Raw genomic sequence first — 49,533 nt, 5'->3', positions numbered from 1 at the left:
CGGATTCGGGACTTTAACCCGTTAGAAACGTGCGCCGCTAGGCGCACAAGCAAAGGCAGATGGCTTTTTTCTACCATCTGCCTCTTCCTTTTTACAAAGCTTTCTTCCAAGCCATGTCGGTTTATCAACCCTACTAAAAAACTTTAATTTTTAGATTTCTTCTATAGTTTTTGCTTTTCTACTATTATAAGGAAACCTAGCTTAAATTGCCTTAAATGCTTCCTCTAAGTCTTCAATAATATCCTCCACATTTTCAATACCGATGGAAAGACGTACGGAGTTCTCCTGAATGCCCTGGGCCAGAAGCTCCTCCTTGGTTCCCTCGGAGTGGGTGGTGGATGCCGGGTGAATCGCCAAAGACTTTACATCCGCTACATTTGCCAATAAGGAGAATAACTCCAGATTATCAATGAAATCCTTAGCGGTTCTTTCATTTCCCTTAACTGTAAAGGTGAAAATAGATCCGCCGCCGTTTGGAAGATATTTCTTATAAAGCGCCTGCTGAGCCGGATCTGTGGATGCTGCAGGGTGAGAAACGGATTCCACCTTCGGATGCTTCTTTAAATATTCCACAACCTTTAAAGCGTTATCTCTATGACGCTCTACACGAAGGGCAAGGCTCTCCAAGCCCTGAATCAATACCCAGGCATTGAATGGAGAAATTGCTGCTCCCTCATCACGGATGGTGATGGCACGAAGGTAGGTTGCGATTACCGCAGGGGCTGTATCTACTGCAAAGCGAACGCCGTGGTAAGAGGGGTTTGGCTCGGTAAGCCATGGCCACTTCTTGCTCTTAGCCCAATCGAATTTTCCAGCATCTACCACAAGTCCGCCCAAGGAAGAACCGTGTCCGCCGATAAACTTTGTTGCGGAGTGCACCACGATATCTGCACCGTACTCGATAGGACGAATCAGATAGGGGGTTGCAAAGGTGTTGTCCACAATCAAGGGAAGACCATGCTTATGAGCAAGATTTGCCCAAGCCTCAATATCAACGGCATCTCCGTTTGGATTTCCTAAGGATTCAATATAGAGTGCCTTGGTGTTCTCCTGAATTGCCTTCTCCGCCTCAGCTAAATCTGTGGGAGAAACAAAGGTGGTTTCCACACCGAACTCCGGGAAGGTATGCTTTAAGAAGTTATAGGTTCCTCCGTAAATGTTCTTTGCGCTGACAATGTGATCCCCATTGTGCGCCACAGCCTTAAAGGCATAGGTCACTGCCGCTGCACCGGAAGCCACCGCCAAGGCTGCCACACCGCCTTCTAAAGCCGCTACTCTGGCTTCCAAAACGCCCTGGGTGGGGTTGGTTAAACGACCGTAAATGTTTCCGGCATTTCTTAAGGCGAAACGATCTGCCGCATGGTCGGAATTATCGAAGACATAGGATGTGGTCTGGTAGATAGGTACCGCTCTTGCCCCGGTTGCCGGATCCGCCTGCTCCTGTCCTACATGAATCGCCTTGGTATCAAATCCAAAGTTTCTCTCGTTTCTCTTCTTAACTCCCATTTTATTTTCCTCCTTATACTCTACACAAGCTTTCCGATGTTTTAAAACTTTCTTTCGGAAGCTTTCCTTCAGCTTTTTTCTTACTGATACTTACTGATTCTTACTGATTCTTACTTACATCTTGCAACTTGCAACTTGCTTTTTGCTACTTACTTTTTGCTGCTTTCTTCTTACTTGCAGAAGATTTTCTTGCTGAAGCTATACTAGCATTTTCTGAAATTCCTGTATAATACAAGAGTTTTGGATTTGGCTATAGTTTCTGCTTATAGCAAATGCTTTTATCACTGTTCCCTCTATGCCGATAAGGGTCTACTTATCACTACAGTAAAAACTTAGGAATAGCAAAAGCTTCAAAGTACTGTATATCTCCATTCTGGTCTTATATTTTTCTTTTAAATTGGATATTTTTATAAGTTCAGACTTATCTTATTCTCAGTTTATAAACAAAATGAAGTTTTAAAAATCACTTTATCATCTTCATTCTTTTTCCCAATATCTAAGTTTCAGGAGGAAATCATTATGCACAAGACACAAAAATTAACTCTTACTGCCCTATTTGCGGCATTATCCTATGCTGTATTCACCTTCTTACAGATTAAAATTCCTATCGGAGCGGATGCCACTTCTATTCATTTGGGAAATGCGGTAGTAGTCATTGCAGCGCTGGTTCTGGGCGGTCCCTTAGGCGGCTTTGCCGGAGCTCTGGGAATGACCATCGGAGATTTACTGGATCCGGTATATATCACCTATGCTCCTAAAACCTTGATTTGTAAAATGGTCATCGGCTTAATTGTAGGCTTGGTTGCCCATAAGTTAGGAAAGATTCAGGATACAAACGACAAATCCAAAATTTTTAAATGGGTTTTACTTTCTGCCGTTTGCGGACTTTTTGCCAATGTGATTCTGGATCCCAGCATCGGCTATTTCTATAAGCTCTTAATTTTAGGAAAGCCTGCTGCGGAACTGTCCTTTAAGATTAACCTGATGGCTACAGGAATCAACGCTATCACTTCCACCATCGTTTCCGTCTTTGTCTACATGGGACTCTATCCTATCCTCCGGAAACAAAATATGGATACTTTGCGTCTCGCATAAAAAACAAGATACGAAGCATCAATATTTGCCACTATATTTTTCCATTATCCCTCCTTTGGGAAATGCCTAAAGTACTCCTGAATCAGCCTTTACGCAACAAAAAACTCCTCATACCCTATCGGGTGAGGAGTTTTTTATTATCCGAAAATAAATTTTTGCCCTTTTGTAAAGCCAAAGCAAGCAGTGCATTGCCAAGTAAAATCGTTATAATCCAGAAAATGGTTTTTCCTACAGACTGCTCTCGGATTTTCAGAAAGCTGTAAGGACCGGAAACCAGCCCCATTCCATTTAAAATCAAAAGAGGGATGGCATACAGCAATGTTACTCCCAGAGCCTTTCCTATCACAGATAGAGGCAGGGAACGCTTCTCTTCCGGAAAGAGAAAGAGAAAAATGGAAAGAAAGGGACAAAGCAGGTGACTGAAAAATCTTGTTCCACCCAAAAATTCATGGGCAAATCCATTCTCCGGTCCCAGCACCAGGAGCACCACGAAGAAGGTCAGGGCTAAACACACCGAGGAAATATAGCGTAAAACAGACAGGAAGGAAGGAAATGTCCAGCTCTCTCCTTTCCCCTGCAAGGCCTTACTGAGCACACCCTTTCCCTCTTGATTTTTTCTTTGTAAAAGAAAAAAGAGCATAAACGCCGAGCTGATTCCGCAAAGCAGGTTGGAATCCGTCGTATAAAAACGAAAGGTTCCCAGTCCGTCATCCTGCAATCCGTGCAATACTACGATGCATTCCAACAGTAGCAAAACAAAATGCCCCAGCATTAATCCCTTTTCTCCGGTCTTTTTTTCCATCCCTTACCCCTTCTATTTTCCGCTTGCTATTCCGGAAATTTCCATTTCTCTTTTTTGCTGATCTTTTAGAGAATTTGCATTTCCCATTTTACTTTCTATACCAAAGCTATTTGATTGCTTCCCGTTCTTCTCCTTATTAGCAAAGATACAAAACACCGGCATCAAAGGAATCGCAGTCCTTCACTCCGGTATACATCATCATTTCCCGAAGCTCCTCCTGCATATTTTCTACCTTGGAAATCACTCCCTCTGCCCCATGGGAAAGGAGGGGTTGCAGAATCCCCCTACCTACGGAAACCGCATCCGCTCCTAAGGCCAAAGCCTTATAGGCATCATAGCCGGTATCCATGCTGCAATCCACGAAAATCTGCATCTTACTATCCTGTAAAGCTTCCTTGATTTTCGGTAAAATCTGTAGAGGAGCAATGCCGAAGGGAAGTCTGCCGTGATGGTGAGAAACTACAATAGCGGCACAGCCTGCTTCCTTTGCCTTCAGTGCATCCTGAACGGAAAGCACGCCCTTTGCCACAAAGGGTAGCTTGGCATAGGCTACAAAGTCCGCTAAATCCTTGCTAAACACCGGCCCCATAGGAATTCCGTCTACCACATCATAGAAACCGTCTGTTCCCGGCACATGGTCAATGTCGATTCCCACCGCTACGGAGCCATGTTCTACAGCATAGTCTATCTCTTCCCGTATTCTTCCATGATCCGCAAATGGCTTGATAATCCGCACTGTATCGGGATTTTGGGCAACAATCTTTCCATAATCTTCATTGTCTTCCATACCTACCCAGTTAAGGGCATTTAATTCCTTCGCCGCTGAGGCATACTCCTCCATAGGGGTTCTTCCATTTTCCAGTACCTTGTTCAAGTGGGAAAATGCCGGCATCATAATGGGAGAGGCATATTTCTTTCCAAAAATCTCCTTCTCCAGGGTGACCTCTGTACTGTCTATCACCCGCATTTCCACATGAATCCGATCCAAATAGGCTCTGTTGTATCGGTTGGCATCCTCTGCATTTCCACTGGTCACCGGAATAACTCCCGGTCTTCCCGGCCATGGGCTATTGTTCATTTCCATAAAAATCTCCTTTCAAAATCACTAAGTATAACGGTATACATTTACCCGGCTTGCATTAGAAAGCTTTTCCACTCTTCAAGGATATCTTATTTGGCTTTTAGAACTCTCTATTCTTTCTCTTAAGCAGTGTCCTCCAAGCTTTAAACTACCGGATAGAATAAAACCAAAAGGGCATATGCGGCAAGCGCAATCAGTAAAAATAAGGAAATAAAGGCGGAAACGAATTCCTCCTGCTCCTCCTTTTGTAAAAGTCCTTTAATTTGTAAAGGTACAGGAAATCCTGTAGGACAAAGAAAGTACAGAATGACACCGAAGGAAAAAATTCGATTTTGCATTTGCTCCTTAAAAAGCAGGAAAAACAGCAGAATGATGCTTCCGCAGAACAAAAGACGGATTCCTGCCAAAGTAAATAAAGAAGCTAAAAATCCTTTGTGCAGCTTCATGCTATAGCCAAGGCTAAACAAAATCAGAGAGCCGATGGGGACGGTCAACGCTTCCATGGTATTGTCAAAAACAGCCTTTAGACCTGTATTTTGCATAAGGACTTGATGCAAACCGCTGGCATTCATGCATACTCCGAAAAGCACCGCAAGGATAAAGGAGCTGGTAAATATTTTCCTGGCAAAGGGCAAAAGCTTCCGTTCTCCTATACTTTTATTCATTAAAATCAGGGGCACAAAGATAAAGTTAATCAGGATTCCCGCGATATCAAAGGGAATTAAATTGGCCGTATAGCTCTTCCCCACCACGCTGATATACAAAGGCAGTGCCACTGCCCCGCCTTCGCAGGTTAAGCACAGGAAGGGGGCAATCTCTTGAAAGTCTCCCGGTAAAAGCTTGGAAAGCTGTCCTCCCAGAAAGTAAACCAGCATCCAGATAAAAATCAAGAAAATGATTTCTAAAAATACGCCCTTTTCCAGATTTGTTTCCACCATAACCTGATAAATCAGGAAAGGAAACAAGATATCCAGCGCAATTCGCTTTGCTCCCTCATTTTGTTCGTGGCTAATCCAAGCTCTTCTTCTGGCGTGACCTCCCAAAAATAGCAGGAAGAATACCGGAAATATCACAGAAACCGCTGCCATTTTCCCTCCTTGTTTTATAAAAGCCCAAAGGCTCTTGTTTTCGTTCCATTGAAAATTTCCAGCCTATCATATGCTTTACCTTAAAAAAATGCAAGTATATGAAAAGGGACTTAAAAAAACAAAATTAAATTTCTACGCAATACAGGTCTGATAAGGGGCACGCTTTCGCTAAGTTCGCCTTCATAGTGCAGAACTGTAGAATGATAAAAAGCTACGCTTCGAAGCTGTATGGATATGAAATCGGGCACGCTCCCGCTAACCTCGCCACGTAGCGGATACTAAGCGAAAAACACAGTACCTGTGTTTTTCGCAAGTACCGACGGGCTCAGATTGCCCTCTTTCATAACTATACAGCTTCCGTCGCTTTGGCTTTGGATTTCTACAGTTCTTCTTTTCGAAGGCTTGCTACATGCTCAGATTACCCCTATATCAGACCTGTAGAGCGTAGAAATCCACTAAAAGTTTTGTTTTTTAAAGTCCTTTTGATAATCATATAAAAGAAGAAGAGCCGCTGCATAACGGCTCTTCTTATGAATTGCTTTCTTTATGTTTTTAAAGTAAAGCTGTATTACTTTCCTTCATAAATAGGATGTGCATCGGTTAATGCTTTCACTCTTCTTGCTACTTCTTCCTTACTGCTTTCAAAGTCTGTAGCTACCTTGTAAAGGCATTCTGCAATCTCCTTCATATCCTCTTCTTTAAAACCGCGGACAGTAACTGCGGGAGTTCCGATTCTTACACCAGAGGTTAAGAACGGAGAACGGGGATCATTGGGAATTGCATTCTTATTTAGTGTGATGTGCACTTCATCACAAGCATTCTGCAGGAACTTTCCGGTAACATCCTGGAAGTTGGTTAAATCCACCAGCATCAAGTGGTTCTCCGTTCCGCCGGATACCAGCTGGAATCCCTTGTCCAGCATAGCTGCAGCCAATGCCTTCGCATTCTTCGCTACCTGCTGCTGATATTCTTTATACTCCGGCTTTAAAGCTTCCCCAAAGCAAACTGCCTTAGACGCAATTACGTGCTCTAAAGGTCCGCCCTGCACACCGGGGAATACGAACTTATTGAAGTTGTACTTCTCTGCTACTTCTTTACTGGATAAAATCAAACCGCCACGAGGTCCTCTTAAAGTCTTATGGGTGGTTGTGGTAGTAACATGAGCATAAGGAATCGGGCTTGGATGCACGCCTGCTGCAACGAGACCTGCAATATGTGCCATATCTACAAAAAGGATTGCGCCGCAAGCATCGGCAATCTCACGGAAACGCTTAAAGTCAATGACTCTTGGATATGCGGAGGCACCGGCAATAATCATCTTCGGCTTTTCTTTTAAAGCAATCTCCATTACCGCATCATAGTCAATATAGCCTTCTTTGGTAATTCCATAAGGAATGATATTATAGTAAAGTCCCGAGAAGTTTACGGGTGAACCATGGGTTAAATGACCGCCGGCATCCAAACTCATACCCATAATCTTGTCTCCGGGCTTACAGATTGCCATGGTAACTGCCATATTGGCCTGTGCACCGGAGTGGGGTTGAACGTTTGCATATTCACAATGGAATAATTCTTTAGCTCTTTCGATAGCAATAGCTTCTACTACGTCTACGGCTTCACAGCCTCCGTAATAACGCTTTCCGGGATATCCCTCCGCATACTTGTTGGTTAATACGGTTCCCATAGCCAACATTGCGGTAGTGGAAACAATATTCTCAGAAGCAATCAACTCGATGTTGTTTTGCTGTCTTTCATACTCTTCCCAGATTCCCTTCCCCACCTCAGGGTCATGTTCTTGAATAAAATTCATGATTTCTTTGATCATTCACGCCTCCTTTTCATCTGAATATTCCTTAATCTTCTTTCCAAAAATACTCAGAAACCACCACTTGAAGTTGCTTTATGTTGTTGTACACCTGAATCTTTGGATAGTATAACAGATTAAATCTATTTCGACTAGATTTTTTGTTCAAAAATTTTTCTCCGTCCTCAAAGAGTACTCCCTCCACTCGTATACCTTGTTCATCTTCCAAATATAATTTGATGGCATTTTTGTTTTTTCCCACAATTTTATAATCCTTTAGCAAAACATTCCTTTGAGCAAAGGCAGGCTTTTCATTGCCTCTTCCGAAGGGTTCCAAGCGGGACAAAGAACGAACAAAGTCCTCTTTTAGATAGGAGAAAGGTAGGACCACATCAATCCAGACCTTCTCCTCCAAATCCTCTGCCTGAAGCTTTGCATTTTGCAGGAGAGCCTTCTTTAGCATAGAAACATTTTCCCTTGCAACGGAAAATCCAGCAGCCATGGGATGACCTCCGAAGCGTAGCAGCAGTTCCTTTTGTTCCTCCAGGCGTTCCGCCATAGGATAGCCGGGAATGGAACGTCCGGAGGCTTTACAACTTCCGTCTTCCCCATTGGTGAGGATGAAGCAGGGACGATAATAGGCTTCTCGGATTCGCCCCGCCACAATTCCGGCAAGACTTTCATGTAAATCGGGAAGCACCAAAAACAGCAGCGGCACATCTCCTTCCTGTTCCGCCAGCGCCTTCGCTTCATCCACCCCTTTTTTCGTCATTTCCTTTCGTTCTTCATTTAAAACCAGTAGGTGAGCCGCCTTTTCCTCTGCCTTCCCTTCATCCTCCTCCAGGAAAAGAGAAAGCGCCAGCATCGCACTTTCCAAGCGACCTCCCGCATTGATGCAGGGGCCGATTTGAAAACCGAGACTATAGGAGGAAATTTCCTGCTCCGGCAAAATATGGCACTGCTTTAGAAGGGCCTGCATTCCGATATTTTGAGTCTTTTGCAAATGGGCCAGGCAATACTTTACGATAACACGATTTTCTTTTTGTAGAGGCATTACATCACAAACCGTGGCAATGCCGGCAAAGCAGGCCAATTCTTCTAAAAGATCTAAGCCCTTTTGCCGTTTTTCCAAAAGCATTTTCATAAGAAGATAGCAAACCATGGCTCCGCAGATTTCTTCATTAGGATACTTACTGCCCTCTCTTTTGGGATTCACCACGGCAAAAGCTTCCGGAATCCTTTTCTTTCCGTCCTCATCTCTTCGTAAATCATGATGATCCGTAAGCAATACATCCATACCGTAGGCTTTTGCTTTCTCCATGGCGGAAAATGCGGAAATACCGTTGTCACAGGTAATCAGAAGGGTAATCTCCTCTGCCTTTGCTTCCTCGATAATCTGCTCGTTAATTCCGTAGCCATCTAAAATTCTATGGGGAATCACCACGGAAAGCTGCTCTTTGGAGAAAAAAAGGGAAAGGGCCTTAGCCAATATGGTAGAAGCACAAACGCCGTCCACATCATAGTCCCCTACAACCCGAACTTTTTCTCCCTCTTTCATGGCTCGCTCCAGGCGATTTAAAAAACGGATGCTGTCCGGCAAGAAAAGAGGAGAGGGAATCTCTTCTCCCTCCAGAAAATTTCGCATTTCTTCTTCTGTTGTTAAATCTCGATTCCGAAGAATGCGAACCAGGACCGGATCCAGAGATAATTTCTCTCCCAGCTCCTGAAAATCTGCTTTTTTCCCGTATACAAACCACTTTTTCATTTTTTTCCTTCTTTATTCAATCTTATTTTGTCGATGCATCTCATTATGAAACTTTATGCTGTATCTCCGGGTGTACCGCTCTGCTTCTATTGCTTTCCCGACTGCCCCCCGTCTAAAGCCTACACTCTCTCCTATTCCAAATCCTTAAATTAATTTGCGGAAGCATTATTTTTCTTGTATAGTAGGAAAAGTAGATTGTCTATTTTGCAATTATTTTCCAACTACTTTCGAGAGATTTTATTGTATCGCTATTCGGAAGAAATTAGAAGAATTTAAACTATACAAACAGAAATGGAGAAACGATGAGTCTATTAGAAATCAAAAGAGATTTAAATAAGAGCGCCTTAGCCCTTTTGTTATATGTATTGTCCGTGCAGATTTTAGCTGTACTTTTGGTGCTGCTTCTGCCTTTAACTAAGATTCCTTTACTATCAGATCAATACATCTGCATGGTCATTTCCGTGGTCATCAGCTATTGTCTTTTGAATAATATCTTTCCGAAAGAAACAAGCGCAGAATCAACTAAAGAAATAAGCACAGAGCCAGATCCTGAAAATGCAAGATTTAGCGTTCTGTCTTTCCTGCACTATTTCATGCTTTTCCAAGCCGCCCAGTGGATAGGAGGAATCATCAATTATCCGATTATAACCCTCTTTACCAAGCTTGGCTTAAACCTGTCTTTTTCCGAAGAAGCGGCAAGAGGGGGAAGCCTGACGAATGCCCCTATGCTGTTTTATACGATTTTGGTGGCTCCTCTAATGGAAGAACTGGTTTTTCGCGGAGTCTTTTATCACCGCTTCCGTTCCTACGGAAAATATTTTGCAGCCTTCTGCACCGCATTTTTCTTTGCTTTAATGCACAGCAATTTCCTGCAATTTGCACCGGCCTTCAGTATGGGCATTATTCTCTTCTTTATCAGAGATCGTTACGGCCTTCCCTATTCCATCCTGCTGCATTTCAGTAATAACCTTTTGGCCATTGTGGTAAACAACCTGTCTCAGGGTTCAACTCTGATTCAGGGCATCTACAGTCTATTCCTTCTTGCCGGTTTGGGATATGGCATCTACTATGTTGTAAAAAATAGAAAAAGCCTGGCAGAAGACAGACAATACGAAAAGGAACACTCCCTTTCCTTAAAGCAATTCTTTTCCTCTCCCATCTTATGGGTAGATATCGTCCTGATGGTGGCGCTAGCCTGTGTGAGCCTCTTTGTTCCTATGGATGCAGGAGCGATGTAAAAACAATTGTTATACAGTATAAGTCTAAATTCGGGCACGCTCTCGCTAACCTCGCCTCGTAGGGGTACTAAGCAAAAAATGCATTTCATTTGTTTTTTGCAAGTACCCACGGGCTCAGATTACCCTCATTCAGACCTATACTGTATATTTTTTTATTTTTACATCACCTCTTACTTTCCAAAGAGGGTTTCCAGAATGCCTCTGCCAAAGGCGGCCCCGATATTTCCTCCCAGGCGTCTTCCCAAACCTTTTCCAAAGACGGATTTTCCGATACCGGAACCGATTTCCCGGCCGATGGAGCCGGAAACGGAGCGTCCCACCGATTTCATTACGGTCTTTTGCTTACTCTTTTCCTTTTCCAATTCTCGTTCCTGACGAAGGCGTTCCTTTTCTTCTTCTTTTTCCTTAAGTCTTTGTGCTTTCTCCTCTTCCTTTTCCTGCTTAGCTCTTTCCTTCTCCTCCGCCTTTTCCTGAAGAAGGCGATTTTTCTCTGCTTCCTTTTCCTCTAATTCCTTCTGGAAACGCTCCTGCTCTTCCTTTCCCTTTCTATGCAAGAATTCATAGGCGGAATCCCGGTCCACTGCCTCTCCGTAGCGAATATAGAGGCTTGAAGCCTTGATGGCTCTATCCTGATCCTCCGGACTTGCCTCTCCCAGATAAGACTGGGGCGGGAAAATCTTTGCCTTTTCTACAATAGCGGGACTCCCGTCCTCCTGCAAACAGGAAATCAAGGCCTCTCCCGTTCCCAGGTTCTCCAATACCTCCTCGGAGGAAAATGCAGGATTTTCCCGGAAACTGTCTGCTGCCGCACGAATCTTCTTGCGTTCTGCCGGTGTATAGGCTCTTAAGCCATGCTGAATCTTATTTCCGCACTGAGCCAAAATGGCATCCGGAATATCCGAGGGACTTTGGGTAATATAATAAATGCCTACGCCCTTGCTTCGAATCAAACGGGTGATTTGGTTTAATTTTTCCAGTAAGGCCTTGGGCGCATCATCGAAAAGGAGGTGCGCTTCATCAAAGAAAAAGACAAAGCGGGGCTTCTCCAAATCTCCAACCTCCGGAAGCAGTTCATAAAGCTCCGATAAAAGGTAAAGCAGGAAGGTGGAATACAGCTTCGGCTCTCCCATAATTCTCTTGGCATTGAAAATATGGATAATCCCCTGTCCCTTCTCATTTTGCCGGAAGAAATCCTTTACATCCAAAGCAGGCTCTCCGAAGAATTCCTTTCCTCCCGCCTCTTCCAAGGCTACTACGGAACGAATTAAGGCATTCAAACTCTGGGTAGGCAGATTTCCAAAGGAAGCACTGTACTCCTTGCTGTTTTCCGCCACATACTGCAATACGGAGCGAAGATCCTTGGTGTCAATCAGCAAAAGCCCTTCCTCATCCGCAATCCGAAAAACAACGCGCAAAATATCACTCTGCACATCCGTACAATTCAGCACTCGGCTTAAGAGCAATGGTCCCATCTCCGAAATCGTGCAACGCAAGGGAATCCCTTCCTCCTTTGAAAGAGCAAAAAGCTCCACAGGGAAGCCCTGATAACGGAATTCCTCCTCTGTAAGCTTGCATTCTTCTCTTCTCTTTTCAATCCCTTCGGAAGCTTCTCCCGGCTTTAATAGACCGGATAAGTCTCCCTTTACATCGGATAGAAACACCGGAATTCCCAGGGAAGAAAACTTTTCCGCTAAAACTTTTAAGCTTACCGTCTTACCTGTTCCCGTTGCTCCGGCTATAAATCCGTGACGGTTAATTTTATCGGAAAGAATAGAAATTCTCTTTCCTTCTTCGTTTATGGCAAAAGCAATTTTAGACATAGGCTCTCCTTTTTGTGAAATCAGTAATGCCATTTTACTAAAAAACCATTCTCTTGAACATTGCTTTTTTTAATAAACTTGTCAAAACTCCCAGTGCTATGCTAGGATATAAAAAAGCTATGGAGGAAAAGAATATGATGATTTCAACCAAAGGCCGTTATGCCTTAAGTACCCTGATTGATATAGCTGAACAGGAAAAGAAAGGAAATCCCGTTTCTATTAAAGAAGTAGCGGAACGACAGGGAATTTCCGTGAAATATTTAGAGCAGATTATAGCCCTGATGGTTAAGGGAGGCTTTTTAAAGAGTGTCCGGGGAGCCAAGGGAGGATACCTTCTTTTAAAGGAAGCAAAGGATATTTCCGTGGGAGATATTTTAGATGCCGCAGAGGGAACCCTCTCCCCTGTGGATTGTGTGAAAGAGGGAAGTAATTGTGAAAGGTCTGCCAGCTGTCCCACCTTCCCCTTATATAAGGAAATAGACGAAGCCATCTATGCCGTAGTGAATCGCTATAGCCTGGAGGATTTACTGCAATGCAATTCCAAAGGAAAGCTGGAGCATTGTCCAAGTAAGAACTAAGAAAAGAGAGAATCCAAACAAATCTTATAGTGCTGATTTAAAACGATATATCCTGCATTAGCTGAGCATTAGGAACTAAAAAAGACGATGAATTTCTTCATCGTCTTTTTCTGCGTGCGACAGGATTCGAACCCACGACCTTCTGGTCCGTAGCCAGACGCTCTATCCAGCTGAGCTACGCACGCTTGCGAAACGCAAGGAATATCATAGCAAAGCTTCATTTTCCTGTCAAGCACTTCTTCTAAATCTCATCCACTGCGCCGCTTCTCTCCAAGATTCCGGGAATCTCTGCAAGAGACACAATACGATAACGGAACTCCGCACGAGAGCCTGCCAGCTCCTTTAATCTTCTGGAGATTCTCTGGTAAATGATGGCACAGTCTTCTCTCTTGGTTCCAATCAAAAGAATCAGATACTGGGAGGAAGAATACTTGGTGTAAACGTCTCCCTTTCTTAAGCCTTCGGATAGAGACTGCTGTAAAATCTCGGCACGGGTATTCAGCTTATCCTGATTCTGGATGGGCTTTCCTTCATAATCCACCAAGGTGCAAAGCATCATAAAGATGGAAGAGCCTCTTCTTTCCAGATTTCGTCTAAGCACATGATAAACGTCAATAAAGCTGGTGAAGGGGCAAAGGTAAGCGCCAATCTTTCTGGTTCCCATCTCGCTCTTCAGCTTTTCGTCCTTACGAACAATGTTGGCCTGAATCTGACGGATATCATCGGTTACCACCCGGACATTGTCGGAAAGTCTTTCATAGCAAGCCCGTAAAGCATCGGGAATGGGTACTTCCAACTCATCCTGATAGTAGTGAGCGCACTTCATGTACAAATCGTAGGCCGTCTTATAATCCTTCTTCAGAATCAAAGCATCAATCATCTCGATCTGCCATCCGTTGTCCGGATAGATTTTATTGGCCTGATCGTACATCAAGAAAAGCTCTTCGTATTCTTGATGCTCACGGTAATAAGCTCCCAAGAATTCAATCACTTCATCATAAAGGCGCTTTAGGCGAACGCTTTCCAAGATTACCCAGTAATCTGTAGCAAACTCCGGCAATAATTCACCCTTGTATATCTTAAAAGCCTTCTGATAGTAAGACAACTTCTTACTCTCTTCCTTACTGTTCTTCGCCTTTAAGCAAATGTCTTCGAATTCCTGCACGTCCATGACGTAATCATACTCAGGAAGATACTCCGGTGCATAGATTCCTCTTTTTCCGTCAATAATCTTCTTTCCGGGCATCCCCGCCTTCTTCAACTGGGTTCTCGCCTGGTGGAGCAGGTTATTCAAGCTGTTGTTTTCATCCAAAAGGGATTTGTGACCGAAAATTCCATCAATCAAATCTCTTTTGGAAATGCCCCCCAGCCCTCTTAAGAGGACAATTTCGGTGAGCTTTAGGAAATTGGCTTTATTGTTATTTCCTAAGTCCAACTGCTTATCTCCGATGTAAAGAGAAAAGCCACCCAGCATCTCTACATAAATTCTACTTTTCTTTTTCGCTTCCATAATCGTCCTTTATCAAAAATACCATTTGTTCCTGCCTATTTTAAGATTTTTTTCATCGCTTGTAAAGCTTTAAAAGGATAAATATTTTGGCTTTTTTCAATATTTCCTGTATTATACTAGGAAAAACGGAAAAAAGGAGACTCCTATGCGAATTTTATTAGTAGAAGACGAGAAAATTCTATCCAAGAGCATTAAAATGATTTTGGAGCGGGCGGAGTATGAAGTGGATACTGCTTATGACGGGGAAGAGGCTTTGGAGTATGCCAAAACCGCTATTTATGATTTAATGATTTTAGATGTGATGATGCCCAAGCTGAACGGTTATCAGGTGGCAAAACAGCTGCGTAAAGAAAAAAACGGTCTGCCTATCCTGATGCTTACCGCCAAAAGTCAGCTGGAGGATCGTATCGAAGGCTTGGAGGGAGGTGCTGACTACTATCTCACCAAACCCTTTGACAAAAGAGAACTACTGGCCTGCATCTCCGCCTTATTGCGAAGACAGGGACAGGAAGTGAACAGCTTAAGCTTCGGAGATTTAAGTCTGGATTTGGATAGTAAGGATCTTTCTTCCGGAGCACATAGTCTGAAGCTGTCCAAAAAGGAATTTGAACTGATGCGTATGCTTTTACAAGGGAAAAATCAAATTCTAAGTAAGGAGCAGATTCTCCAAAAGGTTTGGGGCTATGACAGTGATGCGGTGGAAAATCATGTGGAGGTTTATATCGGATTTCTCCGAAAAAAGCTCAGACTTTTGGAAAGCAGGGTTAGCATCCAAAGTCGTAGAGGTCTGGGATATTTTCTGGCAGAGCAGGAAGAGGGCAAAGAGGAGTAAAAAAGCTTAGAACTTTTCTTAAAAAAAGCGAATAAGTAAGGTAAGAAAGGAAAGTAATGAAAAAACAGAAAATTCGTATTATGGCACTCCTCTTTTTGCTCTTTACGGTGATGCTACTGATATTATCCTTCACCAACTTTAACTATAGTAAAAAGGCCCAGGAGGAGCAAATGGATATGGAGCTGGAGCAACTGATGTTCCCCGGCTTTCGAAACGGACATGAAGCTCTGCCCAGTCGCTATTTTTCCTATGTAATTTTGGAAATTGGTGAGAATAACGAAATCACAAGCCAGCAAAGTTCCCCGGCCTGGGACTATTCTTCCTTTGATTCTCCTCCCTCCGAGAAGGGTCCGGAAGGGCAGGATTCGGATTTTTCTCCGAAAGACAGAAAGACTAAACAAAAGGATATTCCTTCGGAAACAACTACAGAAACGAGTTCTTCAAAAACGAATGCTAACAACGAAGATATCTACACCGATGATAGCTCCAAAGTCTTAAATACTATCGTGAAGAAGATTTTGAGCAAAGGAAAAAGCTCCGGTACAGTCTATCGTTATAAGCTTCGTTATCTTCTTAAAGAAGAAGGACAAAAAACCTTAATTTTAGGAGATTATCAGAGAGAACTAAACATGCTGAACAAGCAGGCTCTCTCCACTGCTCTTCTCGCTCTGGTACTGATTCTGCTTTTCCTCCCTCTGGATTATTTCTTTTCCACCTGGGCCATCCGTCCCAGTATTCAAGCCATGGAAAAGCAAAAACAGTTTATTTCCGATGCCGGTCATGAATTAAAAACGCCATTGGCTGTTATCGCCGCTAATCTGTCCCTTCTGGAAGACCAGAATTTAGCTCCGGAAACCGGTGATTTTGTTCAGAACATCGCTGTAATGAGTAAGAAAATGCAGGGATTGGTGGAAAAGCTTTTACAGCTTTCCCGTTTAGAGCAACAGATATTCACCTACGGAGAAATGGATTATTCCCGAAAAGTGGCTGAAATCTGCCTACAAATGGAAGCTCTGTTTTTTGAAGAAGGAATGGAATTAGAAGTTGACCTAGAACAGAATATTGTCTTAAAGCATGCTATAGAAAGCCAGGTGGAAGAGGTTTTACGAATCTTTTTGGATAACGGACGAAAATATGCGGATAAACCCTCTACCCTCTTTGTAAAGCTTTACAAAGAAAAAAATATGGCCATCCTTTCCGTGGACTCCGCGGGAAGAAGCTTGAGCAAGGAAGAATTCGAAAAGATTTTTTCCCGCTTTACCCGACTGGATGAGGCCAGAAGCCAAAGCGAAAGCTTCGGTTTGGGGCTATCCATCGCCAAGGAAATCGCCGCCAACCACAAGGGAAAAATCTATGGCTACGGGAAGAATGGCAGGAATTGCTTTGTCCTTGCCCTCCCCTTACAGTAAAGAAAATAGGATGTGAAGTAAGGATTTCACGTTGCTTTCCGACAAAACAGCTTCGCTTGGGGGCACGCTCTCGCTAAGTTCGCCCAACGGGTAGGGTACTAAGCGAAAAACTTCCTTTCGGTCGTTTTTCGCAAGTGCCCACAGGCTCAGATTGCCCCTGCACCGAAGCTATTTTGCATGAAAGCAAGGGCTACAGAATCTTTTGCTTCGCATCCTATTTATTTTTTGCGTAGCGAAAAAAGGGCATGGAAAAGCAATTCCTGCTATTGCACAGCACAAAGAATATCATTGTTTATGGTGGTGTAGAACTCCTTCTTTAGGCCGGGATAGTCCCCTTTGTACTTGGCCATCAGGTACATTAATTTGGTAATGGTGGCTTCCAAGGTCATGTCATAGGCTTCTAAAAGCTGGAAGTCTTTTTTTATCTTCTGTCCCACTTGGTAAATCTCCATGTTGGAGCCTTCGTTTACCACCTGAGTGGCCATAACGATGATTTTTCCTTTTTTCTGCCACTTCTCCATTTCCTTATAAAAGACTTCCTGCATACTTTCCGGAATACCGCCTACCCCGAAGCTTTCCATGACGATACAATCATAATTTTCAAAGAGGTAGGAAAGCATCTCCGGTCTGGTACCGGGAATCAGCTTTAGAACACAGATGGAATCATCCAAATCCAAATGGAATTCCACTGCCTCTCTCAGGGGCAGGTAGGGGATATATCGGATGATTCTGCCGTCCTGCATTCTGGCCAAGGTAGGAAAATTCACACTTTGAAAGGCATGGAAGGAACGAGCCATCATCTTCTTTGCTCTGGTACCGGAAATCACGTTGCCGTTAAAGAGAAGAACCACATTTTCCGAATAAGGGTCACAGGCGTAGCGCACGCTGTCCAGAAGATTCATCTTGGCATCGGTACTGTCCTGATTGATAGGCTTTTGGGAGCCGGTGATGACAATAGGCTTTCTGGAATACTGTACCATATAGCTTAGCGCCGCAGAGGTGTAGGCCATGGTATCCGTGCCGTGTAAAACCACAAAACCGTCATAACGGTCATAGTTTTTTTGAATACAAGCCCCCATCTCCCGCCAGATCTTGGGCTGCATATTGGTGGAATCTACATTGCAAAGCTGAACAATGGAAAGCTCGGCAATCTTCTGTAGCTCCGGCACAAAGGCAATGATTTCCTCTGCACTAAGGGAAGGACTCAGACCATCCTCCGTTTGCTTGGACGCAATCGTTCCTCCTGTGGCAATTAGCAATACCTTTTTCACCCGTTTCTCCTTCCGTGTAAAATCTACTTCTGTTCTATAAACCCGTTTTATTTCTCTTTTTTTATAAATCCATTTTACTGTTCTATTTTTTACAAATCCATTTTACTGTTCTGTTTTTTTTGAATTCCCCTTTTAGGATTTATATATTTAGTTTTCCTTCTTTAAAAGTCCGCATCATCTCATTGGTTAGGCTAAAATCATTTCCCTGTAACTCCACCTCATCTCGGCTTAGCCAGACCGCTTCGGAAAGCTCTTCCTCATCTCGAATAATCTGAACCTCTCCCGTTGTCGTAAAAGAAGCCTTTTCCTCATCCACTTTTGCATAATATCCCAGGAGCAAATCATCCGCCATTCCCCAGGGTTGGGATTTATAATACTTTACTTCCTTAATGGGAACTCCGGTTTCTTCCATGGCTTCCCGAATCGCCGCTTCCTCCGCAGTCTCGCCAATCTCGATAAAGCCTGCCACAAGGGCGGGCAGATAGCTTAATCTGTTAGCATATCTTGTGCAAAGGATTTTATCCTTATGAATGATTCCCACAATAACCGCCGGCATAATCTTCGGATAGAAGACCTCCTGACAGTTGGGACAACGCATTGCCCGTTCTCTTTGATCCTTCTCCATCTTTGTGCCGCAGACGCCACAATAACGGTGCTTTTGGTAAAAATGAAAGAGATGCATCCCTGTATTGGCTAAAAACAGCAGTGACTTTGGTCCCTTAAACTCCCGACGCAGCTCTTCCAAGGAAAGATATTCTCCGAATTCCACGAGTTCTTTCAGCAGATAATAATCTTGTCCGTCCAAAGAAAAAAGGTAAGTAAAGGATTTTCTCCAGTCATTTCCCATGGCCTGCTCTCCCTTTCGGGATAAGGCATTTTCCTGTACTTCCTCTTTTTCCTTGGGAAAGGAGTACAAATACTCTTTGATTTTATAAAAGGAAAAGCCCTCTCCCTCCGGACATCTTAGGCTTAAACCGTCTCCACTCATGATAGCATCTGAAGAATCCACCTTTTTTCCCGACCCTCTTTTAACCAAAACCGATTTTCCCGAAAAGGAAAGGAAATAATCCTCTTTCCCGGGCTTTTTTTCAGGGTGATATTGATTTTGAAAATGATGTTGTCCCAGGTCTTGAATCATCTGGCTTTATCCTTTCTTACGCTATTGTCTGATTTAAAACGATTTCATGTTATTATTTATGATGCTCTTCTAAAAATTTTAGGTAAATCAAATCTTCAGGCACCGTAATTTTTTGGTTCTTCTCTTCCCCTAAAACCAAGTAGGGCTGTTCCTTGCTAAATGCCTCCACCATCATGGCATCATCCGTAATGGATAGCCCCTCCTCTTTCTTCTCTATGAAAGTCTTATAGGCTTTCCAAAGTAGGGGAAAGGAAAAGGCTTGAGGAGTCTGAATCCTATAAAGACTGCTTCTATCCACGCTTTCCTGCACAATACCCTTCTCCACTCGCTTAATGGTATCTGTCACCGGAAGTCCCGGAATTACCGCCCCATAGGACTTTCGAGCTTCATAGATTCTTTCGCATAGGTCTAAACTAAACCAGGGCCGTGCCCCGTCATGGATAAAAAGAGAGAGCTCGGTTTGAAGAATTTTGCTTTCTCCATGCTCTATCTCCTGCTCTTTTCTATGCTTTTCTCTATTCGCTTCCCTATTTTTCAAAAACTCCAAGGCGGAGTAAACAGACCAGTAGCGCTCTGCTCCCCCCTCAATCAAGGAAACTGCTATGCCTTCCTGTGGAAGCGGAGAAAATGAAGAAGTGAGCTCCTCTTTACACTGTGCCGATTCTCCTTCTAAGAACCGAAGCCCCAGCTCTTCCCTCCATTGCTTAAGTTCTCCTTCCACCCTTTCTTTATCTTCCTTGGAAAGAATCAAAAGGATTTCTTTGCACCTGTTCCAGCTGCAAAACTTTTGCAGGGCGGAATAATATAAAGGCTTTCCCTGAAAAGGCAGAAATTGCTTTTTTTCCTTGCATCCCATGCGGCTTCCTTTTCCGGCCATCAGAAGGATGACGGTAATTTCTCTTTGATTTGGCATTCTTCCCTCCCTAGCCTTCCGTTAAATCCAGGGATGGATAGGCATTCAAAGAAGCCTCCCCTCGTTTTCCTGCCTGATAATCATAGTAGGCTGCTGCTGCAATCATTGCCGCATTGTCCGTGCATAGCACAGGGCTTGGGCAGTAAAAGCTTAAACCGTGAGCCTTCGCCTTCTCCTCCATCTTCCTTCTAAGACAGCCGTTTGCGGAGACGCCTCCCGCCACAGCCATTTTGGATACCCCTAAATCCAGAGCAAGCTGTAGGCATTTTTCTGCCAAGTCCTCACAGACTCCCTCCTGAAAAGAGGCACAAAGGTCTGCAACACTTATTTCTTCTCCCAACATTTTCTTATGGTTTAGCTCATTTAAAACCGCAGATTTTACGCCGGAGAAGCTAAAGTCATAGGGGGTATCCAGTTTTGCTTTAGGAAAATGATAGGCAAAGGGGTCTCCCTCTTTCGCACTCTGCTCCAGCTTTGGGCCTCCGGGATATCCCAGTCCCACGGCTCTGGCAATCTTGTCGAAGGCTTCCCCCGCCGCATCATCTCTGGTTCTTCCATAGATTTTGATTTTTCCGTAGTCTTCCACATACAGTAAATGACTGTGTCCACCGCTGGCCACCAGGCAAACATAGGGAGGAATACAATCTTGATGAGCAAGATAATTTGCCGCAATATGTCCTTCAATGTGATGTACCGGAATCAAGGGTTTCTGAATGGCATAGGCCAGAGCCTTGGCTTCGGAAACTCCCACCAAAAGGGAACCTACCAAGCCGGGGCCGTAGGTTACCGCCACCGCCGTAAGATCGGAAAAACTTTTTCCCGCCTCTTCCATTGCCAGACGAATCACCTCATCAATCTTTTCCAAATGATTACGGGAAGCAATCTCAGGCACCACTCCGCCAAACTCCGCATGTAGAGCCACCTGAGAGGAAATCACATTGGAAAGTACTTCCTTTCCGTTTTTTACTACTGCCGCTGCGGTTTCATCACAGCTGCTTTCGATTCCCAGAATCAAAACATCTTCCATAAAACTGTACTCTTTCTATATTTCCTAAATTCAGAATCTCATCACACAGATTGTTATAATCTTCTTGTGTATTGAATTACCCTATCCTGTTCTTTACTTCGTTTTCAGCTTTATTTTCCTTCTTCCTCTTCTTCAAAGGAAATGTCCTTACTCCAAGCATCCCTGGCGAATTTCACCGGAAAAATATGGCTGAACTTATCCTTATACTGCTCCGGATAAACTTCCGAAGGAGAATAGTGGGTAAGCCACATTTCTCTAGGCTGAGCTTCCCGTCCTAAGATGGCTGCCTCTTCCATAGTCATGTGCTTATGCTTTTTGGCATTGGAGAGTTTATCCTCCTCCCCGTACATTCCTTCACAGATAAACAAATCCACATCCTTCGCCTTTTCGGCTATTCTGGGAATCGGTCTGGTATCGGTACAATAGACCACGGAAATCCCTCGTCTTGCCTCTCCCATGACCATATCCGGGGTAAAAAGACTGCCCTCATACTCTACCGCTTCTCCATGTTGCAGACGATTCCAGCAGGAAACCGGAATTCCGGCCTCCCTTGCCCGCTCTACGGAAAATTTTCCGGATCTGGGAATAGTGATTTTATACCCAAAGCATGGAATACTGTGTTGTACCTTAAAGGCCTCCAGCTGAAAGCTTTCACAGGAAAATCTCTGCTCTTCTTCCTGAATTTCTATATATTCGATGGCAAAGGGCAGTTCCGGCGCAATGCTCCGCAGCCCATTCACAACCCTGGCCAGTCCCTTGGGACCGATCATGGTCACCGGTTTGGTTCGCTCCGCATTTCCCATGCTGAGAAGCATTCCGGGAAGTCCGGAAATATGGTCCGCATGGTAGTGGGTAAAGCAGATGGTATCAATGCTATAGGGGCTCCATCCCTTCTCCCGCATGGCAATCTGGGTTCCCTCTCCACAATCTATCAAGAGACTGGACCCGTTACAGCGTAACATTAAGCTGGTGAGCCAGCGCTTGGGTAGGGGCATCATTCCGCCGGTTCCCAGTAAACATAATTCTAACATAATTTATTGTATCGTCCTTTCCATGAGGATGGCATCCTCTTCCGGGTCTCGGTAATACGCCTTTCTTTTGGAAAATGCCCGAAATCCCTCTCGTTCATAGATTACCCTGGCAGGGGAATTGCTTTCCCTTACCTCTAAAAATATTTTCTGAATAGCTTCCCGATCTCCGATAGAGAGAATTTCCCGAAGCAGTTGCTTCCCAAAGCCCTTACCTTGATGCTTCTTCTTCACGGCAATGCTCTCCAACTCTCCTTCTACGCCTAAGACTCTCAGAATTGCATAGCCCAAGATTTCCTCTTCCTCCGCCAAAACTATGGCTCTATCGTATTTTCCCTCTACAGCACGGAGGAAATCCTGCCGAGAATAAGCCATACTGCCAAAAAGAGCCTGATCCATCTCCCAAATCTCTTCCACATCCCGTACTTCCATGTATCGAAAAAACATTTCTCCTCCTTGATTGTAGGCAATGAGTGGTAATTGCTTTTTCCAAGCAACTTACTTGATTCTTTGGTGGATTCCATTCCACTCAGCCCATTTTATTCGTGAATCGGGTAGTTCTTCGCAATCAGCTTATCCTTGGTTTTCCCTAAATCCTTGTAAGCCTCTTCCTGCACAATCTGAAAATCCTTTAAAGCTCCTGCTTCCTTTTCTCTTTCCGCCTGAGGCTTCCTTAAATACTCCAGATGAAATCCTGCTTCCAATCCTTCCGCCTTTTTCTTTTCTCCCAGTAAAGCCAGGGAAGCGGCTCTTTGCAGGGCGTTCTGGGGATTGGGGAACAGGCAACGTTCCTTTCCCAGACTCTCTTCAATCTGCTTTCTATAGGGAAAAATGCCGTCCCCCAAGAAAATCTGCTGCCCTTCCTGTTCTTTTGCAAAGGCAAGAAACGCCTCAATACTCACCGCCCTTTCAGGAGAAATGCACTGCCCCAAGCGGTAAGATGCGGTATACACCTGCCCTCTTCTGGCATCTAAAAGCACATGGATGGGATTTTGTAAAAAACTCAGATTTTCCTGCAACATTTCCAGAGTGCTGATTCCATAGAGGGGAATATTTCCGGCTAAAGCCAGTCCCTTTCCTGTTGCCGCTCCGATTCTAAGACCGGTAAAGGAGCCCGGACCCTTGCACAGGAAAATCTGATCCACCTCTTCTAAAGAAACCTTGCAATGCTCCAAAAGACTGATACAAAGAGGCAGTAAAGTTTCAGAGTGAGTGAGCCCGATTTGTAAATCCATCTCCCCTAAAATTTCTCCGTCCTTTACAAGACAAACCCCGGAAACTCGTCCGGAGGCATCTAAAGCTAAGCTTATCATTTTTTATCCTTTTCTTTCATAGATTACGCTATTTCGCAGATTACTCTATTTCATAGATTGCTCTATTTCCTATTCTCTGTTAAAGAGTTTTTCCACAAACTTTCATAGTTTTTCTTACTCTACTTCTCTTTATCGCTGTCTTCTATGCGAATTTTCCGAAAGGAAAATCCCTGACTTAAATCCTTCTCAATATAAATCCATTTGGCTTCCGGAGGAATATCCTCCCTGACCTGACTGGCCCATTCCATTAAAGCAATGCCCTCCCCGGAAAGCATGTCCTGAAAGCCGATTTCCCAAAGTTCCTCCGGATCTACGATACGGTAGAGGTCGAAATGATAGAGCTTTTCTCTCCCCTGATATTCCTTCACTATGGTAAAGGTAGGGGAATCTACATTTTCCGTAACCCCCAAGCCCTTGGCAAAGCCCTTGGCAAAGACGGTCTTTCCTACCCCAAGGTCTCCCTCCAGGCAATAAATCTCGCCTTTTTTTGCCTTCTGTCCCAGGCGAAAGGCCAACTGATAGCTCTCTTCCTCACTATTGCTAATCCACTCCATTCCTTGCTCCTATTCACAAAAAACGCTGGTGCCTTAGACGCCAGCGTTTCTTTTTATTCTTACCCGATGGCGTAGGCAAGACCTATGTCATCGAGCTCCATACAAGCGATATTCCCAAAAAGAAGCTCTCGTTTCTGCTGCGGCTAGCCGACGATATCTTCTTATTCCTCTGAACCGGAATTTACACGAAGGTAGTGGAATACTCTCCTTCCGGTTTCATCCTCGAAGGCGGAAAGACGAGCCAGAAAATCTTCTTCGAAAAGAATATCGGAAATGATGGCAAATTCATCCTTTCGTCCGGGAAGAACATGAACCTTTACCTTTCCATCCTCTACGAAGTAGCTCTTTAACTCCTTCTCAATTCCTTCTTCCGTCCCTTCAACGCGAAGAAAATAACGGAAAGCATTTCCGCCCATGGGCTCTATTTCAATCATTTTATCGGACCAGCCGATTCCCTGGAAATTACTTTTATGACGCACTGCCGCAATAATATCGGAAACTACCGCACTGGCAGTAGGCAGCTTACCGGCTCCCATGCCGTAAAGCATGGTGGTTCCCAGACAGTTTCCTACGATACGAATCCCGTTATACACTCCATTTACCGGATAGAGAGGATCCTGCTCCTCCACCATCATGGGGGCTACATAAGCAAAATACTTGTCCTCCACAGTCTGTACGGAACCCAAAAGCTTAATGCTGTATCCTAAGGCCTTGGCGTAAGCCATATCAATATCACTGACATTACGGATTCCTTCCGTGTAAATGTCCTCGTGGCGGCAACGATTGCCGGAGGTCATGGAAAGGAGGATGGCAGTCTTTCTGGAAGTATCAAAGCCGTCGATATCCGCAGAGGGATCTCTTTCCGCATAGCCCAGTCTTTGTGCTTCCTTCAAGGTGTCCTCAAAGCTGGAGCCTTCCTCCCTCATCTTGGTTAAGATAAAGTTAGTGGTACCGTTTAATATACCGGTGATTTCTGTCACATTTTCCCCGGCATAGTTATGATAAAGGGTACGAATAACCGGAATTCCGCCACCTACGGAAGCCTCGAAATAGAAGTTACAGTTATGCTCCTTAGCAGTTCGAATCAGCTTGGAACCGCAGGCATCCACCACCGCCTTGTTAGAGCTTACCACATGCTTACCCTTTTCCAGACAGCTTTTAATATACTCGTAAGCCGGATGAATTCCTCCGATGGATTCTACCACAAGCTCCACTTCCGGATCATTTTCAATGACGGAAAAATCTGTAGTGACCAAGGCATCCTCCACACCGGGAATATGCTCTTTTCTGGCCAGAATGTACTTTATTTCAATACCTTCTCCGCCCTTTTTCTCAATCTGTGCTCTGTTCATATCCAGCACTTCTTTCACGCCGGATCCGATGGTTCCGTAGCCCATGATAGCAATCTTCATCTCATTCGCCCCTTTCTTCTCCTAAGAAACTTTTCCCTGTTTTAGTCATTTCCCGCAATCTTTCGATCCGGACAGCCCAACTGCATCCACTTCAGATAAGCGGAAATGAAACGATCGATGTCTCCATCCAAAACCGCATCCGTATTGCCGCTTTCTTCCCCGGTACGCAGGTCTTTTACCATACGATATGGCTGTAAAACATAAGAACGAATCTGGGATCCCCAGCCGTTATCCTTCACTTCTCCTCGAATGCCCGCAAGCTTCGCTTCCTGCTCTTCCTTTTCCTTCAGATAAAGCTTGGTCTTTAACATCTGCATGGCCTTGTTTTTGTTCTGAAGCTGAGAACGTTCCTCCTGACAGGCTGCCACAAAGCCGGTGGGAATATGAATCAGACGAACTGCAGAGGAGGTCTTGTTAATGTGCTGTCCACCCGCACCGGAGGCACGGAAAACCTCCATCTTAATGTCCTCTTCCCGAATCTCAATATCGATATCCGTCTCAATATCCGGCATAACGTCACAGGATACAAAGGAGGTCTGTCGCTTTCCCTGGGCATTAAAGGGGGAGATACGCACCAGACGATGAATGCCGGACTCGGAGCGAAGGTAGCCGTAGGCATACTCTCCCACCACTTCCATAGTTACGGACTTAATGCCGGCCTCATCCCCGTCCAGATAGTCTAAAATCTTCACCGTAAAACCGTGGCGTTCCGCCCATCTGGTGTACATTCTGTAAAGAATGCCTGCCCAGTCATTGGCTTCCGTTCCGCCTGCTCCGGCATTTAAACGAAGGATAACATTCATGCTGTCATATTCTCCGGACAGAAGGAGGGTGGTATTCATCTGATCCAATCTTTCGGAAAAGCTGTCCAGTAATTCCCGAATCTCCGGAATTACGGAATCATCATTTTCCTCTTTCCCCATCTGAATCAGGGCTTCAATATCCTCATAATTGCCTTTTAGTGCGGTAAAGCCTTCCAGCTCGTCCTTCAAATGTCTCGCCTCTGTGGAAAGCTTGTTGGCCTTCTCCGGATCCCCCCAAAAATCGGGTTCCTCCATCATACGGTCCAACTCTATGATTCTTTTTCTCTTGGTATCCAAGTCCAGGGCAGCTTCCAACTGCTGCAAGGGCTCTTCCTTGGAGGAAAGTTCTGATTTAAATTGATCAAACTCGATCACAGAGGCTCCTTTCTCATGCTCTTCTTACTATTTACTCTATTGATTCTTGCTTTTGGATCTTAATTCTTACTGCAACGGCTCCTCTGAAGGGCAATTAATTCTTCTGATAGAGGTTCGCGCCGTGGCACTGCTTATACTTCTTTCCGGAACCGCAGGGGCATGGATCGTTGGGATAAATCTTTCTGCCTTCTCTTTGCTTCGGACTTCTTACCGCAGATTCATCTCTATTGGTTGCCAATGGCTTTGCCACCTGCTCTCTTTCCACCTTCTGCTCCAACTTAATCTGGTACAGCACACGGATGGTTTCTTCCTGAATGCTTCTCATCATATTCTGGAACATCTCATAACCGGCAATCTTGTATTCTACCAGCGGATCCTTCTGTCCGTATGCCTGCAAGCCGATACCGTCTCTTAAAATATCCATGTCATCGATATGGCTCATCCACTTCTGATCCATAACCTTCAGAAGAATTACTCGCTCCGCCTCTCTCATCTGCTCAGGATTCGGGAACTCCGCCTCCTTCTGCTCATAAAGACGAATGGCCTCTTCCTTCAATCTCTGGCTCAGCTCATCTCCGGTCATGTTCTCATATTCCTCTTCCGTAAGTCTTAACTTCTTTAAAGGAATAATGCTCATCAGTGTGTCATTCAAGCCGGACAAATCCCATTCCTTGGGAGTCTGTCCCTCTCCGATACACTCGGCAACATAATTATCCACCGTATCCGTGATAAAGCGTACAATGAGAGGACGCATATTGTCCCCCTCCAATACCTTTTCTCTCTCAGTATAAATGACATCTCTCTGATCGTTGTTAACCTCATCATACTTTAAGAGGTTTTCACGGATGCCATAGTTGTTTAACTCAATCTTTTCCTGTGCCTTGGCAATGGCATTGGAAAGCATCTTATGGTGAATCTGTTCTCCATCCGGTACACCCAGAGCCTCAAACATGCCCATCAATCTTTCGGAACCGAAGAGACGCATCAAGTCATCTTCCAAAGAAATGAAGAACTGGGACTGTCCCGGGTCTCCCTGTCTTCCGGCACGACCTCTTAACTGATTGTCGATTCTTCGAGACTCGTGACGCTCCGTACCAACGATATGAAGACCGCCGGCAGCCTTTGCCTCATCATCCAGCTTAATATCGGTACCACGACCTGCCATGTTGGTGGCAATGGTCACCGCACCGTGTACACCGGCCTCCGCTACGATAGCCGCCTCCTGCTCATGGAACTTGGCGTTCAAGACATTGTGCTTAATGCCTCTCTTCCGAAGCATGGAGGATAAAAGCTCGGAGGTTTCAATGGCAATGGTACCTACCAGTACCGGGGCTCCGGTCTCATGGATAGCCTGAATCTCATCCACTACCGCCTGGAACTTTTCCTTCTTAGACTTATATACCGCATCATCCAAATCAATTCTCTGTACCGGTCTGTTGGTAGGAATCTGGATAACGTCCATGGAGTAAATGTTTCTGAACTCCTTTTCCTCGGTCTGGGCAGTACCGGTCATTCCGGCCTTCTTCTTGAACTTGTTGAAGAAGTTCTGGAAGGTAATGGTAGCCAGGGTTCTGGACTCTCTCTTTACCTGTACATGCTCCTTGGCCTCGATTGCCTGATGCAAACCGTCGGAATAACGACGACCGTTCATAATACGTCCGGTAAATTCGTCAACGATTAAAACCTCATCATCCTTAACCACATAGTCCTTATCTCTGAACATCAGGTTATGGGCTCTTAAAGCCAGGATAATGTTGTGCTGGATTTCCAGGTTCTCCGCATCCGCCAGGTTGTTAATATGGAAGTACTTCTCCACCTTCTCCACACCCTGCTGGGTAAGGTTTACGGTCTTTTCCTTCTCATTTACGATAAAGTCTCCGGTCTCTTCAATTTCTTCTCCCAAAATCGCATTGATCTTGGAAAACTCGGCGGACTCTTCTCCTCTTTCCAGCTGTTGTGCCAAAATGTCACAAAGCTCATAGAGCTTGGTGGACTTTCCGGACTGTCCGGAAATAATCAAAGGTGTTCTCGCCTCATCGATTAAAACGGAGTCCACCTCATCGATAATACAATAGTTTAAGCCCCGAAGTACCTGCTGGCTCTTGTAAATCGCCATGTTGTCTCTCAAGTAATCAAAGCCCAATTCATTGTTGGTTACATAGGTAATATCACAAGCATAGGCCGCCTGTCTTTCCTCCGTGGACATTTCATTCAAAACCGTACCGACGGTTAAGCCAAGGTAACGGTGTACTCTTCCCATCCACTCGGAGTCACGCTTAGCCAAGTAATCGTTTACGGTAACGACATGAACGCCATTTCCGGCAAGTGCATTCAAATAAGCGGGACAGGTAGACACCAGGGTCTTTCCTTCTCCCGTTCTCATCTCCGCAATACGTCCCTGATGAAGAACGATTCCACCAATCAACTGTACGGGGAAATGTTCCATACCCAGCTCTCTCTTAGCCGCTTCTCTAACGGTAGCAAAGGCTTCAGGCAGTAAGTCATCCAGGGTTTCTCCCTGTGCCAAACGATTTTTAAATTTCTCTGTCTGTCCCTTAAGCTCTTCCTCGGACATAGCAGCCATCGTGCTCTGTAAAGAAAGGATCTTGTCTAACTTAGGTTGGATCAGCTTCAATTCTCTCTGTGAGTGGGTACCAAATATTTTCTCGAAAAGATTCATTATCCTATACTCCTTCTCCATACAATCTCTGTATGGTTCCGTATAAATCTATAACTCATAGATTCTACCATTAGTTCCAAGCTTATTCAAGGTGTTTCCGCCATACAGATTTGTTGATTATTCACAAGATTTTCATACCACTGCATCAAAAAAAATGCTATACTCAAGAAAAGAAGAAATTCTTTTGGACAACTGAGAAAGGAAGGAATTTTTTATGAAAATTACCATTACCGGAAGAAACCTTAGTCTAACCGATGGACTAAAAAATGGCGTGGAGAAGAAGTTAGGGAAGCTGGACAAGTTTTTCCAGGCGGAAACTCCCTGTAACGTAACACTTTCTACCCAAAAGGATATGCAGAAAATCGAGGTAACCATCCCTGTAAAAGGAAGCGTTATCCGTGCAGAGGAAGCTACCCCGGATATGTACCAGTCCATTGACCTTGTAGTGGATGTTCTGGAGCGGCAGATTCGTAAATACAAGAATAAATTAATCCAGCGTCATCAGGCCGCATCCGACTTCAGTTCGGAGTTTATCGAAGAGAAGCCGGCACAGGACGAGGAAGAAATCAAGATTGTTCGTACCAAGCACATTGATTTAAAGCCTATGACTGCAGAAGAAGCTTGCCTGCAGATGGAACTTCTGGGACACAGCTTCTTTGTTTTCCAGGACGGCAACACCGGCAAAGTCAATGTAGTCTATAAGAGAAAGGCTAACAGCTACGGCTTAATCGAGCCGGAAGAATAATACCTTAAAATATTTAAAAGGGAGCTGTACAGCTCCCTTTTTTATTCCGCTCTCTTTCCGGCAATTCCCAAAAAGCACAGAAGCATCACAATAGGCATCACTATAGGTACGGCAATATTAATACTAGCCTGAACGAGGTAAGCCAGATAAGCCAGACTTACCGCAAAGGGAAAGGCAGTTTGTCCGAAAGTTGCTTCCGCCACATTCTCAGTCTCTTTCTTCCAAAATACGGTGAAGACATTTTTCAGGAAATAAAGATAGGCTAAAAGTCCAAAAACGCCGATGGTCAAAAGCAAATTCAGGTATTCATTATGGATACTGTCGATCAGTCCCATACCGGCCTGTTCCACTTCCACCTTATAATTGTCATTCGTCAGCATAAAATATCCGTCCGGACCATAGCCGAAGAGTCTCTTAAGCATAGGCATCTTGTCCCGGAAGTATTCCATACCCATCCTCCAGATAAAACCTCTGCCTGTTCCCCAGGAATCATCAAAGCGTAAAAATTGGCTGAACTGTTCCAGCACCGGATAGCGGTGGGCTACATTTACATCATAGATGGCATAGGCTCCCGCCATAAAGAACAGGACTAAAAGCAGGACATAAAGCCTCTTGAAAAGCTTCATGGACAATTCCTTCTTGCTGAATCTTCCTATAGCCCAAAGGATGCCGGAGAGTCCCATCCCCAGATAAGGAAGAATCGTCTTTCCCATGGAAAAGAGGAAACCCGGTGGAGAAATCTGCAGAATACTTTGTCCCTTCCCCGCAAGAAGCACGGCCAGCTTCAGAGAAAGGAAAAATAAAAAATACACGGAAAGACAGGTTCCGAAGCTTTTGTTATCCTTCCAGCAGAAAAACGGCAAAAGCAGAAAAACAATAAAATACCCGAGAACCGCATTGTCACTGCTTCCGAAGATTGTAGCAATGTGGCAAAGCAACATCATCCCCATAAAGAAGTGCTTCCAACGAAGCTCCTTTTCCTGCAAATACAAGCCGATATAGAGGCAGGCATAAAATAAGACAAGGCTGGTATAGCCGTTGATATTGCCCACCGGTCCGGCAAACATCGCCCACTTGGATAAGTCGGAAACATTATCAAAGAAATGCATATAGTTCATCATGTAAAAATCACTGATGCCCCATAAGCACTGTAAAATCACACCCACAGAAAAGAGAAGAAGATGAAACTTTTTAAAACGATAAAATCGACTAAGCCCAAGATATACCGTAAAGAAAAGTAACCAGGTCAGAACCCCCATATATCTTCCCGTGCTTCCCCACCAGGTTTCATAAGGATATCCGGAAAGGAACATGGAAAGGAAAAAGAGGAGAATCAGAAGACAAAAGGGAAGGTCCGTAGCAAATAAGGGCTTTTTCTTTCCCTCTTCCTTCTTCCAAAAAAGAGAAGGAAGAATCTCTTTTCGTTCTTCCTTCTTTAAGGTCAAAGAATACAAAGCCACAAAGGCAAAGAGCAGTACGGAAAAAACACTGCTGCAAATCCAGAAAAAATCAAAACGGGCCTGGAGAATATCAAAGTATTTATCCCGGGAATAGAGGGGAAAAACCAAAAGCATCAATACAAGGTAGAGTAAACAAATTCCATTCCCGATTGTATAAAAGTCCCTTTTGGCCTTTGAGTCCTTCAGTTCCATAGCTCTCCCTCTTCCCTCATTCATTTTTTGCAAAACGCTAATCTACAATATCTCCCGGTCCCGGATTCTCTCCGGAATTTTGGGAGCTTGCCGCAGTAGGCGGATTATTGCCGATGCTCGGTTCAGCATTATTTTCCTTTTTCTTCGTCTCTTCAGCGGATTTCTTCGTCTCTTCGTTGGATTTCTTGCTTTCTTCCGTGATTTTCTTGTTTTCTCCCGTAGTACTTTCTTCCGTGTACTGAATTTCGCCCTTCTTGCTCTCTTTGCTTTCCTGCTTGGATTCGGAATTCTTGGTACTTTCTACGGTTTTTCCGTTGCTGTCCGTCTCTGTCTTGGACTTCCTGGACTCGGAACTCTCCTCGGACTGAGATTTCTTCTTTCCGCTTTCTTCTGAGGAGCTCTTCTTCTTTTTACTGTTCTCCTCTTCCTCTCTGTCTTCTGAGGACTTCTTCTTTTTGGAGCCGCTGTCGCTGTCTCCTCTTCCTTTCTTATAGCTTCCGGAATCCTCCGCAATCTTGTCACTGTAGGTCCAAACTGCAGCAGAGGGCTTATAATCCGTATCATTAAAGAGATATGCATGAAGCTTGGTTACGTTGGAGGCCAAGCTCTGAGGAATAACGCAGTCTCCCTTCTTTCCCATCATTTGTGTAGTTAAATCATAGGGAAAGCCTTCGGAACCTACAATATTGTATCGGTTAACACCCTTAGCCAGCTCTAAAATATCTCCCACATCTACATTAAAGGCAATCTGAGGAAGAACGGTGTCAATAACATTGGTCAAGGTGGCTAAATCCGCCTTTTTGGCATTGGCAAGAACCTGAGAGATAACCTCTCTTTGTCTCTTGGTTCTGGTAAAGTCATCATCCATGTAACGAAGTCTGGCATATGCTACCGCCTGTACACCGTCCAAATGCTGCATTCCCGGTCCCTTGATATACTCCGCCGCAGGATTCTTCTCATTGACCTTGGACTCAATACTGGTCTCATGAATATAGGCATTCATGTAACGGAATTCCTTCTGGGTAATGTCAATATCCACTCCCCCCAGCATGGTAATCACATCCGCTACTGCTCTCCAGTTAAAGGTGGCATAGTGTTCAATATCCAAATCCAGATTTTTATTGAGGGCCGCAACCGCCTGTTCCGGACCGCCGTCCGCATAAGCCTCGTTAATCTTGGCAAAACGGGAGCCTGCTGCCAGATTCAAATAGGTGTCACGGAATACGGAAGCCAGCTTTACCTCTCCCGTACCCCTGTCAATACAAACAATAATCTGCACATCCGCATTGGCTCCACGACCCACTCCGCCATCACGGGAATCAACACCGAAAACGGCAATGGTCCAGTAGCCCTGCATCTGCTCCTGCTTTTTGACATCGATATTGTCATTCTTCACGTTCTTTGTATTAAACTGTACATCCGGCTTAATATTCATATAACGAACCACATAACCGGTACAGAAAATTAAAATCAAAGTGAGAATTTCGATAACGGAAATCAGAAGAACCTTCTTCCACAAAGATTTCTTCTTTTTATTCTTCTCATCATAATACTCTTCCAGCTCTTCCTCGATCTGGTCCGGAGAATTTACCTGCAAAATATCCAAAGAACTCTTGCGTTTCTCCTCATTTCTTTCTTTGGGAAGAGTATAGAAGTCTACATTTTTCTCTCTCTTTCCTTCTTGGGATAACTTCTTATCCAAAAAAGACAGATCTTCCTTCCCCTGCTCTCTTCCTGTAGGGCGGTCTTCCTGCAAGCGCTTTCCTCTTGCAATCTGTGCCTTTAAATCCTGCTCTTTCTCGGAAAGGGGAGCACTCTCCCTCTTCTTTATTTCCGATGCGTTCTTTACTTCCGCTGAAGAGCTATGATTGCTCTCTTTATTTCCACTATGACTATGAGGTCTTCTCCCCTTATTCTGTTCTAATGCCACACTACTCCTCCAAATTGATTTCAAAGCTTATTTTACAGGAATCAAGGTATAATACCATGAAAACACAAAAAAATTAATAGGCATTTTTGTTAATAAATCCTTTCCATAGGGTTAAAAAGAGTATGCGAATATCCAAAGAAAGGCTCCAGTTTTCAATATACCAAAGGTCACAACGGATTCTTCCCTCTATGGAAGTATCTCCTCGGAAACCGTTCACCTGCGCCCATCCAGTCATCCCCGGTCGAACCTGATGCTTAATCATATAACGGGGAATCTGTTCTTTAAACTGCTCCACAAACTGGGTTCTCTCCGGTCTGGGACCGATGAGAGACATATCCCCCCTTAGGACATTGAAAAATTGGGGAAGCTCATCAATAGAGGTTTTTCGGATAATTTTCCCAATCCAGGTAACTCTGGGGTCTCCCTTTACCGTCCAGCCCTTCTTTTCTTCCTCCACGGTCTGTACCCGCATAGAGCGGAATTTATACATTTGAAAGGGAAGATTATGCCTGCCCACTCTTTCCTGCTTGAAAATGATGGGGCCGCTGGAATCCAGTCGAATCAAAAGCGCCACCAGCAGCATCAGGGGGCCGAAAAGGATGATGCCCACCAGGGCACCGAAAATATCCATCAGTCGCTTCACAAAAGCATTAAAGGGATCCGTCAAGGGAACATTACGAATATTGATGACAGGAAGTCCGTCCAAATCCTCCGCAATGGGCTTGGAATGAATAATCTCCTGATAGTCCGGTAAAAATTTGGTATGGACTCCGGATTTTTCACAAACCGCCACAATTCCCGGAAGCTTTTCATAAGCGGCAAGGGGCAGGGTTATCGCAATCTCGTCAATGGTGTTTTGAGCCAGGAAGTCTCCCAGCTCCTTGATTTTTCCGATTACGGATACCCCTCTATAGGACTCTCCCTTCTCCGCAAAATCATCCACAATACCGTAAATGGTATAGCCCCAATCCGGATTCCTTTTACAAGCGTCGATAAAACGGTTGGAAACCGCGGAAAATCCCACTAGAATCAGGTGCTTTTGGTTAAAGCCCTTCTTTCGAAGAGTGGCCAGGAATCTTCTTAAACCATAACGCTCCAAGGTATTTAAACAAATATTGCCAAGATAGTTATAGAACAGCACCTTGGTAGAGAAATGTTCAAAATAGCCGGATTTACGAAAGGCAAAGAAAAGAGAGGCGGAAATCAAAAGCCCCACACTGTTGGCTTGAATAATGCGAAAAAGCACATTTTTCATCCGCATGGTACGCATAGGATGATAAAGTCCGAAAATCCAATACAAAATTAAATATCCCGGAATCAGGGGAAGCAGGGCGGTAAAATACACCTTAGGAGAAAGTACGCCATGGCCCTCCGGAAAAATAGGATTCTTAATCGCAAAATACCATGCCAAAAAATAGGCCAAAGCTATGACGATTCCGTCGAAGAGGACCTGTAATTGATTTAGCTGTTTTTGTTTATCTTTGATCATATTTCCCTTCCTGTACAACAGCGGTATTGAAAATTTCTTGAGAAACACTCTCCACAAAAAATGACTTCGTCTCCCATAAACTGCATTTTATCAAAAGTGAATTGAATTTCTTAGGAAAGCAGATTCTTCGCAAAGGCGATTTGTCTTCTTAAAAGCCGCTCCGCCTCCGGTCTATGGACTTGCAATTCAAAGTCATGGGGCAATTCCCCTTCATTTTTACCGGGAAAATAGCTTTCCACCGGAACGCCGATTTGCCGGAGCTTTCTTTGAAAGTCCTTTCCCTGTTCCTGAAAGGAGCCGAGATTTCCGTCTGACAGAAAAGTGGGAGGAAAGGATTTTTCAATGTTTTGCAAAACAGAGGCTTCCTTCGCCTTTCTTCCTTTTTCCAAATCTTCTTCCTGAAAATAAGCAATTCCCCAGTTCCGAAAATAAGAATTGTTTTCTTTTGAATTGGTCTGCCCGTAACGGGTAGTATCCATGAGGCCGGAAAGAGAGATAAAGCCGCAAATCCTGCCCTTTCCCCTTCCTAATACCTCTTCCACCTTTAATCTTTTTCTGTATTTTTCATCCAGCTGGCTAAGGATAAACTGTCCTCCCAGTGCAGCTCCTGCACTGTCTCCCAGAATAATAAGCTTATTCGGATCAATTCCTAAAATATCCTGCTTTTGCACTATGGTTTTTACGGCAGCGGCAGCCTGCCTCAGGGCGATAGGATAGGGATACTCCGGCGCCAGAGCATAGTCAATGGCTATGACTTGGAATCCGTTCTTCAGCCATTCCAGAAAATAGGGATGCTGATCCACAACATTTTTACTGCCGGACACAAAGCCTCCTCCATGAAAATACAGGATGGTGCCCAGAACCTCCTTCTTCCGTTCTTTCGGATACAGATATGCATCAAAGAAGTTGTTGGGGTAGGCGGAAGGATAGGAAATATTTTTATAACGAATATATTCTCCATAATCTTCTCTATAGCTTCTCTTCTCTTCCCCGGTTTGCACGGCAGTTCTTTTGGTAAAGGACACAGCCTCCTTTATGGCTTCTCTTTCCCTTCCTTTTCCTTCCTCCCGGAAGAAAAAAAAGCTAAGCGCTAGAAAAAAACATAGAAAGAAAGCTATCCCTATTCTTTTTTTGAAAAACTTTCTTCTCATGCTCATCCAGCCTTCTCTTTCTAAAAAATATCATAAGACATATTTGTTTAGTATAGCATAAAAAAAGCTTCCGGAACTCGTCTTGGAAGCTTTTTTTATCGCAATCACACAATTTATTTTTTATTTTCCGTTCATTGTTCCTACTATTAAGGAGAAGCTTAAAGCCTCCTCTATGAAAATATCATTTTTCTAAAAATCTCATCTTCTTTAAGGTTTGCAGATATCTCCGAAAGAAGCTTTTCTTAGTTATTGTCCGTACTGTTCTTTCCTAAGGTTACTTCTACCGTCTTTTCTTCATACTGTCCCTTGGCAGAAAGACGTTTTACAGTCACTTCCACCTTTTCTCCTGCCTTATAGCCGGAAATCAAGGAAACCAAATCCTCCAGGCTTCTTACGCCCTGTCCGTCAAACTTGGTAATAATATCCTTTTCCTGTAAAGCGGAATTATCAATGCCATCACCCTTTAAAATCTTATAGACGTAAATTCCCTGGGGCATGTTGTAGGCTTCCGCAATACTGCTGTCCACCGTTTTTCCTTGAATACCGATGTAGCCTCTTTCATCATCCTTTACCTTTTCTCTGGTATCTCTCTTGGAGAGTGTCTCCACGATTTCCTGAACCTTCTTGGCAGGAATGGAGTAGCCCATACCCTCTACAGTTGTATCGGAATACTTTGCCACATTGATACCGATTAACTCTCCCTGCATATTCAGTAAGGCGCCGCCGGAGTTTCCGGGATTAATGGCTGCATCGGTTTGTAAAAGGCCGGTTTCCGAACCATTTTCCGTTTGAATATCTCTATCCTTGGCAGAGATAATACCGGTGGTTACTGACTGTCCGTAACCCAAAGCATTTCCGATTGCCACTACCTGATCTCCTACGCTTAAGGCATCGGAATCCCCGAAGGTGGCTGTAGTAATACTCTTCTTTGTGTCAGCGGAAATGGAATCCAAAGGAACGGCAATTACAGCTAAATCCGCATCACTGTCTGTTCCCTTAATCTTTGCATCGTAGGACTTTCCGTCCACAAATTGTACGGACAGGGAAGTGGAATCCTCTACCACATGCTTATTGGTCACAATCAGAAGCTCATTATCATTTTCTCCGATAATCACACCGGAACCGCTGGCCGCCGCCTCTTGCGTCTGTCCCTGACCATATAAAGAAAATCCGTTCTGCTGATACTTAATGGTGTTTGTGATGGAAACTACGGAAGGCATTGCTTCCTTTGCTATCTTAGACACGCTTTCTTCTCCGGATGTAGTAGTCTTTTCGGAAGAACTGTCGTTGTTATCCTTTGCTACCGTTTTCTGAATGGGAGAAGTGCTTTCCTTCTGTCCCTGTCCAGTAAGCTCATTTACGCTTGCTACAATTTCTGAACGGTGTTGGTCTGCCAACACATTTACGCCCACCATAGTGCCTCCGGATACTGCTCCGAAAAGAAGGGCGGATGCCACAATTCCTGCTACTCTATTTCCTCTTGCCATAATTTACCTCCTTACCAAGCCAAAGCTTTTTCCCTTATGACTTAGCTCTTTCTTTTTATTTACTATTTGAAAACTTGCATTATTTCATGGTCTTGGGAAGCTGTTTTCCTTTTGACACGACATAGAATAGAAAAAAAATGTGGCAAAAAAATGGAAAAAGAGTGAGGATTTTGTGTCCTCACTCTTTTCTTACTTTTTATTCCACTTCTAAAATCAAAGCCTCATAGCCGGAAAGCTTTACGGTATTTCCGTTGATTCTTGGCTCTACATTGGAAAGTACCACCTTCTTAATTGTTCCGGGAATCTCCACTTCTCTTTCTTCTTTTCTGTAATTCCCCAAAACCAAAAGGGTTTTCTTCTCTCCCTTTCTGTAGAAAGCCATAAAGCGGTCTTCCTTCTCCAGGAAGGGAATAAAGTCTCCATAAACCACCGCTTCCTTATACTCCTCCTGCTTACGAAGAGCACAGAGCGCTTTGTAATAGGCCAGAACGGAAGCCGGATCCTTCTCCTGACTTTCCACATTAATCCTTGTATAGTTGGGATTTACGGGAAGCCAAGGTTTCCCGGTGGTAAATCCTGCTTCCTTACCGCCTGTCCACTGCATAGGGGTTCTGGCATTGTCTCTGGAATAACGGTTTACAATCTTTAACGCTTCTTCCTTGCTATATCCGTTTTCCAAGGCGATTTTATATTCATCCAGGGTGGAAATGTCGTCTACCTCGGAAATGTCGTGGAAAATCACATTTTCCATACCGATTTCCTGCCCCTGATAGATAAAGGGAAGACCCCTCTGCATCATCTGCATAGTGGCAATAAACTTCTTGGAGGTATCGCTTAAGTCCTCCGCCGGAATATAGCTGTTTACTCCTCTGGACTCGTCATGGTTCTCAATAACGGTAGAAATAAATCCTACGGGATTTACCAATCTTTGGGTTAAGTAGCAGTTATCCCGATAAGCGTTCGGGGTAACCGGCTTATTGTCAAACCATCCCTTATCGGAATGTCCGCTACTATGGGCACGGAAGTCGAACATGGAAGAAAAATAACCGTCTTCTCCGATAAACTCCGGAATCTGCTCCTCGGTTTCATTAAAGACCTCTCCCACAGAAAAGGCATTGTGAGGGCGGAAACAACGATCCCGCATTTCCCGAAGGAATTCTCCGATTCCCTCCGCCTCATAAATCATATTGGTACAGGCGGCCATACCGTCCTCTCGGTCTGCAGGATAGTGATGTCCCTGAAGGGGGAATACCTTCTTGATATTCAGGATGGCATCAATACGGAAACCGGATACCCCCTTGTCCAACCACCAATTAATCATCTTGTAGATTTCTTCTCTAAGCTTTGGATTCTCCCAGTTTAAATCCGGCTGCTTCTTATGGAAGAGGTGTAAGTAATAGGTGTTCTCCGTTCCCGGTACCTTCTCCCAAACGGAACCGCCAAAATAGGAACGCCAGTTATTGGGCTCCTTTCCGTCGATTCCCTCTTCAAAGAAGAAATAATCCGCATAGGGCCCCTTGGGATCCGCAACGGCCTTTTGGAACCACTCATGCTCATCGGAGCAATGGTTTACCACTAAGTCCAAAAGGATATGCATGTCCCTTTTCTTAGCCTCCGCCAAAAGCTCCTCCATATCCTCATTGGAACCGAAGCGGGGATCAATCTTGTAGTAATCCGCAATATCATAGCCCTGGTCTGCCAATGGGGATAGGAAGCAGGGAGAAATCCAGATAATATCAATCCCCAGACTTTTCAAATAATCCAGTTTTTCGATAATTCCCCGAATGTCTCCGATTCCGTTTCCCTTAGTATCCTTAAAGCTTTTTGGGTAAATCTGGTAAGCGACCTTCTCCTGCCACCATTCTTTTCTCATTTTTTCTCCTTACTATACTTTTCCTTCTCTGTCATTCTATCCTGCCGACAAAATGACAGCTTTCCCACCGAGACAAAACTGCCGCGGCTGATTTAAATCTCTAATACAAAGGCCTCATAGGGAAGCAAGTGACCTCTCTTGGCATCTTCCTCTTCCACATTGTGAATCAAGAGCTTTCCTGTCTTAAACTCCTCCGGAATGGAGAAATCTCTCTCATTTTCCGATACGTTGCAGACTACCAAAAGCTTCTTTTCTCCCAGAGTTCTCTCATAGACAAACAAATCCGGATCCTCCGGAAGTAATAAATGGAAATCTCCGTACACAATCAGCTCTGAGCTATGCCGTAACGCAATCAGCTTCTGATAGTAGTGGAACACGGAATCCGGTCTCTTCAGCTGCTCCTCCGCATTCACTGTAGTGTAGTTGGGATTTACCGCAATCCAGGGAGTTCCTGTGGTAAAGCCCGCTTCCTTTTCACTGTTCCACTGCATGGGAGTTCTGGCATTGTCCCTGCTCTTATGGGCAATCATGGGGAACAGCTCCTCCGGACTGATATGAAGCTTCTCTGTCAATTCTTCATAAGCATTAATACTTTCCAAATCCCTAAACTGGGAAGGATCGGTGAAGGGATAATTTCCCATGCCCAGCTCTTCTCCCTGATAAATATAAGGAGTTCCCTGCATCATATGAAGGAAGGTGGCAATACACTTTGCGGAACGCTCTCTGTACTGACCTCCGTCATCTCCCAAACGGGCAATGACTCTGGGCTGGTCATGGTTGCAAAGATAGATACTGTTCCAAGCCACATCCTTTAAGCCCAGCTGCCACTTTTCCAGATTTTTCTTTAAAGGAACTAAAGGCATTCTTCCGGTGTTCCACTTAAAACCGTACTTGGGATTCTCATCCATACTTACATGCTCAAACTGGAAAACCATGTTTAACTCGGTTTGAGCTTCATTGGCATATTTTTTCGCTTCTTCTAAGGTTACTCCCGCAGTCTCTCCTACAGTCATTAAATCATATTTTGAGAGCACCTTCTGATTCATCTCCTGCAAGAATTCATGGACTCTGGGACCATTGGCACAAACTGCTCCGTCTCCATAAACAGCCCCTTTTGGAATCTCCGTGCTGGGAAGTCCCTCAGGCTTGGAAATTAAGGAAATAACATCCATACGGAAACCGTCGATGCCCTTTTCGCACCAACGAGTCATCATATCAAAGACTTCTTTTCTTACGATTTCATTTTCCCAGTTCAGATCCGGCTGCTTCTTAGAGAAGAGGTGGAGATAGAACTCTCCGGTCTTTTCGTCAAAGACCCAGGCAGGTCCGGAGAAGAAGGAACCCCAGTTGTTGGGAGGAAGAAGCTTTTCTCCCTGATACTCCACAATATCCCCGGCAAAGCGCTCCTGCTCTTCCTTAGAAACAGTGGACAGAGGTCTTCCCTTTCGCCAAATGTAGTAATCTCTCTTGGCATTTTCCTTGTCCTTACGGCTCTCCATAAACCAGGCATGCTCGTCGGAACTATGGTTTACCACCAGATCCATCACAATCTTAATGCCTTTTTCATGAGCCTTCTTTAAAAGACGGTCAAAGTCCGCCATAGTACCGAACTCTTCCATGATATCTTCATAGTCGGAAATATCATAGCCGTTGTCATCGTTGGGAGAACGATAAACCGGAGAAAGCCAAATGACATCAATGCCCAATTCCTGCAGATAATCCAGCTTACTCTCGATTCCCGGTAAATCTCCGATGCCGTCTCCATTACTATCACAGAAACTTCTGGGATAAATCTGATACACAACGGCTTCCTTCCACCATGTCTTTTTCATCTTCTTCTCCTTTCAAAGAAAACAATACTTTATTCCATTAACAATACACGCTTAGAATCTTCTATTCCATTACGGAAGCACACTACACTTCCTCCAGGAACTTTTCTCTGTCCCTGTGCTCCGATTCCTTTTGCAAATGAAGCTGTAGCCCGGGGGATGGCTGCCTCTCCCGTAAAGCCTGCACAGAGCTTCCTTCCTCCAAAAATACAGGTAATCGAATATCCTTTTTACAAGTTCCAATATCCTGCTCTTCCTTAAGCAGAAACAAAAGCTCCGTTACCGCCCGTCTTCCCTTTTCCGTGCTGTCCTGACAAATGGTGCAAAGCCGAGGTCTTGCTCTCTTTGCCGCAAAAATCCCATCATATCCGGCTATGGAAATATCCTCCGGAACCTTAAGGCCTTGATCCATACAAAAGCTCATCATTTCCAGAGCCATAATGTCTGCTGTAAAGAATAAAGCCGTACAGCCCCAAAAACCTTCCTGATAAAATTCCCTGTATTGCTTTTGTCTGATTTTCCCGTCATAGGATAAGTTTCGGCAAAGACTCCGGTCCGCCGCTAAGTTCTTTTCTTCGTAAGCCTGTAGATACCCCTGATACCGAATATTGTCTATAGCGTCCTTCCGCAATACATCCATGCCGTCCATCAAAGATAAAAAAGCAATTTTTTCATGTCCTTTGGAAAGCAGGTAGCGAGTCATCTCCAGTGCTCCCTGATAATCCTCCAGTCCTACATTCACATAGGAATGATCTTCCGGGAAGAAAATGGTATCAATGGTAACAACCGGAACCGAATTCAAAGAGCGTAAATAGTAGTAACCTTCCCGTTTTGCGCCCAGGAGGATAATTCCTTCCACATTCCACTCCAGAGTAATCTTAGTACAGAGCTCCACATCCGGATTGGCATACAGTAAAAGAAAATATCCTTCCTTCTGCAACGCGCTTTGTACTGCACCGATGATTGAAGAAACAAAGGGATCCTGTACAATACTCTCCTCCTCAGCTCTGCTATAGGCCAAAATCAGAGCAATAAGACGGGAGCCCTGTTTTGTCAACATTTGGGCCCCCCGATGTGTAACATAATGCTCTTCCTCTAAAATCCTTTGCACCTTTTCATAGAGCTCAGGACTTAACTTGTTTTTTCTGCCATGAATCACATTGGATACTGTAGAGGGACTTACATTTGCAAGTTTAGCAATATCTTTAATCCTAGCCATAATCTTCATTCTGAATATTTATCACAGGGAAATGCCTGCAAACTGCAAAGGACCTGCAGTCCATGCAAGATGCAGTCCTTTGCGATAAATATTCCTCTCTCTGTTAGATTCTTTAAGAACGCTGTTCTCCTTATCCCTTTACAGCACCCTCTACCATTCCGCTCATAATCTGCTTCTGTCCTACCAGGAAGACAATAACCATAGGAAGAATCGCCAGTAATGCTGCAGATAAAATCAAATCCCACTGCTTTACATAAGATCCCACGAAAGCCTGTACAGCTACAGGAAGGGTCTTAATCTTTCCGTTCTGTCCCAGCATCAAAGAAGGCAGTAAATAGTCGTTCCAAATCCACATACCGTTCAAAATGGTCACCGTAGTAACCACCGGACGCAGCAACGGAAAGATAATCTTGAAAAATGTCCCCTCAGGAGAACAGCCGTCAATTGCCGCAGCCTCCTCCAACTCATAGGGAATACCCTTAATAAAACCTGTCAGAATAAATACTGTCATGGCACCGCCGAAACCAAGGTAAGCAAACAAAATACCATGGACAGACTGCAACATATTAATGCCCACAAACTTTCCCACATCTCTAAAGGTGGAAAGAAGAGGAAGCATTACTACCTGGAAAGGAATAATCATAGAAGCAATAAAAGTCATATACACTGCAATCGCCCAAGGCTTTTTATTGTTTCTACTGATAACCCAGGCAGCCATACAGCCGAATAAAATCAGAAGAATCAAAGAAACTACTGTAATAATCGCCGAGGTACCGAAAGCATACCAGAAGTTAAAATTGGAATTATGAATTACAGAATTCAGGTTTGCCTGTAACTGGGCAAAGCTAACCCCTTGAAAAGCCACCGGATCCTTAACGATATCAGCCTGTCTCTTAAAGGAATTCATCACTACCAAATAGAAGGGAAATAAAATATAAATCGCAATGCAAGTTCCCAGAATTCCCAAAAATAAATTTTTTACACTTTTAGACTTGCCCATTACATCTCCACCTCTCTACTATTGCTGATTCGAACTTGAATCAGGGAAATAACCGCCAGAATAATAAAGAACAAAATAGCCTTCGCCTGGGCCAGAGCAAAATTATTCTTTGCAATAGCCGTGTTGTAAATATTTAAAGCAAGCATCTGGGTACCGTTGGATAGATAGGATCCCATAAAGTCCGCCACAGAACCGGTTCCGTTGGTCAAAGCCATATTTACGTCAAACTGTTTAAAAGCAGAGGTTAAGGTTAAGAAAGTACAAATGGTAATGGTAGATGCAATCATCGGAAGCTTAACCTTAAACAAGGTTTGTAACGCCGTAGCCCCGTCAATCTGAGCAGCCTCCAGTACATCTCCCGGAATCTGTGTAAGTCCCGTAACATAAATCAACATGATATATCCGCCACTCTGCCAGAGATAAACCACAATAATGGCCAACATCGCTGTCTTGGTCTGGGATAACATGGAAAATTTCATATAATTCATCAAAACATTGTTGAAGACGAACTGCCAGATATAACCCAGAACAATTCCTCCAATCAGGTTCGGTAAAAAGTAAGCAGCTCTGAAAAAAGCCACCCCACGCATTTTCACGGTACAAAGTAGAGCTAATAAAAAGCCTACCAAGTTAATCATCACAACATTAATAATAACAAAAACAAAGGTAATTAAAACGGACCAGATAAAGGCCGGATCTTTAAACATAGCCTGATAGTTGGCTAACCCTACTACTTTGGTAAAACGAATTCCTGTCCAATCAGTAAAAGAATACCCTATACCTAAAATTAACGGAATAATCACAGTCACCGCAAAGGTAAATAGCAGGGGAAATAAGAATAGAAAATATACTATTTTTCTATGGTGTTTTTTGCTTGGCAAAATATACAGGCCAAGAAAAAACAAAACCACACCTAAAATCAATAAGTTACCGCGGTATGTAGCCTTAGAGCCTGTAAAATCCAAAATCAAAGTATAGATCGTACTAAGCGCTCCTGCCAGAAGCAAAATAATAGACTGCAAGGATTGTGAACGTCCTTTCATGAAATCCCCCTTTTAAAAAATGGGGCAGCTTAGCTGCCCCTATTCCGGGAAAAAATTAGCCAGCATAGTACTGTGCAATTACTTTTTCCATAGTATCAACAAACTTCGCTGTGTCTAAATTGCCGGAAGCGAAATCCTGATATACAACACCTAATGCATTCTGTGCAAGACCGTCTTTGTTGTTTAACCAATGCCATGCAGAGGTCTTTCCTGCCTTGGTGTAATCGGTAATGGTCTGTGCAAACGGATCGTTAGCTACATAGCTGATAGACTTGAACGGACTTACAAATCCTGCCTTTTCAACAAGAATCTTCTGAGCCGTATCCTCGGAAATCCACTGTAAGAACTTCTTGGACTCTTCAGCATTATCATTGTCAAAAACAGACCACCAAGAAGGAGAGTTAGTCTGAATAGTATCAATACCTTCCTCAAATGCATAAGGAATCATACCAACCTTGAAGTTGCCGGCAGCATCATACTGCTCCTTATCATCATTAGTCATGGTTGCACCGATCCAAGATCCCTGTGTAACGAAAGCATACTTTCCTGCAGAGAAGTTCTGAATCTGCTGGTCGTAGGTTCCGGAAACCAAAAGAGCAGGATCTGCATACTTGTTGAAAAGAGCAATCATATCAGCATACTTGCTGAAACGCTCATTATCAAGCTTTCCTTCGTTTAATAAGTCAATGTATTTGGTATCATCTCTCTTCAGGCCTGCATCCTCATATACACCAAAGAGGTGGTTACCGGTAGACCAGTAAAGATTGGTAGCCTCTGCAACATAACCGATTACAGCAGTAAGACCTAACTCGTCCTTCTTGCTGTCCAGAGTCTCAAAAGCCTTCTTCATGGATTCCGGACCTGTGATAGACTTTGGATCAATTCCGGCCTTCTCCAAAATATCCGCATTGTAAGCCAAACCGATAGCCTCTGTGGTATAAGGGAAGCCTAAAACCTTACCGTTCTCATCCTTGTAAGCAGATTCTGTATCGGAAACCCACTTCTCATTGGACAAGTCTACAAGATGACCTTCCCAGTTCTTAAAATCGTTAGCACCGCCATTAACAAAGATATCCGGCATATTGTCAGCCTGGAAATATCCCTTGAGGGTTCCCTGAATATCAATTCCGCCACCCATGGACTCAATGTTAACCTTAACACCGGTTTCCTTCTCGTACTCTGCAGCCAGTTCCTTCATCTGTGCATCGACTTCGATCTTACCGTTTACTAAACGAAGCTCTTTGCCTGTGCTTGCAGCCTTCTCTCCGCCAGCCTCGGATCCGGCCTCCTTTGCCGCATCAGATCCTGCAGCCTTTGTGTCTTTGCTTGCATTGGATCCGCCGCAAGCTGTCAATGCTGCAGCTAAAATTGCAGTCATGAGTGCTAAGTTTCTTTTTTTCATGAACTTTTCCTCCTAAAAATTGCCCCTAAAAATAGGGAGACTATGCTCTCCGGGAATATACAAGCTCTGTATGAAATTGATATACCCTATTCGCTTTCTCAATCATAGCAGTTTTAAAGTATAAATACAAGAACAATTTTTAAAAAATGCACAGAAAAAAAGCTTGAAAAATAGAAAATATTCATAGTATTTCATAACACTATAATAAGAAATAAAAATAATAAGCAAAAATACATTTTATAAGAAAAGGGAAATGAAGGAAATGAGCATAAAATCGAATAAAGAATCCATATAAGTACATAGTAAAATGAAAGTAAAAGCACAATGAAAGTAATGCTATAATAAAATTACAAAATACAATAAAATCACAAAATACAACAAGAATCACAAAGTAAATAAAGCAATCTTAAGCATTATTTTAAAATATGAATACAAAAAAACCACTTCATAAGAAGTGGTTTCTTCCTATCACGACCCGGAACGGATTCGAACCGTCGACCTCCGCCGTGACAGGGCGGCGCTCTAACCAACTGAGCCACCGGGCCATATTCTCGCACCTTCAAAACTACATATAAAAGATTATTCTTCCTAGACTTTAGACAAAAACCAGACGCATTGGATAAGCCCTCGACCTATTAGTAACTGTCAGCTGAATGTATTACTACACTTACACCTCAGTCCTATCTACCTCGTTCTCTTCAAGGGGTCTTACTCTTGCGATGGGATATCTCATCTTGAGGTTGGCTTCACGCTTAGATGCCTTCAGCGTTTATCCATTCCCAACTTGCCTACCCTGCTATGGGATTGATTCCCAACAGGTACAGCAGAGGTCAGTCCATCCCGGTCCTCTCGTACTAAGGACAGATCCTCTCAAATATCCTACGCCCGCGCCGGATAGGGACCGAACTGTCTCACGACGTTCTGAACCCAGCTCGCGTACCGCTTTAATGGGCGAACAGCCCAACCCTTGGGACCGACTTCAGCCCCAGGATGCGATGAGCCGACATCGAGGTGCCAAACCTCCCCGTCGATGTGAACTCTTGGGGGAGATCAGCCTGTTATCCCCAGGGTAGCTTTTATCCGTTGAGCGATGGCAATCCCACTTTCATACCACCGGATCACTAAGTCCTACTTTCGTACCTGCTCCACCCGTCGGTGTCGCAGTCAAGCTCCCTTCTGCCTTTGCACTCTGCGAATGGTTTCCAACCATTCTGAGGGAACCTTTGAGCGCCTCCGATACACTTTCGGAGGCGACCGCCCCAGTCAAACTCCCCACCTGACATTGTCCCTTGACCGGCTTACGGCCTAAGGTTAGAAATCCAATAACATAAGGGTGGTATCCCAACAGCGACTCTGATAAAACCGAAGTTCTATCTTCTTCGTCTCCCACCTATCCTGTGCATACATTACCGAATCCCAGTATCAAGCTGGAGTAAAGCTCCATGGGGTCTTTCCGTCCTGGCGCGGGTAACCAGCATCTTCACTGGTACTTCAATTTCACCGGGTGCATTGTTGAGACAGCGCTCAAATCATTACGCCTTTCGTGCGGGTCGGAACTTACCCGACAAGGAATTTCGCTACCTTAGGACCGTTATAGTTACGGCCGCCGTTTACTGGGGCTTCAATTCAAAGCTTCGCTTGCGCTAACCTCTCCTCTTAACCTTCCAGCACCGGGCAGGCGTCAGCCCATATACCTCACCTTACGGTTTCGCATAGACCTGTGTTTTTGCTAAACAGTTGCTTGAGCCTTTTCTCTGCGGCCCAGTTGCCTGGGCACCCCTTCTCCCGAAGTTACGGGGTCATTTTGCCGAGTTCCTTAACAATGCTTCTCCCGCCGGCCTTAGGATTCTCTCCTCATCTACCTGTGTCGGTTTGCGGTACGGGCTTACTAAACACAATAGCGGCTTTTCTCGCCACAGAGTTAAAGAGCTTCTCTACTTCTTTTCGATCCGCATCAGGTCTTCAGATTGTGTAGCGGTTTTTCCTACTACACTCCTACCTCCCTTGCACCGGTCTTCTCATTCCCGGCTCTCTCTTTCTCCATGTGTCCCCACATTTCTGATTTAGTAAGGTACTGGAATCTACACCAGTTGTCCATCGACTACGCTTCTCAGCCTCGCCTTAGGCCCCGACTTACCCAGGGCAGATCAGCTTTACCCTGGAAACCTTAGATATTCGGCCTGGAGGATTCTCACCTCCATCTCGCTACTCATTCCGGCATTCTCTCTTCAAAACTCTCCACGGCTCCTTCCGGTACCGCTTCTACGTGTTTTCAATGCTCCTCTACCGATGGTTTACACCATCCCTAAGCTTCGGTGTCATGTTTTAGCCCCGTTAATTTTCGGCGCAGGACCTCTCGACTAGTGAGCTATTACGCACTCTTTGAATGTGTGGCTGCTTCTAAGCCAACATCCTAGCTGTCTTCGAAATCCCACATCCTTTTCCACTTAACACGTATTTTGGGACCTTAGCTGTAGGTCTGGGCTCTTTCCCTTTTGACTGTCCAACTTATCTCGTACAGTCTGACTCCCGACCATCATCAGTGCGGCATTCGCAGTTTGATATCCCTTGGTAGGCTTTGACGCCCCCTCAGGAATTCAGTGCTCTACCTCCGTCTGACTAAGTCGAGGCTAGCCCTAAAGCTATTTCGAGGAGAACCAGCTATCTCCGGGTTCGATTGGAATTTCTCCGCTATCCACACCTCATCGCCACCCTTTTCAACGGATGTGCGTTCGGACCTCCACCAAATTTTACTTTAGCTTCATCCTGGACATGGATAGGTCACCCGGTTTCGGGTCTATATCTACTGACTTTGCGCCCTATTCAGACTCGCTCTCGCTTCGGCTCCGGACCTTAAGTCCTTAACCTTGCCAGTAACTATAACTCGCCGGACCGTTCTACAAAAAGTACGCGGTTCAGCTTGCGCTGTTCCACAGTTTGTAAACACAGGGTTTCAGGTTCTCTTTCACTCCCCTCCCGGGGTCCTTTTCACCTTTCCTTCACAGTACTAATCGCTATCGGTCACTGAGTAGTATTTAGCCTTAGGGGGTGGTCCCCCCGTATTCCTGCCAGGTTCCACGTGTCTGACAGTACTCTGGATTCCGCTCATTCCTTTACGCTTCGTGTAAGGGGCTTTCACCCTCTATGGCAACGCTTTCCATCGTCTTCCACTCACTTACGGAACTAAATGCGGTCCGAACCCCAAGGTGCACGCACCTTGGTTTGGGCTCTTCCGATTTCGCTCGCCACTACTTTCGGAATCACTGTTGTTTTCTCTTCCTCCGCCTACTTAGATGTTTCAGTTCAGCGGGTTCCCTCTGTACAGTTATGTATTGGCTGTACAGTACTAGAGCTTTTCTCTAGTGGGTTTCCCCATTCAGATATCTGCGGATCAAATCGTATTTGCCAATCCCCGCAGCTTTTCGCAGCTTATCACGTCTTTCTTCGGCTCTCAGTGCCTAGGCATTCACCCTATGCTCTTATTGCTTAACCAATTCTCCACTTGATCGCTCAAGTGTTCGAGATACTAGCGTGTATCTCTTTTTTCTGATTTGCAAGTTAACCTTTCGGTTTCCTTGCCTCGTTTTGTACAAGTTTTACCTTGTACCCTCGGATGTCTTACTCTATTTACTAGAATAATCATTTCTTGATATGTAGTTTTCAAGGTACGA

Annotated in this window: 36 protein-coding genes, 2 tRNA genes and 1 rRNA gene; 6 read left to right on the top strand and 33 right to left on the bottom strand. The window is 44.4% G+C overall.

All coding sequences use genetic code 11. The annotated features are described in order from the left end of the window. Positions 1–201: 201 nt before the first annotated feature. Positions 202–1,506: an O-acetylhomoserine aminocarboxypropyltransferase/cysteine synthase family protein gene (locus RYO92_RS06620; protein WP_183684165.1), complete on the bottom strand. Its 1,305-nt coding sequence runs from the start codon at positions 1,504–1,506 to the stop codon at positions 202–204. Between the two features lie 519 nt (positions 1,507–2,025). On the opposite strand from RYO92_RS06620, the gene RYO92_RS06615 reads away from it, so the two are divergent. Further along, positions 2,026–2,601: an ECF transporter S component gene (locus RYO92_RS06615; RefSeq protein ID WP_314329223.1), complete on the top strand. Its 576-nt coding sequence runs from the start codon at positions 2,026–2,028 to the stop codon at positions 2,599–2,601. Positions 2,602–2,716: 115 nt separating this feature from the next. Here RYO92_RS06615 and RYO92_RS06610 read toward each other — a convergent pair whose 3' ends face one another. From RYO92_RS06610 to recJ, 5 genes are all read right to left on the bottom strand, one after another. Continuing rightward, positions 2,717–3,403, bottom strand: a complete 687-nt coding sequence (locus RYO92_RS06610) for a hypothetical protein (protein WP_315369858.1) — start codon at positions 3,401–3,403, stop codon at positions 2,717–2,719. A gap of 136 nt (positions 3,404–3,539) precedes the next feature. Next, a complete protein-coding gene (locus tag RYO92_RS06605; RefSeq protein WP_315369857.1) occupies positions 3,540–4,487 on the bottom strand; it encodes an alpha-hydroxy-acid oxidizing protein in 948 nt (315 codons plus the stop codon). Between the two features lie 140 nt (positions 4,488–4,627). Beyond that, positions 4,628–5,572 (bottom strand): transporter, encoded by a 945-nt coding sequence (locus RYO92_RS06600; protein ID WP_314344742.1) that lies wholly within the window; start codon positions 5,570–5,572, stop codon positions 4,628–4,630. 568 nt (positions 5,573–6,140) lie between these two features. Then, positions 6,141–7,397 (bottom strand): serine hydroxymethyltransferase, encoded by a 1,257-nt coding sequence (gene glyA, locus RYO92_RS06595; protein ID WP_279287716.1) that lies wholly within the window; start codon positions 7,395–7,397, stop codon positions 6,141–6,143. 28 nt (positions 7,398–7,425) lie between these two features. Continuing rightward, positions 7,426–9,141 carry a single-stranded-DNA-specific exonuclease RecJ gene (gene recJ / locus RYO92_RS06590; protein ID WP_315369856.1) on the bottom strand — a complete coding sequence of 572 codons (1,716 nt, stop codon included), beginning with the start codon at positions 9,139–9,141 and terminating at the stop codon, positions 7,426–7,428. A gap of 302 nt (positions 9,142–9,443) precedes the next feature. On the opposite strand from recJ, the gene RYO92_RS06585 reads away from it, so the two are divergent. After that, a complete protein-coding gene (locus RYO92_RS06585; RefSeq protein ID WP_315369855.1) occupies positions 9,444–10,379 on the top strand; it encodes a CPBP family intramembrane glutamic endopeptidase in 936 nt (311 codons plus the stop codon). Between the two features lie 170 nt (positions 10,380–10,549). Here RYO92_RS06585 and RYO92_RS06580 read toward each other — a convergent pair whose 3' ends face one another. Further along, on the bottom strand, positions 10,550–12,199 hold the full coding sequence (locus tag RYO92_RS06580; RefSeq protein WP_315369854.1) for a helicase HerA-like domain-containing protein: 1,650 nt from the start codon (positions 12,197–12,199) through the stop codon (positions 10,550–10,552). Between the two features lie 134 nt (positions 12,200–12,333). On the opposite strand from RYO92_RS06580, the gene RYO92_RS06575 reads away from it, so the two are divergent. Next, on the top strand, positions 12,334–12,777 hold the full coding sequence (locus RYO92_RS06575; RefSeq protein WP_040648629.1) for an RrF2 family transcriptional regulator: 444 nt from the start codon (positions 12,334–12,336) through the stop codon (positions 12,775–12,777). A gap of 111 nt (positions 12,778–12,888) precedes the next feature. Here RYO92_RS06575 and RYO92_RS06570 read toward each other — a convergent pair. Together RYO92_RS06570 and RYO92_RS06565 are read right to left on the bottom strand one after the other, a co-directional pair. Beyond that, a tRNA-Arg gene (locus RYO92_RS06570) sits at positions 12,889–12,962 on the bottom strand. Positions 12,963–13,018: 56 nt separating this feature from the next. Continuing rightward, the gene (locus tag RYO92_RS06565; RefSeq protein ID WP_315369853.1) at positions 13,019–14,287 is read right to left on the bottom strand and encodes a bacterial transcriptional activator domain-containing protein; all 1,269 of its coding nucleotides are present in this window, start codon (positions 14,285–14,287) and stop codon (positions 13,019–13,021) included. A gap of 145 nt (positions 14,288–14,432) precedes the next feature. Between RYO92_RS06565 and RYO92_RS06560 the strand changes: the two genes are divergently transcribed. Then, positions 14,433–15,119, top strand: a complete 687-nt coding sequence (locus RYO92_RS06560) for a response regulator transcription factor (protein ID WP_315369852.1) — start codon at positions 14,433–14,435, stop codon at positions 15,117–15,119. 56 nt (positions 15,120–15,175) lie between these two features. Continuing rightward, on the top strand, positions 15,176–16,528 hold the full coding sequence (locus RYO92_RS06555) for a sensor histidine kinase (RefSeq protein WP_315369851.1): 1,353 nt from the start codon (positions 15,176–15,178) through the stop codon (positions 16,526–16,528). A gap of 263 nt (positions 16,529–16,791) precedes the next feature. Here RYO92_RS06555 and RYO92_RS06550 read toward each other — a convergent pair whose 3' ends face one another. The 11 genes from RYO92_RS06550 to secA all read right to left on the bottom strand — a co-directional run bounded on the left by RYO92_RS06550 (position 16,792) and on the right by secA (position 29,042). Further along, positions 16,792–17,799, bottom strand: coding sequence for an asparaginase (locus tag RYO92_RS06550; RefSeq protein WP_007156550.1), 1,008 nt, complete (start codon positions 17,797–17,799; stop codon positions 16,792–16,794). 139 nt (positions 17,800–17,938) lie between these two features. Then, positions 17,939–18,937 (bottom strand): NAD(+) diphosphatase, encoded by a 999-nt coding sequence (gene nudC / locus RYO92_RS06545; RefSeq protein ID WP_315369850.1) that lies wholly within the window; start codon positions 18,935–18,937, stop codon positions 17,939–17,941. A 52-nt stretch (positions 18,938–18,989) separates the two neighbouring features. Continuing rightward, positions 18,990–19,850 (bottom strand): IspD/TarI family cytidylyltransferase, encoded by an 861-nt coding sequence (locus RYO92_RS06540; RefSeq protein WP_315369849.1) that lies wholly within the window; start codon positions 19,848–19,850, stop codon positions 18,990–18,992. Positions 19,851–19,860: 10 nt separating this feature from the next. Continuing rightward, complete coding sequence (tsaD, locus tag RYO92_RS06535) at positions 19,861–20,877, bottom strand: tRNA (adenosine(37)-N6)-threonylcarbamoyltransferase complex transferase subunit TsaD (protein WP_315369848.1); 1,017 nt, start codon at positions 20,875–20,877, stop codon at positions 19,861–19,863. 110 nt (positions 20,878–20,987) lie between these two features. Further along, positions 20,988–21,908 (bottom strand): ribonuclease Z, encoded by a 921-nt coding sequence (locus RYO92_RS06530; RefSeq protein ID WP_183684181.1) that lies wholly within the window; start codon positions 21,906–21,908, stop codon positions 20,988–20,990. A gap of 3 nt (positions 21,909–21,911) precedes the next feature. Further along, positions 21,912–22,352, bottom strand: a complete 441-nt coding sequence (gene rimI, locus RYO92_RS06525; RefSeq protein WP_304070686.1) for a ribosomal protein S18-alanine N-acetyltransferase — start codon at positions 22,350–22,352, stop codon at positions 21,912–21,914. 92 nt (positions 22,353–22,444) lie between these two features. Continuing rightward, positions 22,445–23,218, bottom strand: a complete 774-nt coding sequence (tsaB, locus tag RYO92_RS06520) for a tRNA (adenosine(37)-N6)-threonylcarbamoyltransferase complex dimerization subunit type 1 TsaB (RefSeq protein ID WP_315369847.1) — start codon at positions 23,216–23,218, stop codon at positions 22,445–22,447. 119 nt (positions 23,219–23,337) lie between these two features. Continuing rightward, positions 23,338–23,772, bottom strand: a complete 435-nt coding sequence (gene tsaE, locus RYO92_RS06515) for a tRNA (adenosine(37)-N6)-threonylcarbamoyltransferase complex ATPase subunit type 1 TsaE (protein WP_315369846.1) — start codon at positions 23,770–23,772, stop codon at positions 23,338–23,340. A 161-nt stretch (positions 23,773–23,933) separates the two neighbouring features. Beyond that, positions 23,934–25,184: a homoserine dehydrogenase gene (locus RYO92_RS06510; protein ID WP_315369845.1), complete on the bottom strand. Its 1,251-nt coding sequence runs from the start codon at positions 25,182–25,184 to the stop codon at positions 23,934–23,936. 41 nt (positions 25,185–25,225) lie between these two features. Beyond that, positions 25,226–26,362: a peptide chain release factor 2 gene (prfB, locus tag RYO92_RS06505; protein ID WP_007156559.1), complete on the bottom strand. Its 1,137-nt coding sequence runs from the start codon at positions 26,360–26,362 to the stop codon at positions 25,226–25,228. 94 nt (positions 26,363–26,456) lie between these two features. After that, a complete protein-coding gene (secA, locus tag RYO92_RS06500) occupies positions 26,457–29,042 on the bottom strand; it encodes a preprotein translocase subunit SecA (protein WP_040648425.1) in 2,586 nt (861 codons plus the stop codon). A 214-nt stretch (positions 29,043–29,256) separates the two neighbouring features. Between secA and hpf the strand changes: the two genes are divergently transcribed. Next, positions 29,257–29,787, top strand: coding sequence for a ribosome hibernation-promoting factor, HPF/YfiA family (gene hpf, locus RYO92_RS06495; RefSeq protein ID WP_007156561.1), 531 nt, complete (start codon positions 29,257–29,259; stop codon positions 29,785–29,787). A 41-nt stretch (positions 29,788–29,828) separates the two neighbouring features. Here hpf and RYO92_RS06490 read toward each other — a convergent pair whose 3' ends face one another. The 13 genes from RYO92_RS06490 to RYO92_RS06430 form a co-directional block, all read right to left on the bottom strand. Beyond that, a complete protein-coding gene (locus tag RYO92_RS06490; RefSeq protein WP_198004431.1) occupies positions 29,829–31,439 on the bottom strand; it encodes an O-antigen ligase family protein in 1,611 nt (536 codons plus the stop codon). 37 nt (positions 31,440–31,476) lie between these two features. Continuing rightward, positions 31,477–33,369 carry an LCP family protein gene (locus RYO92_RS06485; protein ID WP_315271231.1) on the bottom strand — a complete coding sequence of 631 codons (1,893 nt, stop codon included), beginning with the start codon at positions 33,367–33,369 and terminating at the stop codon, positions 31,477–31,479. A gap of 73 nt (positions 33,370–33,442) precedes the next feature. Further along, positions 33,443–34,858, bottom strand: coding sequence for an undecaprenyl-phosphate glucose phosphotransferase (locus tag RYO92_RS06480; RefSeq protein ID WP_007156565.1), 1,416 nt, complete (start codon positions 34,856–34,858; stop codon positions 33,443–33,445). A 110-nt stretch (positions 34,859–34,968) separates the two neighbouring features. Further along, on the bottom strand, positions 34,969–35,883 hold the full coding sequence (locus tag RYO92_RS06475) for an alpha/beta hydrolase (RefSeq protein WP_242650870.1): 915 nt from the start codon (positions 35,881–35,883) through the stop codon (positions 34,969–34,971). A gap of 368 nt (positions 35,884–36,251) precedes the next feature. Beyond that, positions 36,252–37,496, bottom strand: coding sequence for a S1C family serine protease (locus RYO92_RS06470; RefSeq protein WP_007156567.1), 1,245 nt, complete (start codon positions 37,494–37,496; stop codon positions 36,252–36,254). 196 nt (positions 37,497–37,692) lie between these two features. Next, positions 37,693–39,369, bottom strand: coding sequence for an alpha-glucosidase (locus tag RYO92_RS06465; protein WP_007156568.1), 1,677 nt, complete (start codon positions 39,367–39,369; stop codon positions 37,693–37,695). A 92-nt stretch (positions 39,370–39,461) separates the two neighbouring features. Further along, on the bottom strand, positions 39,462–41,201 hold the full coding sequence (locus RYO92_RS06460) for a glycoside hydrolase family 13 protein (RefSeq protein ID WP_315369844.1): 1,740 nt from the start codon (positions 41,199–41,201) through the stop codon (positions 39,462–39,464). An 82-nt stretch (positions 41,202–41,283) separates the two neighbouring features. Then, positions 41,284–42,417: a LacI family DNA-binding transcriptional regulator gene (locus tag RYO92_RS06455; protein ID WP_083793707.1), complete on the bottom strand. Its 1,134-nt coding sequence runs from the start codon at positions 42,415–42,417 to the stop codon at positions 41,284–41,286. Positions 42,418–42,547: 130 nt separating this feature from the next. Continuing rightward, positions 42,548–43,417 carry a carbohydrate ABC transporter permease gene (locus RYO92_RS06450; protein ID WP_007156572.1) on the bottom strand — a complete coding sequence of 290 codons (870 nt, stop codon included), beginning with the start codon at positions 43,415–43,417 and terminating at the stop codon, positions 42,548–42,550. Next, the gene (locus RYO92_RS06445) at positions 43,417–44,460 is read right to left on the bottom strand and encodes a carbohydrate ABC transporter permease (RefSeq protein WP_007156573.1); all 1,044 of its coding nucleotides are present in this window, start codon (positions 44,458–44,460) and stop codon (positions 43,417–43,419) included. Before RYO92_RS06445 ends, RYO92_RS06450 begins: the two co-directional genes overlap by 1 nt. Before the next feature lie 55 nt (positions 44,461–44,515). Continuing rightward, complete coding sequence (locus RYO92_RS06440; RefSeq protein WP_315369843.1) at positions 44,516–45,862, bottom strand: ABC transporter substrate-binding protein; 1,347 nt, start codon at positions 45,860–45,862, stop codon at positions 44,516–44,518. A 471-nt stretch (positions 45,863–46,333) separates the two neighbouring features. Next, positions 46,334–46,407: transfer RNA gene (locus tag RYO92_RS06435), tRNA-Asp, on the bottom strand. A 69-nt stretch (positions 46,408–46,476) separates the two neighbouring features. Beyond that, positions 46,477–49,355: ribosomal RNA gene (locus RYO92_RS06430) — 23S ribosomal RNA — on the bottom strand. Between the last annotated feature and the right edge of the window lie 178 nt (positions 49,356–49,533).

The organism is Oribacterium sinus, assembly GCF_963553175.1.
Classification (GTDB): Bacteria; Bacillota; Clostridia; order Lachnospirales; family Lachnospiraceae; genus Oribacterium; species Oribacterium sinus_B.
The sequence above is the reverse complement of the archived record's forward strand: the minus strand, read 5'-3'. Positions and strand labels throughout refer to the sequence as shown.

What these genes read in the sequence shown, in the direction of transcription:
- RYO92_RS06620 (WP_183684165.1), bottom strand. Translation starts at nt 1,506, where the DNA reads ATGGGAGTTAAGAAGAGAAACGAGAGAAACTTTGGATTTGATACCAAG.
- RYO92_RS06615 (WP_314329223.1), top strand. Translation starts at nt 2,026, where the DNA reads ATGCACAAGACACAAAAATTAACTCTTACTGCCCTATTTGCGGCATTA.
- RYO92_RS06610 (WP_315369858.1), bottom strand. Translation starts at nt 3,403, where the DNA reads ATGGAAAAAAAGACCGGAGAAAAGGGATTAATGCTGGGGCATTTTGTT.
- RYO92_RS06605 (WP_315369857.1), bottom strand. Translation starts at nt 4,487, where the DNA reads ATGGAAATGAACAATAGCCCATGGCCGGGAAGACCGGGAGTTATTCCG.
- RYO92_RS06600 (WP_314344742.1), bottom strand. Translation starts at nt 5,572, where the DNA reads ATGGCAGCGGTTTCTGTGATATTTCCGGTATTCTTCCTGCTATTTTTG.
- glyA (WP_279287716.1), bottom strand. Translation starts at nt 7,397, where the DNA reads ATGATCAAAGAAATCATGAATTTTATTCAAGAACATGACCCTGAGGTG.
- recJ (WP_315369856.1), bottom strand. Translation starts at nt 9,141, where the DNA reads ATGAAAAAGTGGTTTGTATACGGGAAAAAAGCAGATTTTCAGGAGCTG.
- RYO92_RS06585 (WP_315369855.1), top strand. Translation starts at nt 9,444, where the DNA reads ATGAGTCTATTAGAAATCAAAAGAGATTTAAATAAGAGCGCCTTAGCC.
- RYO92_RS06580 (WP_315369854.1), bottom strand. Translation starts at nt 12,199, where the DNA reads ATGTCTAAAATTGCTTTTGCCATAAACGAAGAAGGAAAGAGAATTTCT.
- RYO92_RS06575 (WP_040648629.1), top strand. Translation starts at nt 12,334, where the DNA reads ATGATGATTTCAACCAAAGGCCGTTATGCCTTAAGTACCCTGATTGAT.
- RYO92_RS06565 (WP_315369853.1), bottom strand. Translation starts at nt 14,287, where the DNA reads ATGGAAGCGAAAAAGAAAAGTAGAATTTATGTAGAGATGCTGGGTGGC.
- RYO92_RS06560 (WP_315369852.1), top strand. Translation starts at nt 14,433, where the DNA reads ATGCGAATTTTATTAGTAGAAGACGAGAAAATTCTATCCAAGAGCATT.
- RYO92_RS06555 (WP_315369851.1), top strand. Translation starts at nt 15,176, where the DNA reads ATGAAAAAACAGAAAATTCGTATTATGGCACTCCTCTTTTTGCTCTTT.
- nudC (WP_315369850.1), bottom strand. Translation starts at nt 18,937, where the DNA reads ATGATTCAAGACCTGGGACAACATCATTTTCAAAATCAATATCACCCT.
- RYO92_RS06540 (WP_315369849.1), bottom strand. Translation starts at nt 19,850, where the DNA reads ATGCCAAATCAAAGAGAAATTACCGTCATCCTTCTGATGGCCGGAAAA.
- tsaD (WP_315369848.1), bottom strand. Translation starts at nt 20,877, where the DNA reads ATGGAAGATGTTTTGATTCTGGGAATCGAAAGCAGCTGTGATGAAACC.
- RYO92_RS06530 (WP_183684181.1), bottom strand. Translation starts at nt 21,908, where the DNA reads ATGTTAGAATTATGTTTACTGGGAACCGGCGGAATGATGCCCCTACCC.
- rimI (WP_304070686.1), bottom strand. Translation starts at nt 22,352, where the DNA reads ATGTTTTTTCGATACATGGAAGTACGGGATGTGGAAGAGATTTGGGAG.
- tsaB (WP_315369847.1), bottom strand. Translation starts at nt 23,218, where the DNA reads ATGATAAGCTTAGCTTTAGATGCCTCCGGACGAGTTTCCGGGGTTTGT.
- tsaE (WP_315369846.1), bottom strand. Translation starts at nt 23,772, where the DNA reads ATGGAGTGGATTAGCAATAGTGAGGAAGAGAGCTATCAGTTGGCCTTT.
- RYO92_RS06510 (WP_315369845.1), bottom strand. Translation starts at nt 25,184, where the DNA reads ATGAAGATTGCTATCATGGGCTACGGAACCATCGGATCCGGCGTGAAA.
- secA (WP_040648425.1), bottom strand. Translation starts at nt 29,042, where the DNA reads ATGAATCTTTTCGAGAAAATATTTGGTACCCACTCACAGAGAGAATTG.
- hpf (WP_007156561.1), top strand. Translation starts at nt 29,257, where the DNA reads ATGAAAATTACCATTACCGGAAGAAACCTTAGTCTAACCGATGGACTA.
- RYO92_RS06490 (WP_198004431.1), bottom strand. Translation starts at nt 31,439, where the DNA reads ATGGAACTGAAGGACTCAAAGGCCAAAAGGGACTTTTATACAATCGGG.
- RYO92_RS06480 (WP_007156565.1), bottom strand. Translation starts at nt 34,858, where the DNA reads ATGATCAAAGATAAACAAAAACAGCTAAATCAATTACAGGTCCTCTTC.
- RYO92_RS06470 (WP_007156567.1), bottom strand. Translation starts at nt 37,496, where the DNA reads ATGGCAAGAGGAAATAGAGTAGCAGGAATTGTGGCATCCGCCCTTCTT.
- RYO92_RS06465 (WP_007156568.1), bottom strand. Translation starts at nt 39,369, where the DNA reads ATGAGAAAAGAATGGTGGCAGGAGAAGGTCGCTTACCAGATTTACCCA.
- RYO92_RS06460 (WP_315369844.1), bottom strand. Translation starts at nt 41,201, where the DNA reads ATGAAAAAGACATGGTGGAAGGAAGCCGTTGTGTATCAGATTTATCCC.
- RYO92_RS06455 (WP_083793707.1), bottom strand. Translation starts at nt 42,417, where the DNA reads ATGGCTAGGATTAAAGATATTGCTAAACTTGCAAATGTAAGTCCCTCT.
- RYO92_RS06450 (WP_007156572.1), bottom strand. Translation starts at nt 43,417, where the DNA reads ATGGGCAAGTCTAAAAGTGTAAAAAATTTATTTTTGGGAATTCTGGGA.
- RYO92_RS06445 (WP_007156573.1), bottom strand. Translation starts at nt 44,460, where the DNA reads ATGAAAGGACGTTCACAATCCTTGCAGTCTATTATTTTGCTTCTGGCA.
- RYO92_RS06440 (WP_315369843.1), bottom strand. Translation starts at nt 45,862, where the DNA reads ATGAAAAAAAGAAACTTAGCACTCATGACTGCAATTTTAGCTGCAGCA.